This window comes from Wolbachia endosymbiont of Onchocerca gibsoni, from assembly GCF_029169405.1.
Classification (GTDB): domain Bacteria; phylum Pseudomonadota; class Alphaproteobacteria; order Rickettsiales; family Anaplasmataceae; genus Wolbachia.
Genome location: NZ_JABUMP010000001.1, coordinates 604,368 through 650,286 on the forward strand (window position 1 = coordinate 604,368; position 45,919 = coordinate 650,286).

Sequence of the window (45,919 nt, forward strand, 5' to 3'; positions counted from 1 at the left end):
ACTATAACCTTAGTTATAGCAAGATATGTAAAATTTTCAGTGGATGTTATAAACAAATCTTATTTCTTTGATAGCCTTCTGTTCCTGTTAATCCAAGCGCAGAAGCCTTTTTCACAACCCGCCTTCTTAAATGAATTTTTAAATCCTTACTTTCTTGCTGATAGCAATTTAGGTAGTATATCTCCATGTATCTAAAACCTACTATGCCTTTTTTCTTACCTTTTACTTTTTTACTCCCATCATAGCCTTTAGCTCCTCTTTCTCTGCTATTTTAACAGATTGACTTTCAACTTATACAAGGCTTGGCTATTTATTTCTTCCTATTTTTTTTCTTAACTATGTTTAAAAACTCATAATTCAATTTCTCAAGGATTCACCGCTTTTCACAACAGAAAATTGAATGATAAGTACCTACATTGACATCCTCTACATAATATCTGCAAAATCGCATTTAATATTTATCTTCCGTTGTATTTTAATGATCTCCTTACTTCTAGATATCTTTCCTCATTTCTCACTCACTACTTTATCGCCATATACTACTACCCATATCCCTTAATTTGTCGATAATTTCCAATGGCTATATCAGCATTAGAGAAGATACAAAAAATATCAGCAATAGGTTCTTCTGAGAAAATGAATAAAATTAATAAACAAAATAATGAATGACAAACTAAAAACATAATTAGGTTAACCAAATACACTGAAACACATTTAGTAGTTTTTGCACACAGTTTGCTTTAATATTCATGTTCCATCTTCTATATCGCTGTTTCATCCACTTATTAATAGTTAAACAGCAATAAAACTGTCTGTGTTACTATCTGGATTAATTTACTTCTAAGTCAACTAGCTAATACTAAATACAAACAAAATAAGCACTTCCAACAATCAAAAAATAACTAGCACAAGATATTAGGAAAAGTTTTCTTTTTCTTTAACAAAATTACTCTAGATTCTCAACAAAATAAGCTGTTTTGTCTTTTTTTTCCTTATACTCTTCTGCAGTGCTCAAAGGTTCCTTTTTAGCTGTAATATTTGGCCATTTCTGTGAATATTCTACATTGATATTGTAAAACAACTTGAAATTTCTTTGTTCTCTGCTCAGCAACTCTTCATCTAATTCTAAAATGTCTTTTATGGAATCATCAGTTACAATTGCATCTACTGGACATTCAGGTATACACACTCCACAATCAATACACTCATCTGGATTAATTACAAGCATGTTTTTACCCTCATAAAAGCAGTCAACAGGACAAACCTCTACACAATCTGTATATTTACATTTTATGCATTTATCCGTAATAAAATGTGTCATATAAGTAGCGTATATTTATACATTTTGGGTACACTAAACTGATAAGAAATTCAAATCTTTTCATTATAGATTAAATGTTAATAAATATTATTAGGTTACTTCCAAGTAAGTGGAAGAAAATTCCTTCATGAGAATAAATAAATTGAGTAATAGAGAATTAGAGATATAGTTAAGCTTGACTAGAAGCCTTTAGGGTCAATAAAATTTTTCGTGCAGAAGAAAGCATGTAAGTCATTAGGCAAAGAACTAAAATACCTGAATGGGTTTTCATTAACAACAAAAAGATATGCAGTGTTCAAAATACGTGAAAGAAATCAATAATGTAGAGAAAATTAGAGATAAAGTCATGCCTACATGCAATCCATGTGTGTCCTAACTTTTTAAGAAGTATACGAGATTATCTACTTATAATAACTATACCTGGCGATATGTCATCGTTAATTCATTAGATTATTGTAATAATTAATGAGCGTAATTCTTCAGCAAATAGGAAAAATCTTGCCAATAAGCTAGCACATAACTTAAGCAAAGCTGGTTATGGTAGTTTCCGAACTTGCAAAAGAAATAAGCATTGCAGCAAACAATGTAATATATAGAAATTATCTAACCATTGCTATAAAAAAANGGATTGATGTAGTTCGCATAAGGGAAAATTTCAATCTATACAGAAAAATTACTGAGCTTCCGTTTGCTACTAAGTCAGAACCTCAGTATTTTCCTCAAAGGAATCAAATTATATCTAGTCTTTTGCTGAGTTTTATAGTAATTTAAGCACTAAAAATCCTGATTTTCTAACAACAGCAAATTTTCCTTTAGACCAGGAAATAAAAGCATTTAAGGTTTTTAGATTTTCTCCAAACTCCCACTGCAGTGGAAGCAATTGTCTGATCAAAAGCAATGCTAAACTTATTAAATCCGCTAATGACATAATAAAGAATATTAAGTTCAGTTTACCTACTCAGCAAAAAAGCCTATTTGATGTTGAGTGCTGTACTATTAACTAAAAGCACAAAAAAATTATAGCAAACAAAGTCAGTCATATCAACTCTATACCTCTTGATAAGATGATAATCCTACATTGATAAAGCGTGTTGTCCATAAACCTAGTTTTAATTGTTCTTTTGAAACCGGAGTTGAAAAGTAAAATAGAGCGATTATTAAGAAATAAAGCATTAACAATTTTTTAAATTATTTTTAGCTACAACATTTTACTTTCTCCCATGCAGTGAGCTAAGTCAAGAAAGGTGAACCTATCTCTTGCTGTAAACGTAAGACTAACCACTTTGCAATATTGCTCTTTATTTCAACCGAGGTGTTCTGGTAAGTGTGGAATTGACAAATCTTCAAACATTTTCTGTAGACGTTTTGTAGGTAATAGGTTTTGCTTAATTAAGCTGGAAATATCATTCTATTCTTTATGAATAATCTCTTCAATTTTTTGCTGTAGAATTTGCTTCTGCTTTAGGATTTCTATAAATTTGGTATTACCAAAGCACTCTGTTAAGCCCTCTATCATCTAAGCAGCATGACACTGANTCTCTTCCTGGATTTTAGTGCTTGAAGTTAGAATGACGCTGAAGTAGTTTATCGTTTTGATGATGGGATTTTGTATTGATAATATCTTTTCCTGTAAATTAGCCACAGTGATCATTGTAAGAGCAATTTTTTCTCCATGTAATGAGGAAGAATAATCTTTTGTTACCATCTCCATTGTGTAAGCTATCACATGCTCTCCTTGACTTACAGAATAGCTGCCTTTTGATATTACCATCCCAAGTTCTAAAATCAGTAGAGCTTCCATAAGTAATAAAACTACCTTTTTGCTTTTTTCTGCAAGTGCCAAATACTCTCTGAGTAAAATTTTCTTCAGATCACGAACAAGTGTAAAAGGTAATTCATCATATTCCGTACCAAGTAGTAGATGAGATAATAGCCAATCAGCTTACACTGTTGAACGGCAGATGAAATCCACTCAATGTTAGGCGCAATGGTGCATTGGCAATTATATTGCCCTTGGAAAGGGTACTACTAAGATTTTTTATATCCATCTACTAAGATAGAAGCGTTTGCAGAAGTATACCCATTCATAGAAGCAGCTGTTGGAAAGGACATGTAGTTTTTACCTTCGAGATAGCTTGCGTACTTACAGATATCGTTAACAGTACCACTACCAAGTGAAACTATTAAATCACTATCCTTTGCCCTACTTCTAACTAGATTAACGGTTTCAAGAGAAGCAACTCTGTTTAGCATCGTTTTCTTAGTTGGTATTATTCCAGTGCTTGATACTGGAACCCATACTCTTTTTTTCTGGATCTTAGTGTCGGAGCACTGAGATGACAAAATTTTAGAAGCATTCAAGACAACATAAGGTCTTGCAAGAGAGCTAATGATATTACTAGAAATAATAAAGTGAGAAATTTTATTAAATATGTTTTTTGCTCAAAAACTACCGTATTTTCATCTGCAACCAGCAAAATATTATTCCCATATTTAGTACATATTTCATATATACTATCAACAAGATGATGATCTACTATTACTTCTCTTATAAGAGTTTGCTTAGCTTGGTGTAATATTTGTTTTAAATAATGCATAGTATGTTTATACTATAGTAGTATCAGTATTTCAAGATTGACATGAAGATTGATCCTGTAGAGCTAACTAAGAAGTTGATTTCTTTTAAGAGCATAACACCAAAAGATGATGGAGCAATAGAACATATAGCAACAATTCTTAAGAAAAGTGGCTTTAAGTGTAAGATTTTAGAGTTTGGTGATAGCGAAGCTAAAGTTAAAAATCTCTATGCAAAATATATAAATGGAGTGCCAAATTTATGTTTTGCTGGACATGTTGATGTTGTACCACCAGGTCAATTAAAAGACTGGACATCTGATCCATTTAATCCAAAAGTTAGAGACGGAATATTGTATGGAAGAGGAGCAGCTGATATGAAAAGTGGAGTAGCTGCATTTATTGCTGCTATGGTAAACTTTGTTGCAGGAAAATCTCAGTTTAACGGTTCGATAAGTGCATTGATTACCAGTGCTGAAGAAAGCATGGAAGAATATGGAACAAAAGCAATTTTAGAGTGGATGGAAAGTAAACAAAAAAAGATGGACTATTGTGTAATTGCTGAACCAACCAGCAATGAAAAACTAGGCGACACTATAAAAATAGGCAGAAGAGGATCTGCAACATTCAAATTAACTTGCCATGGAAAACAAGGACATGTTGCCTACCCAGATTTAGCTGATAATCCAATATATAAGATGATATCAATATTGAGTAAGATAATAAATACTACTCTTGATAATGGTAATAAATATTTTCAGCCTTCAAATTGTGAGGTTACTACTATTGATGTTGGAAATAATACTGACAACCTAATACCAGATTTAATAGTTGCAAATTTCAACATTCGGTATAATGATATACAAACGCCTGATACTTTATTCAAGTTAGTCAATGAGATATGCTCCAGCGTAACTAACAATTATAAGCTTTCTATTCACAACAATAGAGGCGCCTTTCTTTCTATTCCCGATAAGAATACTGATATTATGCTTGATGCAATAAATAAAGTTACTAATATTGATGCTGTAATGAGTACGAGTGGTGGCACGTCTGATGCTGCATTTATCAAAAATGTTTGTCCAGTGGTTGAATTTGGTATGGTCAACAAAACCACACACCAAGTAAATGAATGCGTGTTAGTAGACGATATACATAAATTAACAACTATATATAAGGAATTTATAAAAAATTATTTTTACCCCACTAACAAGATAGTAAATCAGATTAATGTAATTAGCAATATGCCTGATGGTCCATTGCTAGCTTAAGGCGTATTTCAGGCTAGTAGAAAGTTAACTGGAAAAATTCTTGAAGAAAAAAGAAAACTTGCATGTAAATTCATTATATTGTAAAATTATAATTGTTTTAAAATGAAGAGGTTAGTTATGAATCTTGTGACAAAGCCTGCTATTGATTTCACTGCTCCTGCTGTTCTTTCTGATGGGGAAATAGTTGATGACTTCTGTTTAAGCAAACAGATAAAAGATAAATATGCTGTCCTTTTTTTCTATCCACTAGATTTTACTTTTGTCTGTCCAACTGAATTGATATCGTTTAGTAATAAAATAGAAGATTTTTCAAAACGTGGCGTTGAAGTCATAGGAGTAAGTGTAGATTCAAAATTCTCACATTATAAGTGGCGAGAGACTCCAGTCAATGATGGAGGTATTGGAGAGGTTAGCTATACTTTGGTGTCTGACATCAAAAAGTCTATATCAAAAGACTATGAAGTATTGTATGATAACTCAATTGCACTAAGAGCTACTTTTGTTATTGATGATGAGTTTATCATACGTCATCAGTCAATAAATGATTTACCTCTAGGACGCAATATTGATGAGTTTATTAGAATTGTTGATGCGATTAAGCATAACAAAGAGTATGGTGAAGTATGTCCAGCAGGATGGAAAAAAGGTAAACCAGCAATACAAGCAAGCAACGAAGGGATAGCTGATTACTTAAATTCATATAGTGAAGAATTGTAGATGGAGCTATTTAGTACAAAAGTTCTTATTATTGGTTCTGGGGTAGCTGGTTACGCTGCTGCTATATATGCAGCGCGTGCAAATTTAGAGCCAATTGTAGTAACTGGAATGCAACCTGGTGGTCAACTTATGATTACTACAGATGTTGAAAATTATCCTGGTTTCATTTCAATACAAGGCTCAGAGCTCATGGAGCAAAAGAGGTTGCATGCAAAGAAATTTGGTGCAAAAATAGTAGACGATGAAATAAGAAGTATTGAACACCTTGAAGGTTCTAATGAATATAGGTTCAAGTCTTTTGGTAAGACTAATAATTACTACTCAGATGCAATTATAATTGCATCTGGTGCGCAAGCGAAATGGCTTGGTCTCAAGAGTGAAAAAGAATTTCAAGGTTATGGAGTTTCAGCTTGTGCAACTTGTGACGGTGCATTTTTTAAAAATAAAGTCGTAGCTGTAGTCGGTGGTGGAAATACCTCTGCCGAAGAGGCAATGTTTTTAACTCGATTTGCTAAAGAAGTCATACTGATACACAGGCGCAATAAATTAAGAGCAGAAAAGATAATGCAAGATAGGCTCTTTAAAAAAGATAAGATAAAAGTAATATGGAATCATACTGTAGAGCAAATTCTTGGAGAAGAAAATCCGAAAAAAGTTACTGGTATTATAATTAAATCAACAGAGACTAATAAAATCGAAAAAATGAAAGTGGATGGAGTATTTATTGCAATTGGGCATACACCAAATACAGGTATTTTAAAAGGATTTGTTGAAATGGATCAGCAGGGTTACGTAGTTACAAGGCCTGGTACAACTCTAACCAGTAGGACAGGAGTGTTTGCTGCAGGCGATGTTCAAGATAAGGTGTACCGTCAGGCAGTAGTTGCAGCGGGCACAGGGTGCATGGCTGCGCTTGATGCAGAAAAATTTCTAGGGTGTACAAACGTAAAGAGTTAAAAAACAGAAAACATACGAAGTACCTCTTCGATAAAAGAAGAGAGAGAGTTTTATTATTATTTTCTTTTTTTGTTGTACCAATAATGGTAAGTTATTAAGAAGGTTTTTAACATGCTTAATATAGAGAATATCTTTTTTAATCAGTAGGCAGAAAACCATATAGAAAGAGCAAGGTAAATGTTGCTGAGATAGTAAACAATAAGCAAACATGTTTAATTAAAAAACTTCAAAAACCACTTAATATGCCAATAAAAAAGCTATTTTAGGCTATTGATGATGAAGACCTCGGAAGGTTTAAAACAACCTCTGAAAGAAGGTACGGATGTTGGTACGTTTGACTAGAAAGGTAAAGGTATGACCCTTTTTGATGTATCTATTTCTAACACCGATTACTGTCAGTAGTAATTGATAAATTACATTAGGAAAAAAGGATATCCAATATTAATACTCAGGATAAGCAAGTTACACATGAGAAGAGCAATTACAGTATACTAATGCTTTTCGCAGTGCTGCATTTTTAGGACTTAGACACAAATAGCTAGTATGCAGTTTTTATGTATTGTCTGCCAAATTAGAGCTAGAGATAGTGGAAAAATTACTTGTATATCTTAAATATTAAAACCGATATTAGAAATTGTAAGAATAAAAGCCCTAAGGTCATGCTGTAAGAGAGTTTGAGTATATAATATAATTAAAATCTTAAAAAGCATAAGAAGGAAAATTTATTGAGCAGAAGTTTATTAAGAATAATCTTAGTCGACACTGAGCTTTAATGAGTCAAGGCGTACTAAATCTAGCGCACAAGATTTGTGGAACAAATATCTGGCTAGCAAGGGTTTACTGAGCAAACATTTAACTCTAACTGCTCTCTGGAAAAGAGGTGCAAACAAAAGAAGCACAAGCTATTCCGACCTTATTAGAAGAAAAAATAGAAAATAANAAAAGAAGCATTAACTAAACTTTTAAAAACATAAAATCTAGATTATCAAATAAAATCAACGCCTAAAATAGAGCAATAGAACATACGATTAAGATAAATTAGTTAAACTTGCTATTAAGGAGCAATTAACTTCTTCTATAGTAAAGAGGTTTAAGTAATATGAAAAAATTGGTGAAAGATAGCTGTTTCATAAATTACGCAGTTATTGCTGTTATGTTGAGGAACATTAATGATCTGATTAAGCACTACTAAAAACACTTAAATAAAAAATTTCCTAGAAAGACAAATAATGAACTATTTGTATAGAACCTTTTAGATGAATTTAAAGGAGAAAGATATTTAACTTACGAGGGAAAAAGTCAGAAATATATAAAACAAGAAAAATTAAATCAGTAAACAATGATCAATGCCCCCTGATCAGTGAAGTTCAACTCGTTGATGAAAAACACTCAACTTTAAGCTCAAAACCAAGATTAAAAAAATAAGATCTTCAGAGACAGAGCTCCAGTGTAAGATACTTCACTTTTACATTTTTTGTATTGTTTGAAGGTGTATATTTAATAATGAATAATTATATCTAGAGAAAGCGATAAGCACTTTTCTTGCTATATTTGCATTGGGCATTTTAGAAACAGGATGCTTTTTTTGTATAAAAAAATGAACAAAGAAGTAGAACTTAATGGTACCACCGTACTCTCTTAGAGTTACAAAGGTTTCTATTTCTTTTTAAAACTCCATTAAGCATCTTTATTAATATTGAAAACATCTTAATAATTCAAATAAGTGTAGATTTAAGCAGTCTCAAGACCTTGAATGGCTAAGCAGGTCGCTGTATTGAGCTTAATACATCCGGGGATAAGATTTCTGACAAATTTAACATTTTCCTTACTTTTTGTAGACGATTAACAACATAAGTTCTTTTCAATTTTCCTCTTAGTTCTATAAAGAGATATCATACTTCATTATTAATGCTAAGATAAAGAAAAGCTTTTACGTACTCTTGCACGCACTTTTTTACTATTGAGAAAAAACACACCTGCCTTCGCTTTGTCCCCATTACTATGACTGTTAAACTTCCATATTTAATATTACTAACCTTAAATACTTCTCACCGATCCTTAACCCTGTGCCATATAAGTAGAATAATAATTGCAATTCCTCTTTTTATCACCTAAGTCAGACAGTTTCATTCTTTCATTAAAGTTTTTACATCAGATATTGATTAATGCTCTTGGTAAAGTTCTTCTCTGAATTAGCCTAGATAAGGAGAATACAGCCTCATTGTTTATTTCACAATTGCTTTTTATATACCTGAAAAAATTTCTAATTACTGACAGCACGAGTATTCGATCCTATATTTACACCTCTTGTATAACAAAAGGTAAGCCAGCTTCTAAGCTCGGGCATGCTCAATCTTTCCAAAGAGAAAATATCTACTTCTTGTACAATGTGAGTACTGAGAAAACTTATCATGTCTTTTAGGTCTCTCATATATCATTTTACAAAGTGTTGAGCAAACAAGACTTATACCTCACTATTCATATCAATTTTCAATAATTGAACCTAAGTTCAATAGTCACTTTTTAAAGAATGCATCAGTGCATGCATCACGGAAGGCTTCATTTATATCAGGATGAGAGTGACAAATTCTATATATATCCTCTGCTGCTGCACCATATGCCATTGCAACTGCTGCTTCATTAATTAGCGTATCAGCATATGCCCCTATGATATGCACACCTAGTATCGTATCTGTCTTGCTACAAGTTAGTACTTTTACAAATCCTTCAGCATCATCAATAATTTTTGCCCTACCATTTGCAGCAAACTGACATTTACCAACTTTATACTTCCAACCAGCATTTCTGAGTTCCTCTTCGGTTTTGCCGATTGAAGAAACTGCAGGATGGGTATAAATAACAAATGGTATAATTTCATAATTAATATGAGGTGACTGCCCTGCTATTATTTCTGCAACTGCCACTCCTTCTTCTTCCGCCTTATGAGCAAGCATTGCCCCACCGATTGAATCACCAATAGCAAATATTCTTTTTATATTGGTCTCATACTTATTGTCAACTTGAATAAAGCCATGGCTATCTCTTTCTATTTTGCCATCAATGTTAAGACCATCAGTATATGGTTTACGACCTACTGCAATGAGCACTTTATCTGCCTCTATAGTATTTACTTGGTTGCCTTGAACAGAGCAAACTTTTACACTTAAAAAATCACTATTTTGTTTTATTTCCTCAATTTTAGTGCTAAGTAAAAGTTTTATTCCTTGTTTTTGCAAACTGGAAAATAAAGACTTACTCAATTCTACATCCATTGCTGTAGCGATTCTATCGAGAAACTCTACTACAGTAACTTCAGACCCTAACCTTTTCCATATAGAAGACATTTCAAGTCCTATTGCTCCAGCTCCAATTACAACAAGTCTTCTTGGCACTTCAGTTAGAGATAATGCGCCAGTAGATGAAATAATGTTTTTCTCATCAATATTAACTCTTGGTAAGGAGCTGACATCAGAACCGGTTGCGATTACTATATTTTTTGTTTTCAGCGTCTTACCTTCAACCGAAACTTCAAGGTTACCTTGATCAAAAGAAGTAATTTTCCCAAGTCCAGTGATCCTAGTAATCTTATAAAGGTCAAAGAGATACTCTATTCCTTGTCCCAATTCTTTAACTTTGGTGTCCTTATATTCTAGCATTTCTTTTAGATTAAAACTTGTATCCTTAACTTTTATACCAAGTTTTGATAAATCATTTTTCGTGTGGATATATTGATAAGAAGAATGAAGTAACGCTTTAGAAGGTATACACCCAACTCGTAAACATGTCCCACCAAGAATGCTATTTTTATCTATGCAAGTAACCTTCATCCCAAGCTTTGCAGCTACAATAGCACATTTATAACCACCTGAACCACCGCCTATAATAATCAGATCATGATCAGTCATAAAAAATAAACCTATTTTCTAAATAAAAAGCACCATTCCCTTCAGTCGTTATATATATCTTATCACGAATAAACACTGGAGTGTGAAACACATTACCTGATATTTTGATTGCTTTCCATGCATTTTCAGATTCAGAAAAAGCAAACATTAAGCCTTTATTGCTTGTTATCCATAGCGTATTGGCATGCATAATTAAAGTAAACAACTGCGTATTTTCTATTGAATCAGACGTCCAGATTGTTTTTCCATTTCGTACATCAATGCTAATTATTTTATTATCTCTAGTAATTAAAAAAATTCTACCACCGGCTCTTTGCTCTTTTGTAAGAATAGAAGAGTTATAATATGGCACAATGTTTGATACACTTTTTGTTTGCAGTGGTTTTGACCATAGAATGTTCCCTGATTTTACGTCGATACCATAAACATAAGAACTGTTTGTAACAACTAAAATATTACCGAGTACTCTTGGTGTAGTAGTTATATCTGTAATCTGTGTATCTAAAAGGCTTATAGCCAATTTTTGACTCCACAATTTTTCACCACCTTCATCAAAAGCTATTAGTTCACCATTTGAAAATGGTGCTATTATTTTATTATCAGAAACTGCAGGTGATATGGAATATAAACCTCGGACTTCACTAACTCCATTTTGGTGAGCCCAAATTGGGCTACCGTCTTTTATATTAAGTGCATATAGAAAATTATCAATAGTTAATACTACCAATTTATTATGTATTACTACTGCTTTTCCTCTTGCTGGAGCTCTCAGTTCCTTTTCCCATTGAATCTCACCAGTTTTTACATCTATCGCATATAGAACATTATTTGCTATAAAAAAAACATTTCCTTCATGATGCGATAGACTCATATTACCAATTTTTTTTTTGTGTGAAAGGTGCAATTTCCAATTCATAACCTTTAAATTATCAACATCAACGGAATATAAGGTACCGTGCTTGTCTACCAAAATAACACTATTTTCTACAAGAACTGGAGCCACATATCCTTGAGATAATTTTTTATCCACTATCTTTATCCGCTCACTTGCTATTGTGCAACTACTACACAACAACACTATCATAACAACCATTACTTTCATTGCTTGTTAAGTACAAGACTTATTAATAATATACATATCAGAAATCTCAACCACAATGAAAATATTTTTATTGTATGTTATAGGCATTCATTTGTAAAAGAAATATTATATTGTTATGTAAAAACACTTCTAACATGCCAGAATAACAACTGATTAAAAGTCATTGATAAACTCAGTCACTTTAACTTACGTTATTTTCAAAAAAGCTAAAAAATAAAAATAATGTTTCACTTTAGTGGTAAAAATATCCATTAGATCTCTTGCAACTAACCTTTGATTTAAGTATCAAAAAGTTTACTAAGTGAAAAAAGATAAAAGTAAAAAACCTCCGCGGTAAATAATTATTTACCTTCTAACCCTAAACTACATCTTATACCATCTTTCATAGCGCGTTTCAGTTTAAAAACCTTAGAAGCCTATAGATAAAATTAGTAAAGACATGAAGTAAACATAGTGCAAAAAACTATACATAAAACATTAACTATGTAATACTTGCATCATACAACCTGCATATAGATTACTAAATAGTTTTCTTATTATAATAAGAAAACTAACAAGATTTATTAAGTAATTTTCAGTATCATCTTTCGGTTACTTGTTTATTGCACTGATTAGTCAGATAATAACTATGTAAAAAGACTGATACCACGTATAATCTATAAATGATTTTTGAGGTGGTATGAAATTAGGTGTTAACATTGACCATATTGTAACTCTTCGCAATGCACGGGGAACTTCTTACCCAAATCTATTAAAAGCAGAAAAAATAGTTATTGACGCTGGAGCAGATTTTATCACCGTTCACTTACGGGAAGACAGAAGACAATTAAGGATAGAGATGTGTTTAATCTAAAAAAACATCGAAACTGAGCTAAATCTTAAAATTGCAGCCACAGAAGAAATGCATAGCACTGGCATAAAGGTTTCACTGTTTATTAACCCAAGCATCAATCAACTAAAATACCTTAAGAAACTAGAAAAAAAGCCTGACATAATAGAAATTCACACGGGAGATTACTGCGATAGTCCATCAGAGGAAAAATTAAAACTAATTACTAATGCTGCAGAGTATATAAATAAGCTAAAAATAGAGTGCCACGCAGGACATAGCATAACCTGTACACACGCTAAAAAAATAAAAGAGGTACCTTATCATATCTTAGCTCTTAATGTAGGTCACTTTTTAATCAGCAAAGCTATATTTTACAGCTTACACAGCACAGCAAAAACAATGAAAATGATAATATCCTAACTAACTACTTCTTCCTCCTCTTTATTTAAAAGACCCAAAAGATTTTGGCTTGCTTTAAATCTTACTCTTATCTTTTCAGGAACAGTCATAATCTTACCATTTTGAGGATTACGACACTGTTTCTTCCGACTTACAGCAGTAGACAATGTACCTAATCTATGCAGACGTACTTTACCTATCCTCTTCAAATCACCTTTTATTCTTTTTATCCACGCATCATGAATTTTGCCCAAATTTAACATTGTTATGTCTATACCCTGATTAGACAAATCTTCGTGCATTTGTTTTACTATACTTTCTTTACTCATAAATTACCTTAATATTGAAAAAATTACACAAACAGCATATTCAGTTCACACCGATAGTCAACTAAATTTACCGCGAAAATTAGGATATACCATAACTATACCCTTTAAACATTCATATCACGCCTACAAAAAACATCACTAAAAAATAACTATCTCTTAGAAAATTGACATTTTTTACGAGCTTTATGCTGACCATACTTCTTACGTTCAACAACACGTGAATCTCGCGTCAGGAATCCCTTATTGCGTAGCACAGAATGCAAGCCTTGACTTATCTTACTTAAAGCTCTACTTATCCCATGGGCTAAAGCACCAGCTTGACTAGATAACCCTCCACCTCTTACAGTTGCAAACACATCATATTTATCTAGCATAGACGTTATAATAAGTGGCATCCTTACCATTTGACATACTGATTCTCTTTTAAAGTAAGAGAATAGCTTATCTTGCTGATTAATACTAAACTTTCCATTGCCTGGCTTTATCCATACTCTTGCTACAGATTCCTTTCTCCGACCCGTAGCATATAAACGACCTAATAAATCAACTACCGGCTTAGTTACTACTTCTGATTGATTTATTATATGATTTTCCATCTTTACTCCATTATTTTTTATTTTTTCGATTCAAAGAAGCAAAATCTATTTCCTTAGGTTGCTGTCCTTGATGCTTATGTTTTGAACCAGAGTAAACGTATAAATTTCGAAAACGTTTACGTGCCATAGGACCATCATCAAGCATCCTTTTTACTGCCATTTTTATTACACGCTCAGGAAATTTACTATTCAGGATATTATCTGGAGTAGTTTTTTTTAAACCACCGGGATAACCTGTATATTTATAGTAAATTTTTTCTTTAAGTTTCTTTCCAGTAAAATGCACCTTTTCTGCGTTAATAATAATTACATTATCACCACAATCCATATGAGGTGTATACTCAGGTTTATGCTTTCCACGCAATAAAGTTGCCACAAATGCTGAAAGCCTTCCTACCGTTAACCCATCCGCATCTATGATGAACCATCTTTTATTGATTTGTTTTTCTTTCAAGAAAAAAGTCTTCATAATTTTAACTACACAATAGTAGGTCATGATACACTCAACCTCTAAACAAAGTCAACAATATTAGTTATTGATTATTAAAGCAATTTGTACTAATAATTTAGTTACATATCCTGATACATATAGGAATAAAATGTTTCAATTGATTATTACGTTCATGGTCGTGTTTAGTAGCATAAGTTGCTATGCAATCGATCTCGAACAAGCTATAAGTAAAGCCATAAAAAATAGTTTAAAGTTAAAATCTCAATTTTATCAGTATAAAAGCACAGAAAAACAACTAAAATCTTCAGGATTAAGTGGATTTTTGCCAGATATTAATTTACAATATAACTTTGATAGTAATTTTAATCTTTATAATGATAAACATAACTTACCTGGAAAATGCGTTACATTAAGTCAGAGAATAATAGATGGTGGCAGTGCTTTTGCTACATTCAACCGATCAAGTCATCTTCTCAAAGTAGAAAAGATGCAGTTTCAACAATCAAAGCAAGAGGTTGCACTTGACGCTGTGAAAGTATACGTTGATGTTCTAAGAAAGACAGCAATATTAAAATTGAGAGAACACAAAGAACATGTTTCTTTGGAGAACTTATCTGCAATGAAGAAGCGCCTCTCCCTTGGAGAGGTTACCAATGCTGAAGTTTCACTGGCGAAAGCAAAATTTTCATCTTCAAGGCTGGAAAGAGTCGATGCCGAAGGTAAGCTAAAATTAGCAAACGTTGCTTACTTTCATTTAATTGGCGAAGATCCTGATGAGCTCTCCGAAGTTAATGACAAATTACCCTATATCCCAGATCTAAACGAATGCTTACAGCTAGCAAGAACCAACAACTTGTCCTTAAAAGCAGCAGTCTATAAAAAAAAGGCAGATGGAATGGCAGTGATTGCTGAAACTTCTAAGTGGCTACCTTCTTTAAATCTCAGTGCGAGTAAAAGTTTAAATGAAAGCGTTAGTCTTGATACCCTTTTAGGGACTACTAATATTACTTTTACTCTTGATATTCCAATCTTTAAAAGAGGAATTAATACTTTTGATATAAATAGAGCTAGAATGTATGCAAAAAAATCCGCTTATGATTATTATGAGACAGTAAAAAACATAGAAAGAGAGGTTATGAACGCTTGGAATAACGTTATGACAGCAAAAGCTGTTATTAAAGCAAGTCAAAAAGCTGAAAAAGCAGCAGCTCTAGCATTAGAAGGAGTCAAGCAAGAAGTTAACTTAAATTTAAAAAGCACAACCGAACTTTTAAACACTGAAGATGCATTATTTAAAGCACGTTCAGATTTAGTTGAAGCAAAAAGCAATTATGTAATCAGTGCTTATAAGTTGCTTTTTACAATAAACAGCATAAATTTCTAAATTTAATGGTATTAGCAATTATGAGTGCTAAAAACAAAATAATCAATCGTAAATGATCAGTTGTTCTCAAGGAAAAATATAGAGTAGATTAAAAGGTTACTTTAAAAGGTGAAAAACTAATTGCAACATAAGCAATAAAAAAAGCAAACCTTACTACTACTATTGAAAAGTTAGTTACATCTTTCTTAAAACCCCGGCTATCAGAATGGCTAACAAATACTTATATACACTAGTAAAAGAAGTAGTCAAAAAAAGAGCTAAAAGATATAATCAATAGTATGATTACATACAGGTACCAACAATAAAAACTAGAGNAAAAACAGCTAAAGGCCGAAAATTATCTTCAACCAAGTGGTTGTACCGTCATCTAAATGACAAGTATGTACAAAAAACTAATAAAGATGGCTACAGATCGCGCTCAGCATATAAGTTGATAGAGATAGATAATAAATTTAAATTACTCCAAAAAGGGCAAAAAATCATTGATCTTGGTGCTTTTCCTGGTGGATGGTCACAAGTTGCATCTCAAAAAGGAGCTAATATAGTTGCAATTGACATAAAGCCAGTAAACTTGATTAATGGAGTACAACATATGCAATGCGATATTATAAATGAACTTGAAACTTTAAAGGAAAGGTTTAAAGATCAAAAGTTTGACGTAATTTTATCTGATATGGCTCCAGAATCTTGTGGTATAAAGTCGTTAGACCATATCAGAATCATGTTTCTATGTAAAGCAGCACTAAACCTTGCAAAGCACTTCCTAAATTATAATGGCAAGTTTGTAGTAAAAATCTTTCAAGGAGAATTTGACAAAGATTTTTGCAACGAGCTAAAAAAAATGTTCAAAACAGCAAAATATTTTAAACCAAGATCAAGTAGACCTGAATCTACAGAAATATATTTAGTAAGTTTAGGCTTTACCGGCAGCAGATCTTCTGTAGAGTAATGGTAAGCTTTCTAGTCCTGCTCTACAGCAAATTTCAATACTATATGGGTAGCTATAGTGCTATTAATCAGCAAAATAGCAAAAACTAAAACAGTAATAAGCAATATATGAGTATTCAAAGACAAACTTTCAAACTGAATCAGTAATTTAAAATATACAAAGGTTGGCATTATGATTGGTAAAACAAGAATTTGTGGTATTCCTGATGCTAAGTTATTTCGACCAATCATTAATGCACTTCCAGTAGCTGAAATATTAGTTACTATCAACATATTGAGTAACAAAGACAAGCCAGCTATTATTGAGTATTTAATATCACTGCCCAGAACTACAAAGCTGAATATGGAGGAAATTGCTGAAATTGGTAAACCGAATAATATCCAGTGAGCAAGAATTTTATAAGCAATTATAAATTTAGAGGAAAGTGGCTGTATGAAGATTTGCTCTAATATTCCGTCACGATAATCAGAAGAAAATAGATCACTTGTAGAAATTTGCAGAACAAAAGTAGCACATATCCATATTAATGCTAACATAACTTCTCGTTCACTGTTATTTCCAAGTGTAAACGAAGATAAGCTTAACATTACAATAAAGATGCATATTATATAGGTAAAATCACTATTACTTATCACTAATTTTTTTATTAAGCTGATCATATTAGGCTTTTAAATATTTATTATAAATTATAGTGTTTACTTTGAGATAGTGTAATTTCTTATTCATAAATTACACAGGTTTTATTATTTAACAAGTAATGCAATTATGAAAGAGTTACCAAAAATAAAATTACCAGAAGATTATACTCCTTCAGAGGATGAAGAATATATGAACGTGAAGCAATTGGAATACTTTAGCTTAAAATTGCAATCAATGCTTGTTGAAATGGAGAAGCAAGAATTAGAAGACAGCGCATACTACTCTGATGAAGATAGTGGAAATGAAAAACTAATTAGGCGCAGAAAAGAAAGAAAAGAAAAAATCAAGGAGGCATTAAAAAAAATAAAATTAGGCACCTACGGCTATTGTGAAAGAACAGGAGAAGAAATAGGAACCGAAAGGCTTAAAGCCAATCCGCTTGCTACATATTGCATTGAAGAGCAAGAGAGATTAGAAAAAGAAAAAAATGCATATAACATCGAAGATTAACTTTAAAATATATTTAATAAAACTTTTAACTTAATTTCTTTTTTAATCTTTTAAGCTTTTCTTTTTTTAATATAGAGCTTATCTCTTCGACACTTTTATCAATATTATCATTGATAATTATATAATCATATTTATTTCGTTTACTTATCTCCTTTTGAGCTTCAGCTAACCTACATTCTATTTCGCTGGCAGTATCAGTATTACGTTTTTGCAAACGCAGCCTAAGCTCTTCCATTGAAGGAGGAAGGATAAAAATGCTTACAACTTTTTTCCTCATGAGCTTAAATAAATGAAATGCTCCTTGCCAATCTATACTAAGCAAAACACTTACTCCAATACTTAGATTCTGTTTTATAAAATCTTTTGGTATACCATAGAAATTTTCAAAAACCTTAGCGTACTCAAGCATCTGGTCAGTCCTGCATAACTCGTGAAATCTCTCTTCGGTAACGAAAAAATAGTCTTTTCCATTTATTTCACCAGAACGAGGTTTACGCGTAGTTACAGAAACAGACTTAACTAGGTCACTTGATTGATCAAGTAGCCTCTCTAATATAGTAGTTTTTCCAGCTCCAGAAGGAGAAGATAAAACTAACAATACACCCTCACCTCTTGTGACCATAAAAAAAATAACTCAACAAGAGAACATTATATAGCATAGCGTAAATCACTTTTTTCAAAAGCCGCCTTATTTAAATTAACATTTACAAACTTTGTTCTACTCAAGACTGAACCAGAAAAATCAGCATTTTCTAGATTCATGTCCTTAAATTCAAAGTAAGCATAATTTACATCAAATCTTTTATTCTGCGATATTTCTTCTTGCAAACCTTTAATCGAGGTTATAGCATAATATCTTCTTGAAGAATAGAAAGACGTATTATCAATTGCTGAATTACTGAAATTGCTGAGAAAAAAGCCTGCTTTCTTAAAGGTATTATCGTGAAGCAAAGAAGACTTGAAACTATTCTTAACAAAATNCGAATTAGTTACTTTTAGATTAGACCAGTTTGAGCTATCTGCTATCAAATTGAAAAACATTGAGTTTTCTATTTCACTAGAATCAATGCTATGACAAAGTAGTTTACTATTACAAATTTGAGAACCCTGTACTTTAACCTTGTACATTGAAACTGTAGAAANGTTTGTATTTTTTATTTCTGCAGAGGTAAATAATGAGTAATCAAAAAACGAGCCATTCATATTAGAATTTGCAACTTTAGTATTATCAAACTTCCCATGACGAATATCAGAATCAGAAACATTAACTTGATGTAGTTCGCTAAAACTAAAATCAATGTTAGATAAGTCAGCATCCTGAAGAGTTATATCAGAAGCATACGAGTGTTTTACTTTAGAACTATTCAGTATAGACTGAACAAAGCTTGAACTATCACTACTTACATAGGAAATTTGCGTATTACTTAAATTAGCCATATTGAAGTTACTACTAATTATAGCAGAAGAATTAAGACAAACATTAGAAAGATTACTACCCGTAAAATCTGATTCCTTTATTTCTGCACCATATATATTAGCATTCTCCAATGAGGAAAATTGTACTTTTAACTTATATGAATCCACTCCAAAAAANNNATTTGCATTATCAAGATTGCTTCTTTGCACAACAGTATTACTTATTTCACTATCGCTAAAGTTTACATAATCAACATTCGAGCTTAATAAACTAGAAAGATTCATTTTTACATTTGAGAAATTAGTATATAACCCAGTCATGTTGTGCATCCTCACTTTCTTAAGATCAGAGTTAATAAACTCAGCATGGCTAACATCAGACTGGCTAAGCATAATATCCGTCAAATTTGCAGAAACAAATTTTGTAAAACTTAAATTTGTACTTTCTATTCTTATATCCCGTAAATTAGCATTAGAAAAATTAGCCCCACGTAAATCAGCATTAATAAAAGATACACCTGACAAGTCAGTATAAGAAAAGTCAGCACCAATTAGACTGACTCCATCAAAAATGGATCCATTTAGGTACAATCGACTAAAATCAGCTCCATTCAAATTAGGGCCAAAACCTTTTCCAAAATCTTCTGGCACACCTTCTTTGTGGCATTTCACCAGAAACTTAGCAAAGTCTTCTTTGTCATAAGATACATATTTTACCTTATATAAAGTGTTCAAAAAATCACTGACCAGATCTTTTCTTTTATTTACTTCATCTCCATAACACAAATGACCAACTAAAATCAATATCAAAAACCTAATCATTTTCTTTATTACACCGCAATTCACTATCCTCTTTTGTCCTCAGACCAAATTACATATTTCTAGATCTTCTTTATTACCTATTATTTTTTATACTCCAAAAAATATGGCATCATTTCAGCAATCGCATTTATCATATCAACCCGCTCTCTTTCAATTGCTATATCAATGGGAGATTGAAGATTATAATTGACCACTTTAGGATCAGCACCTTGTAATAAGAAAAAGCGTACTATATCTATCCCACCTTGCTTAACTGCATAAATTAGAGGGGTATCTCCAAGTTTATTCCTAAACTTAAGCACCTCTTGAACTGTCAATCCAAGCTTTTCTAATTTATTTATTATCCCTCTCAAACAAATCAAGTTGTTCTTTTTAATACAATAAAAAAGATGTTTACTATAGTCATCAACAAATACAGTTGCCGGAAGATGCTCATTAAGATTACCATATTGCCGCTTATATATTAATTCATCTTGTATATTTTTATGATGCCACTCTTTTACTGACTCAGTGTTTAACTTTGCCAACCTTTGTAAATTTTTCTCTTTCTCCTGTTTACTTTTTTCATCCTTTTTAATGATAGGTTTTTCTATATCATGGCTCTCAGATAATTTTTTCACCTTTTCTTTTCTAACTTGGCCCTCTAATTTTTTTCCTTCCAATAATTTATCTATATTATTTTCTGAAGGCTTATTCTTCTCTACATCAACCTTTTTATTAACTTGTGGATCTTTTTGCAGGTCAGTTACATTTTCACTTAAACTAACACTTGGAGAAAAAATAAGGTTTTCATTAACTTCTTTATCAGTCACATTTGATAAATCTGGAGTAACTTCATCTCCTTCATCTCTATTTTCCTTTAACAGATCATCACTAAGTTCCGACAAATCTTCATTATTCCTTCCTACTTCACTGATAGCCTTTTCTAATATAGAAGTTTTATTCTTATCATGTTGTAGCTCTTCTTTACTTTCTGCTTTTCCAGTTTTAATATTTTGTACTTTTTCAACATTTAACTTATCAACTTCGCTCTTGATAGATTCTAGATTGTTCCTCTGCTGGATTATGCTTTGTGATAAACCTTGTTTTAGATCTTTCTTTATATCCATATCTTCACTCACAGAATCCATTGATCTATCTAAACTAAATTTCTCTTCTTCAAGTTGCTCCATAGCAAACAGACCAATTGAGCCAAACACAATAAATACTAACGTAAAGCATGAAATACTCTTCATAAATATCCCTAAGCAATAAGTTCAATTAAGATGATACTATAATCAAATAATTAATCCATAATAAAAAACAAGCATGATGTAGTGAAACTTTCACAATGTACATAACCTCCTTAGCATATTGAGGTATGTAGAATATATACTTTACATAAAAGACAGTAGCACAATCAGACGTTATATTATTTAACTTTTTATTCTTAGACTTTTAAGGTTTCACTTTTTTAAGATCTTGTAAGCAGTTAGTTAAAGTCATCCACAATAACTACAATCCTTCTATTTCCACACTTAGTATTAACACTATTCCCTTCTACTTCTAACAAAGCTCTTACCAAATTTGTAGTGCTAACTATAGTAGTCACATACATATAATATATAATTTCTTCGTAACATATGTTAAAGCAGCTATTCTATTCGGTAAATAAGTAATTTTCGTCAAATTGACCTTCCTCTCGCTTCTAATATAGAACTAAATCCTTCGTTTTAATTTTGCCAATTACATACTACCATTTAAGTTACTTTTATCATTCGCTAAAGCTAATTAGCTCCCTCTACTCCCAACTTACTTGATCCCATAATTCTCTTCTATTAAAAAATAATATAGCCTAACTATCACATATTTTAGCAAAAAAGTAAAATATTCATATATTTTTCATATTTTATGTGAAAATACTAACATTCACTTTAACTTACTGTAACTTGATCAATAAAAATAGAGTAAACAACTCAATGGCGATATCACAAACTAGCACTACAAAAATTTCAATAAAGTTAAATAAACTTATATATCTAAATAAGAGTAAAATAGTCTAAAATGACTAATTATGTATCATATCAACAGTACACGGAGAGAGAGGGATTCGAACCCTCGATATGACTTTTTAATCATATAACGGTTTAGCAAACCGCCGCCTTCAGCCGCTCGGCCACCTCTCCAAACCCTAAGTTTCAAGTTTACATATAATACCAAGACTTCACAACCTGTCTAACACTTTCAATAGCGATACTTTTACACTAAACAACAACAGGAAATCAGTTATATTAAAAAACCTTACTTAATAGCACTCTTAATGATCTTTTTAGCTTCTTCTACACCAACCCACTCTCCAACTATTACTGTTTTTCCTTCCTCTAAGTCTTTATAATGTGAAAAGAAATGAGCAATTTTATCTAACAGTTTCTTAGGTAGATCAGAATAATTTTTCACATTATCATAATAACTATCAACACTAGAAATAGGTACAGCTAACACCTTTTCATCTTCTCCTTTCTCATCCTTAGTAAGCAAAGCACCTATTGGACGCACCGATATTAAAACACCAGATACTAAGGAATATTGAGTTAACACCAAAACATCTACAGGATCACCATCACCTGCACAGGTATTTGGTACAAATCCATAATTACAAGGATAGACCATTGCAGTAGATAGAAACCTGTCAACTTGTAACAGTCCTAATTCCTTATCAAACTCATACTTTACAGGTTCAGCATTTGCACCTATTTCAATTATTACACTTATCATATCCGATGTTACAGTAATTTTACTCAAATTCATAAACTACCTCTTACTAAGAATAAACATTATACAATATATATTCCCAGTTATTATATTTATACCATTGCAAACAAAAAACTACTTAGAAAAAAACAATTAAATCAATTTAGATAAGTAAATAGCAGCTTTACAGCCTGTTTTTATGAATGAAGATAAAACATTATAACCGAATGCGCTTTCAGCGTTATGCCCAATTGCAATATCCCTGTGTTCTAGCTCTTCATCGCGAAATTTACTTATAGTTTCTCTTAATTCTCCATCTTCTAAACGTGAAATTTGCTCTTTATAGTGCTCTTCGATCACTTCTTCAACTGCAGCAGTACAAGCCATAGCAGCTTTTTTACCCATAATAGCCGTTGCAACACCAAGTGATACTCCTAACACACACCAAATTGGCAATAAAACGGTAGGACGAATTTTTTGTTTTCTGATTTTCTCACTAAAATAGCGAAAATGCTTCTTTTCTTGTTCTTCCATTTTAATTATTTTATTGATTATAGAAGATTCTTTAAGAATAAATTTTTGACCAGAATAAATACAAATAGCTCCATACTCGCCAGCATGGTTTACTCTAATTGCTTGTTCTAAAAATTTTTTTTTATTTTTTTAATATTATAACTTTCTTTCTTCAACACTTACTCCATTTATCTCTGTATTAACACTATTATAAGTAAACGTGTTATAGAGTAAATAAAATTTCATATGCGACAACTGCATGAATATTGTAACTTTCAGAAACTCAAGTCTGTCCATAAAACCCACTCAACAATCTTTATCAACCACTCTCATCATGAGATTAAAGGGTTTACAGTTACCTTCAACCTGTACAGGTTAATGATGAGAGTACTATATAGTTGATATCTTATATATAATTTTTTACATTATATCTACCTCGTACCTTTATTAATTTTACCTAAAGATCTCTAAATTCTCAAAATAAAACGCACTTACAGTCATTTAAGACATTATAGAATACCAACTTATAAGATTATTGAAGTGAACAACCATTGATCATAGAATTTCTTTTACATTTTTTTACTTTGTAGATTCCTTAATATTTGTTATTAATTCAATTATGAAAAAACATTTGTTTTCGTAACAAATGGTGTCGTTTTAGTGCATGATGTTGGAACAACCATATTTCTTTTTTTCTGGATTTTAGTATCTGCTGCCTAAATAGTAGCTTTCTGTAAACTAAAACCAAAATGTTCTCATATAGCTCTAGGTTAGGATAAGTCTACCCTATGTAATTTTTAGTCCTCGTTCTATTACATCATAATTATAAAATTAACCAGAAGAAACTCAGCTACTGTCAACAAAAAGAGCGTTTAGCTAGCAAAAAAAGAAGGAAGTAGTGATTCATAATTAGACTCAGATCTTTATTTTCTATAGCTTTCTACCACTTCCTTAGCCTTATCAATACCCTCAACTCTTTATCGCGTTTTCTCTAAAAGCAAAGCTACCAGTGAAATATATAAAAGAGTTAACATCAAGAATGACTAAACTCCACTTTAGTGAGACACTGAATTAATAACGCAACCTATCTACCAGAGCTGGTAAAGGAATAATACCAACTACAATTTTTATATTCCTGAACACTTTTAAGTTCATTATCCAGGTAATCTACCTTAATTTAGTTTTCTAGCTTTTTCTTCTCTATTATGATAGAAAATTATACAATAAAACCATCGAAAGTAACACATCAACTGCAACTCGCTATATATCTAAAGCTAATAACTTTCTACTGTCTTTTGAAACTTTTTTCTTGTCTTTTTTACTTTGATAGTTGTTATTACCATAGTTAAATTTTTTATATTAAAATGTGAGCATATCTATCAAACAAAGAATTAATATAATATATCATAATGACAAAAAACTCCAAAAATCTAAATCTTCATCACTAAATACATGTATAATTTAAAAATTTCCAAGTTACCTGTTATTCTTTACGTTATATTAATCATTTCTATTTCCTGCACTGTGTCCATTAGTTGAATTTAGGTCCTGCATAGCAAATTCTTTTACACAAACCCTCTAAATTTTCTGCTCATTCCAATCTGGGATGTTTTTACGTATCATAAAACCATAAAAACTTTGAACATCATCGCTACTACCTGACTTTTTCACATAAGCTGACGCATATCTTTAAAGTACTATTGTTCACTAACGTAAACACTTCTTTCTAAAATTAATAAATACTTGTTTTAATAAAGTAATATTCTCTTATCAACTTGAANTAATTTAATATCCAGTTAGCATTCTTTCTACCAACTCTCTTACTGTCGGTATGTAACCATTTTCATAAAATGGATCTTGCTTGAATCTGTATACATTATGCCCAGAAAACACGAGTTCATTTTCAATGTCACCGTCATGCATAATGCTTTGCAGTGTCTTTTGTATACAGAAACTTCGTGGATCTGGCTTTCGACCTGTTGAATGATTACCATGATCTTTCCAATTACTAAACAAACAATGACTCAAACATCCCATACAATTAATTTGATCTTGTCTTATTTTCGCAAATTTATCTGGTGTTACAAAAATAACAGTTGTATCTGGAGTTTTCATTGCTTTTGTATATCCTGCTTCAGTCCATGCATTTACCAGTTTTTTATCTTTTGCAGTCAAATAGATTTTTCTACCTCTTGCACCAACTACAAATTCACTATTAAATTCTTCACTAGCATTTTCTGAAAATTTCACTTGACGTAAGTTTCGCTCCTGCAATTCACGTATGAAATTATTTTTCAGTGCAGATGAGTAAAATCCTGTTGGACTAAATTTATTTAAAAACACGTCACCTTCTTTTAAAGTTAACAACTTATTCTTCCACTTCAGAGAAATTGGGCTTTCCTTAGTCAAAAGTGGACGAGTACCAAACTGAAAAGCTATTGGTCCAATTTGCAAATTATCAAGCCAGTGTTCCCAATCTTTTAAATGCCATACTCCTCCTGCCATAACAATCGGCGCTTTAGAAAGACCAACCTCACTCATAAAAGATCTAAGTTCTGCAACCCTTTCAAACGGAGCTTGTGGTAGCTTCGGGTCTTCACTACTACTAAGCCCATTATGTCCTCCAGCAAGCCATGGATCCTCATACACCACTCCACCAAGCAAAAAAGAAGATACTTTTTGATAAGCACGCTTCCATAATGCTTTAAAAGCACGTACCGATGAAATAATAGGGTAATAATAGACCTGATATTTAGCTGCAATTTCTCCAAGCCTGTAAGGCATACCAGCACCACAGGTAATACCATGCACTAAACCTCTTGCTTTCTCTAATATGCCATGAAGTACACGTTCTGCTGCCCCCATTTCCCACAGCACATTCATATGTACCCTTCCACAGCCTTGTGATATTTCATTCGCTATTTTTGCCTGACTAATTCCAGCTTCAATGCTATATTCAATCAATTCTTCATGTTTTTCATTTCTTGTTTTGCCTTTATAAATCAGCGGTACCAACTCACCATTGTCATCAATAAGCTTAGCATTTACACCAGAAAATGTACCAACAGCACCAGCCGCAGCAAACGCTCCGCTTGATCTTCCGTCACTAATTGCAATACCTTTACCACCCTCAATGATTGGCCATACTTCCTGTCCTGAAATCACTATTTTTTTTATCTTATTTTTCAAATCTTCCTCATAATTTTTCGTTCTATTCTACTTAATTACTAAAAAAACAATAGCTGTTTATTTTCTCTTAACATAATTAAAGTCTACGCAAACAAATTTGAGTTTTAAATGGCATATAAAAAACAACCACTATAGATATATAGCTTTACTAATATATTTTTAGCATATGGTTATAGGTCTAGCAGGTGAAATTGGAGTAGGAAAGAGTTTTGTAGCTAATTGCTTTAAAAAATTTTGTGCCGTTGTGTTTGACACTAATTTTATCGTATACCAGCTTTACAAAGTAAATAAGGGCATAATAAGTTACACAAAAGAAAATTTTCCTATAGTGGTAGTAAATGGCGAAATAGACAGAACAGTACTATCCAAATATCTTCTAGCTTATGATGAAAATTGGAAGCAATTTCAATCTTTAGTTCATTCTACTTTGCAAAATGAACTGGGATTCTTTATTGCTCAAGAAAAGAAGACTGATAAGAAGCTTTTAATTTTGGATATTCCTCTTTTATTAGAAACAAAACTTTGTTTATATTGCGACTCTATTGTTCTTTATCCATGCAGATAACATTATACAAGTTCAAAGGCTAATTCAACACAACATAGACAGAGAAAATCTGAATCTGATTTCTAATATTCAATTATCTATTGAGAAAAAAGAAGGATAAGTGACTTTGTTATTAACACCAGTACAAACAAAGAGTATGTTCTTTTTCAAAGAAAAAATATAATGGATTTGTTAAATTCCAGCAGTTGACTTCAACTCACAACTTGTATTTATCAAATTACTCCGAATTTCAGTTATATTATTCGTAAATTTCACTACCGAGATTTCAAACTTTGAGCTTGCATTCAAAAATGATTCAACTGACTTACCGAAAAAGTCATACCTCCACCCTTTAAATAGTTTATCCATTTGTCCAGATATTGAACCAACTAATTCATCCTTTGAGGAAACCAATTTTCTTGATATGTTATTTTCTTTACACTTGCTCTCTAGAATAACTGAAAGTATATCAAACACAGATCTATCATGACTGTTTAATGAAGTATAATTTTGTTGTATGAAATCTTTTTCATTCTCATTGAAAATATCTACAAATTCTAACAAATCTTTCTCCTTTACATTTTTTGCGTTCTTCTTGAGATTCTCTAAAATCTCATCAACACGCTCTACGTTTCTTTCAATAAACCCAGCTATTATAGAATTATTAATTATTTTATTACGATTCGTATTATAGCGCTGTGCTAAGGTCTCTTGCCATTCACTAACTGCTTTAACAGTTAACGTTAATCTCGGATTTGCTCCATGATTAAACTTAATTCTTTTCCATGCATCTTTTGGACTCTGCAAATACTTATTTATATCAACCACTGATTCCATCTCTTCTCGAAACCAGCCCATTCTATTCTTTTCTTCAAGCTTATCGTGCAATATTTGATGTAGATCATATAGATGAACTACATCACTTACTGCATAGTCTAACTGATCTTCGGACAATGGACGCTTCAACCAGTCTGAATTTTTAGCTTTAACCTTATTCAGCACTATTCCCTGATATTGTTCCACTACTTTTGAGTAACCAATAAAATTATAGTAATAATGACAAAACATAGCAGCAACTTGGGTATCAAAAATGGGAGCAGGTATACACTTAAATACAGTAAATAAAGATTCTATGTCTTGCCGACAGCTGTGAAATACTTTAATTATTTCTCGATCAAGCATGACTTTCTTAACAAATGATAAATCAATCTCTGGCGCTAATACATCTATAACAAAACTCCTTTCCTTATAAGAAATTTGAATTAATGACAATTTAGGATAATAGGTTAAGTTATTTCTAACGAACTCTGTGTCAACAGCTATAAATTTTGGCTTTTTTGCTATTAGCTCCCTACATATATTATTCAGATCCGACATTGTGCTAATTAGCATATATTTTTCATTCAATAATGCGATTTTATCGCTTGAATTAAATCTTTGCAACCAGTGACTTCTGGTAGAACTTTCTATCGCTTATATTCCCCCATAAAAGTCTTAGTTAAAGCACATGAAAACTATTTACAATCAAAGCTTAACCTGATAAATTAAAAACAGTTTATTCCTCGGTAGCTCAGTGGTAGAGCAGTTGGCTGTTAACCAATTGGCCGCTGGTTCGAATCCGGCCCGGGGAGTCATGCTAAAACTTTAATAAAACATAAATTTGTTACGGTAGTTTATTTTTAGCACTTATACATACGGTCTTCCGCTTCTAATTACTAGCTAAAAATTCCATCTTCTTTCCACAATCTGTTAATTTTCTACTACTTTTCTCAGAAAATTAGGTGCTTCTTTACAATTTCGAGAAAAGTAAATAAATGAATTTTTACAACGCTAGGAGAACCGTTTTCTGCATAAATATAGTTAATCTAATTAAGATTTTTTAATATTTAATATGAGAAAAAATAGACTTTAGCCATCATTATTTATCTAATTGTAGATTAGAAGAATTGTATAACTACAATCTGCCCTAGCTCTTTATAGCAACACTTGAATTACTTACTAAACGTATATCAAGGAAGAACACTTTTACTTTTTATATACCAAAAATTCTTTTTAAAATGCTGATCACAACCTTAAATCAAAAAATTTAGAAGAAGCCATAACACAAGAGCCTTAATCTTGTATATTATAATACAAGATTTATCAAAAAAAAATTCAATGTCAAAATCAGCAATATATTTATAACCCTAAACTTGGTAAATTTTTAGTAAAGAGAAGTACTCCTGAGGTAAGTATTACCCAAAGTAACGATATTGGCAGAAAAACTTTCCAACCAAGACGCATTAGTTGATCATACCGATAACGAGGCACAGTTGCCCTAACCCAAATAAATACGAATAATAGTAAAACTATCTTCAAAACGAACCAAACTAAACCTGGTATTTTATACAGTAAATTAAATTTTATAGGAGGATACCACCCTCCTAGAAAAAATATTGTCATCATAGCACTCGCTAAAATCATGTTAGCATATTCTCCAAGAAAGAAAAGAGCAAAAGGCATTGATGAATACTCAACGTTATATCCGGAAACAAGCTCTGCCTCAGCTTCTGGTAAATCAAAAGGGTGGCGATTAGTTTCTGCAAGAAGTGAAATAAAAAATACTATTGCTATAGGTACTAACAACATATCAACCCAAAATGGCATATTATGCTTTACCACTACCATTTCTCCGAGATTTAGTGTACCAGTTATAATAACAATTGTAGCAGCTATAAGACCTATTGAAACTTCATATGAGATCATTTGAGCAGCTGACCTTATGCTACCCAAAAATGCATAATTAGAATTACTAGACCAGCCTGCAATAATGATACCATATATTCCCAAGGAAGATATAGCTAGGACATAGAGCACTCCGACATTAATATTTGCTATTGCCTTAGGAATTACTACTTGCTGCCCATTTTCTATAATTACTTTAGCACCAAATGGTACCACTGCCCATGCAATTAATGCTAAAATAAAGGTAACAATCGGAGCCATGATGAATAATATGGTATTTGCTCTAGACGGTATTATTGGCTCTTTGGTTAGTAACTTAATAGCATCTGCAAATGGTTGTAATAGTCCAAAAGGACCAACAACACTTGGACCATGTCGTAGTTGAATTGCACCAATAACTTTGCGCTCAAAATACACTAAATACGCAACCGAAAGCAGTAGCTGCACCAAAATGAATAAGATGTTAACTAGCGTGCTCATAAAAGGCTTTAGTACAATCTGCCATTATTTTTGAAGCGCGACTTATTGGATCTGTCATATAAAAATTACACTCTTTTAAAGTAAAAGGTTTACCACTTAAGATTATTTTTTTACTGCAATTAGTTAAAATCAACTTGTTTTTTACCACTTGATCAGCATTTTTAAACTGTGGACCGATAGTATCTAATTTTTTTCTCACATCAAATAAACTATCATATGGTAAAGGGAAACCCAAATATTGGGATAAATTCTTGATGATTAACCAATCTTCCTTTGCTTCCCCAGGGGGAAGTACAGCCACATTCGTTCTTTGGGCTCGACCTTCAGTATTCACGTAAGTTGCATATTTCTCTGTGTACGCAGCTCCAGGTAAGATGATATCTGCTACATGTGCTCCTCTATCGCCATGATGACCTTGATAAATTACAAATGTATTCCCTAACTTTGATGTATCGATTTCATCTGCACCAAGAAGATAAACAACTTCCATCTCACCACTCTCTGCTTGCTTTAATATTTGGTTGATGTCTTTTCCACCATTTTTAGGGACAAATCCAATATCTAACCCACCAACTCTTGCTGCGGCTTTATGTAAAACATTAAAACCATTCCAGTCATCTTTAACCATATTAAATTTTTCTGCAATTGAAATGGCTAAAGCTAAAATTGACTCGGAATCACTTCTTGTTAATGCGTCTTGACCTACAATAAGCATAGGGCTTTGGGCAGTATTCAATAGCTTGCAAAATTTATGATCTCCATTTACTATTTCATTCAAGATATTAGGATTATTACCTAACTTTTCAACATAATATAAATACTCAACATCAGGACCAACGCTTGCAATAGGAAAATTCCCTTGTAAGTATCTTTTTCTTATACGTGCATTAATAATTGGGGCCTCTACTTTAGGATTTGTATTTATAAGTAAACATAAGTCTGCATTTTCTATATCCTCAATAGTAGTGTTAAATACATATGACCCACGATTGTCTGATATAAGTTTTGCTCCATCCTGTCTACAATCTAAATTTGCTGATCCAAGCTTATGCATCATTTCCTTTAATAAAAGCATAGATTCACAATCCGCTAAATCACCTGCAACTGCAGCTATTTTACTTGGTTTTGTACTCTTTAGCTTTTTTGCAGCAGCTGTTAATGCTTCATTCCAATCAACTGAAACTAATTTACCATCTCTCTTTATATAAGGTTGATCGAGACGTTGCACTTTTAGTCCATCGTAAGCAAAACGAGTTTTATCTGATATCCATTCTTCATTGATTTCTTCATTAAGCCTCGGTAATATTCGCATAATTTCAAGACCGCGATAGTCAACCCTGATTGCACTCCCTACAGCATCAAGCACATCTATAGTTTCACAATGTGATAGCTCCCATGAACGGGCCTTAAACAAGTAAGGCTTCGAAGTTAAAGCCCCTACAGGACAGAGATCTATGATATTTCCAGATAATTCAGAGCTAATGTACCTTTTCACATAAGTACTAACCTCCATCTTTTCTCCTCTACCAATTCCTCCAAGTTCATTTGTACCTGCTACATCAGACAAAAACCTAATGCACCGAGTACAATGAATACATCTATTCATTGCAGTTTCAATCAGTGGCCCAAAATATTTTTTTTGTACGGCCCTTTTATATTCATCAAATCTACTTATTCCTTTTCCATAAACCATCGTTATATCTTGTAGGTCACATTCACCACCTTGATCACAAATTGGACAGTCAAGTGGATGGTTAATAAGCAAAAACTCAAGCACACCTTCACGTGCTTTTTTAACTTTCGGAGTATCAGTGTGGATAACCATACCTTCTACAACTGGTGTTGCGCAAGAAGCTATCGGTTTTGGAGGTCCTCCTTCAACTTCAACCAGACACATTCTACAGTTGCCAGCAATTATTAAACGCTCATGATAACAAAAGCGCGGAATTTCAACACCTACGGTTTCGCAAGCTTGAATTATAGTAAACCCAGGTTCTACTTTACATTCCTTAGAATTAATGGTAATCTTAACCACAAATTTAAACCCACTATATAGATTCCCATTTTATAGGGCTACCACTTATTTCATCTTCAACCAAATTACCATCGTCATACTGAGCAGACATATAATTTACACGTGAATCACGATCTATATATCTGACTGGTTTTACTGGTTTATCTTTATACATTTTTTGTTCAGCTTTTTTACGCTGAGTAGGATTATTTTTACTAGCTGTTTTTTCTTTTCCTCCTATTACCATATAGACTCCTAAAAATTCTTTATTTTCATTTTAACATTTGAGTGTATAACGTCAATATTAAATAACTTTAAAGTTTTAATTAATAAGCAACCACTAATAACCAAAGAAAAATATCAGCTAGGCTTATAAGCTACGGCTAGCATTTTTATAATTTCACCATAAAAAGTCTGCTTACGCTGATTAAGTATTTTATAAATACTATGGTTGAGATTAGTACAATTATAAAGGCATCCAGAAACATAGTAAGAAATAGTATAAAACAGAAAATTATAAATAGCCCAAATACCATTTTTTAAAAAGATTTTACTGTCGTTTACATCAGAATGATGTTTATAAGAGTATATCCACATTTTTTCATATATACTACACAGTAACTTTCCTGAAGGGCCACTAAGCTTTGCTGCCATTGGTATATTAAAATATCATACTAATAGTAGTATCACGAGCATGATCATACAGATAACCGGTTTTAAGTATCATCGTATTATNTATAACGCAGGTGAATAATGTAGAAAAAATAGAAAAAACTTGCACAAATACTATTATTGCTATAGAACAATACCAATTACAAATACTAAAGATAGTGTCAAAATTCCTGAATAACTCATATTTCAATATCCATAAACTTTATATATCTTGCGATGTTTAAACTAGAATAAAGAAAGATATGTTATTAAATAATTGTAGCACCCTTATCTTTATATAAGGCTGACTGTTTGTGCACTTTTCATACTGAGTAAACTTACTTGCTAAGTCCTAACATAAAGTACTTAGATGATATTCTTGGTGATTAGCAACGTCGACAATTTATTAGATGCATGAACAAGAAACCTACTATTAGAACAAATGGCATTATAATAAGTAAAATACAATACTGCGTCAACACATAACGTAGAAGAACCTTGTTTAAGTTAACTATAGCTAAAATTTTGCAGAAAACTATATTGCAATTCAATTAATTGACGTATAAGCTTTAAATAAAGCTTATGAAAAAAATGGAAGTTTGCTATTCGTTTGACGATATACTTCTTTTACCAGCTCATTCTAATATATTGCCTTGTGATACAGATACAAAAACTTATTTAACAAACAATATAGAACTCAACATCCCTCTTATATCCTCTGCAATGGATACTGTTACCGAATCAGACTTTGCAATAACTATTGCTCAGCATGGTGGAATAGGCTGCATACATAAAAACCTATCAATAGACGAACAAGTTTCAGAGGTTAGAAGGGTAAAAAAATATGAAAGTTGGATTGTATACAATCCTATTACAATTTCTCCAGATAAAACAGTTGCGGAAGCAATTTTATTAATGAAAGAGTATAACTACTCCGGTATTCCTGTAGTTGACCAACATAAGTTAGTTGGCATCCTCACTAACCGAGATTTAAGGTTTATTGAAGACCGGAACATAAATATAAAAGTCTCTGAAGTAATGACAAAAGATAAGTTAATTACAGTGCGGGAGCAAGAAGTGAACAGTGCTTCAGCAATGAAATTGTTACATGAAAATAGAATAGAGAAACTTTTAGTCATAGATGAGAACTCTTGTTGTATAGGACTAATTACAATTAAGGACATTGAAAAATACAATAGGTACCCCAACTCATGCAAAGACAGCAAAGGACGACTAAGAGTTGCTGCTGCAATTGGCATTGGTAAAAAGGATGGCATTGAAAGGTGTGAAGCTTTAATTGGAAAAGAAATTGACGTAATTATTGTAGATACTGCTCACGGTCATTCTGAAAATGTCATTAATACCATTAGGGAAATAAAAGCTATGTATCCAAACACACAGTTAGTAGGTGGAAACATTGCTACAAAAGAGGCTGCTGAAGCGTTAATTGACGTGGGCGTTGATGCAGTAAAGGTTGGCGTAGGACCTGGATCGATCTGTACAACTAGAATAGTTACAGGTGTTGGTGTACCACAATTTTCCGCAATTCAAAATGTTGCAGAAGTATGTAAGGCAAGAAAAGTAAGATTAATTGCCGATGGTGGTATAAAATACTCAGGAGACGTTGCAAAAGCTATTGCAGCTGGCGCCGACTCTGTAATGATTGGTTCACTTTTTGCAGGCACTGACGAAAGTCCAGGTGAAATTATCACATATAAGGGTAGAACATACAAATGCTACCGAGGAATGGGATCTATTAGCGCAATGAAAAGAGGTTCAGCTAGCCGTTATTTTCAAGATAAAGACTCGAAGCTAAAATTAGTTCCACAAGGAGTAGAGGGAAGAGTTCCATCTAAAGGTCCAGCTTCAGGAGTAATTCATCAATTAATTGGTGGACTACAAGCTGCAATGGGATACACTGGTAATAGGAGTATAGAAGAAATGAGAAAAAACTGTAAATTCGTTACTATCACTCCATCAGGATTAAGAGAAAGTCATGCTCATGATATAATCATTACACAAGAGGCTCCAAATTACGCTCACCAAGCATCTAATTCATCAGCCAACTCAGAGTGAAGTTATATAGTTGTGTAGTTAATCATATTAAGCTAATATCTTTAGTACCTGGTAAGTTCGATTTATCCAGTCCACACCAATTATAAATATTAAGGAATTTACTAAAAAGAGAGAAAATGCAAAAAACCATAGTATTGGTTTTAGCTCTCTAACTATAATTAGAGCTAACATTCTTTGCTTACACTTAATTTAAGTGAGGTTTGGCTAAATATAGAAAAACTTTTGAAAACATATAGCTACTACAATTTTATGTAACTTGCAAAAAAAATACCTTAAGTTTTTTACTGAATCTGCAGATCAAAAAGAAATTTTAGAATTAGAAACACTCTTAATTCTAAGAAAATAAGGTTGCTAGACTTCGTTAAGTAACTTCCATGACAGTTAGCTACTTTCCACTAACAATCATTTTGCTAAATATTAGCATCAAGATACTCTCTGATCTTCTTTAAGTCTTCCCAAGCTAAACGTTTTTGCGATGGTTGACGAAGTAGGTAAGCTGGATGAAATATAGCAATTGTAGTAATTGAATGAAATAAATATTGGTTAGTATAAGTATGAAATCTACCACGTAAGGTTGATATAATTTTCGTATTATCAAGAAGACTATAACACGCGATTCCCCCAACTAAAACCAGAATCTTCGGTGAAATCAGTACAATATGTTTTTCAACAAATGGCCTACATATATCAAGCTCTAAGTTAGTTGGCTTTCTATTACCTGGTGGACGCCAAAATACAACATTACTTATATATACTTTAGTGCGGTCGAGGTTTATTGCATTTAACATTTTATCAAGCAGCATTCCACTTGCGCCACAAAATGGTATACCTTGCAGGTCTTCACTTGCACCTGGAGCTTCACCAATAAGCATAATTTTTGCATTTGGATTACCATCGGAAAAAACAGTATTGGTTGCAGTTTTTTTTATCTCACAACCTTCAAACGATGTAACTACACTTCTTAGTTCACTTACACTATTACACTTGCTTGCAAGCTTTCTCGCCTCAATTACCCAATCACTTGGAAACATAAATTGTTGCTCTTTTCTTTGAGTTTCAGCCTGAATGGTAGTGGACTGTATAAACTTACTTTCTTTTTCTTCCTTTACTTCCTTTTCTTCTTCGCTCTCTGTTAACGTACAATCAATACCCTCTTCGTGGTAGAATCTTAATAATTCCAGATCTTCATTACTCATAGCGCCTCTTAACCTTTTGTGCTTTTTTCATAGCTATATCATACTTTAATTTAGATAAACGTCTAATATATAATATACCATTTAAATGATCTATCTCGTGTTGAATACATCTTGCAAGCCAACCACCAGCTTTTAGCATCTGTTCTTCATTATTTAAATCTTTATACCTTACAGTTAAATATTTTGGACGTCTGATTTCATAATTTTGCTCCGGAATTGAAAGACATCCTTCTTTAAGAATTACTTGTTCATCAGATAACTCTATAATTTCAGGATTAATCATACAAAATTCACCGGTCAATTCATGTCCTGCTAACCCACTTTCAACACCTTCTAACTGGACATCCATAACAAAAACCCTCTTCAACACTCCAACTTGCACTGCAGCAAGGCCAAAACCTTCTGCATCATACATAGTTTCAAACATGTCGTTTACTAATTCTCTAATTTCATCGTTTATATCTATTACTTCACTAGCACGTATGGTTAACTTTCCATCGGGGGCAATTATAATTGGTAGTTTAGGCATAAGGCTATAATTTTATATTTTATTTTTTCTCTTGTCCAGTATTTAGGGTATATTAAAATGTTGCTGTACTCTTACAATTACAATAGAAATATAAATTATTAAAGCAAGCTACAACTTAAATGAAATTCTATAATAAGATTAACTAATGTACTCTGCAGTAATAGTAAAACCAAAAAGAAACACTTTTGCTGTTTTAGATATAGGTACAACAAAGATTATTTGCCTAATTATTGAGATCAGTGGAAACCTTAGCTACAAAATAACAGGAACAGGTTATAAGATTGCAGAAGGTATAAATGGTGGATCAGTAACTGATATAAAACATGCAAATTGCTCTATCTCATCAACTATAGCTCTGGCTAAACAAATATCAGAGAAAACCATAGACCAAATATACGTTAATGTTGCTGGATGCGGAATCTCATCTTTCAATATACATAACGAAATTATTACAGCTAATCATGAAATTTCTGACCGAGACATAAAACGTGTAGTCTCTCAAACATTTGAGAAATACATTGAAGAAAACGTTATCATTCACAATATACCACTGAAATATCAATTAGACGACATGACTGATATAAAGGAGGTTAGTGGTTTGTATGGGAAAAAACTATCTGCTGACGTGAATGTTGTTACTGCTTCGCGTCCGGCACTCACCAACATTGAAAATTGTATAATCAATAATGATGGAATAAGTATGGCTGGTTGTGTTGCTTCTGCGTATTCTGCTGGTTTTGCTTGTCTAAGTGAAGATGAAAAAGAGCTCGGAACTGCTATTGTTGATATAGGTGGTGGATATACTGCAGTTGGAATTTTCAAGCGAGGCAAGCTCATATATGCAAGCAGCATTCCAATCGGCGGTGTTCATATCACTCGAGATATAGCTTATGGGCTATGCACAAGTATAGAATATGCAGAACGTATAAAAATATTGTATGGTAACACTATTATAACCTCAATAGATGAAAACGAATATATTACAGTGCAAAATAATGAAAATGATGAACCAATTCAAGCGCCCAAGTACAAACTTGTTGATATCGTAAGACCAAGAGTTGAAGAAATACTCGAACTAGTAAAAGAGCAATTTCAGGAACAGAAAAACTTAATTAATAAAGTAGTCATTACAGGAGGAACAAGCCAGCTCACAAGCATGAAAGAGATTGCAAGCTACGTATTCAATAAACAAGTCCGTATTGGGTATCCTGAATCTTGTAATGGTCTTGAAGATGAATACAATAAAAATCCCGTATTTTCTGCTGCTATAGGTTCCATAAAACTTATAATTGACACTTTTTACAAAAATAATGCTAGAATGCTCGATCATGATAGTAAAATAGGTAAATTATACCACTGGGTAAAATCAAAGATTACAGCTTAGTGATCTTATCAAGAGAAAGTGAAGAGAAAGATGACTCGCTTCATAGAGAGGCATATACCATTGCTAAATGCAATGATATGATATAATAATTAGAACTTTAACCTAAAANTAGTAACCACAATCAATGCACTAACTTCACCTAGAACGCCAAACGACTCACTTTATTTCTAACTTTTTCTTCAACAAAACTTTTGGCTTTATTAACAATCTTTTCTATACGTAGTGCTTTTTTAATGTTTCATAATGTTTTAAGAAAATTCCATAATTTTTATTATCTATGTATACCATTATTATACTAAAATTTAATGAATTATTTTCAGGTTTATGAGCTTTTTAAGAGAACAAAATCGTTTCAGGTTTCTCACTATTCACATTAAAAGTCATTTTTACTCTGCCTTTCATATATGATACTATCCATCATACAGCCAAATTATGTTATTTCCTTCTCTCATTCTTAATGTACCATACTCTAAATCTTTAAATTCTGGAGAATCCATAAATTTTTCAGAAGTTATAAAACTTTCTTCTGGACACTTCATACAACAAAATCCGTTATATATCTCTCTACCATAACTCCTTCTTTTCATCATTTTCAATGCTATTACATACAACTTCTTCTGAACGTAATAAATAATCACTACACTTCTCATTGAAATTCTAATCTATTGGTATACTGCCACAGTACAAATCCGAAATTTCCTTACTAACATATGATCTCTTAAAATTAAAACCAGCTATTTTAAAGGAAAGAAAATCTAATTTTTCCTTCTTACTTTCTTTCAAGACTTAAATTTTGCCTTTTGGATCAAATCTACATTTTTATAAATGCCATATTAATGACATTTCTTTTACTAATTGTCTTTTTCTCTCATCTGAGATTATACTTTGCATTAATTTATATGGCATACCAAACATTGTTTTATCCTTATATTATATGTAAGATCTATAATTTCTAGCAACTTATCCAGAATTTTCCTACAACTTAATCACAAGAAACTACTTCATACTTCTTTTCTATATCTTCTAATCGTCCTAAAATCTTTCTTCTATTTTCCCCTCTCAATTTGTTTATACATTATCCATGCTTAATTGAAAAATTATCTTTTTTCCGGGAATTCTATATTCCTATGTTAATACTTCTGCACTTCTTGTTATTCTAATCTCTCTTAGTTACATTTACCATCTATTCAAACATTAGTATAATCACCTCTCGCTTTCACATAATAAAATTAAGATAAAACATTATTATTTTAAGGCATTGATATAATCAATAAAGTCAATAGTAAACTGAAAAATTTTGATTATAATTTACCTTGAGACTTTTAAATTTATGCTGAAAATAACTATAGTAGGACTGCCAAACACTGGCAAGTCAACCCTATTTAACAGGCTGGTGGGAAGAAAAGCAGCAGTAGTTAGCAACATTCCAGGAGTAACAAGAGACAGACGTGAAGAAGCTGGAAGAATTAGTGACTTAGAATTTAAAGTTATAGATACAGGAGGATGGAACGATCGAACTAACTTCTCATTACAAGTTATTGAACAAATCGAATTTTCTTTATCTGATTCAGACATAATTTTCTTTCTTGTTGATGCAAAAGTGCAAAATGAGCAAAATAAAAAGTTTGCAAAATGGCTGAAAAGAAAAACAAATAAACCTGTAATACTTATAGCAAACAAATGCGAGAGTTATAAATCTGAAAATGTTGACTATCTGCAATTTTTTGATTTCATAGGTCCAGTATATATTTCAGCCGAACACAATCTTGGCATGGTTGACCTTTATAACACTCTATCTAGTGCTATTAAAAATTTAGATCAAGGCACTGAACTACTGGTTGACAAGTTCAGTAAGTTTAGAATCGCAATAATTGGCCGCCCGAATGTCGGAAAGTCAACCTTTCTAAACAGTTTACTCTCAGAAAACAGACTAATAACAAGTTCAGAACCAAGAACTACACGTGATTCTGTGGATATTATATATAATTATAACGGAGAATTAATCACTCTCATCGATACCGCAGGGATCGACAGAAAAATGAATATTGTAGATAACTTAGAATCAAGATTCATTAAGAAAAGCATAGAATCAATAAAACGTTCTCATGTAGTAATTTTAATGCTAGACTCCATTATGGGTATTGAACAACAGAATTTATCAATTGGTGAGACTGCAATCAAAGAAGGAAAAGGAATTATCATTGTTTTAAATAAATGGGATTTAATAAATAAAGATGATAGGAGTAAATTAATAAAATTTATAGAGCAACAGAAAGTAACGAGGTTATCTTTGGAAGTGTCAGTGATAACGATTTCTGCATTAAAAGGTATGTATTGTAGTAATGTGATAGATAAATGCCTTGAAGTAAACCAATTCTTAAACAAAAAAATTAGTACAGCGAAACTAAATAAGTGGCTAATTAGTGCTTTGGATAATCATCCTCACCCACTTGTAAAAGGTAGATCAATTAAAATGAAGTATATCGCCCAAACTGGTACTAAACCTCCTGCTTTTTCTTTAATATGTAACATACCTAAGAGTGTCGATGAGAGTTATAAACGCTATTTAACTAACGATCTCAGAAAGAGTTTCTTTACTAAAGGCGTACCAGTCAGGTTATTTTTAAAAAAGAATAAAAATCCTTATGTAAAATAAGGATTTTACTTTACTCTTTTAGAGCTCTTTATAATAATTCATTTTAAATTATGCATAATAACTCTAGAGTTTCTATAATTTTCTTGTTATCAACTACTTTTGCTCTAATTTCTGCATATGTGCTAGAGTATTTTTTTAATATGCTGCCATGCAAACTATGTATATATGAGCGGGTAGTTTACTATATTACAGGATTACTCGTAGTGGTGCATATGCTCAAAAAAAACAAAATTCTAATTTACGCAATGTTTTGTAGCTATTTTATAGGCACATTAATATCTTTTTACCATATAGGTCTTGAATTACATTTATTTTACGACATTTTAGGCTGTACAGAACAAGTAGCAGGTGACAATGTTAGCATAGAAGAGCTTAGAGATAAGCTATTAAATCCTAATTACTCTCCATCTTGTGACAGTCCTAGTTATATTCTAGGTGTTTCCCTAGCAACATGGAATCTTATTTATCTTATAGCAGCTCTATTTCTATCAAGGAGAATCTATTATGGAGGANAAAGAAATCTTAAAGTGCAACAGTAATGAGTTTACAGACTGATCTTACCCAGAAAGAGCGAAGAGAAAGAAGAGTAAAATGTTTTTTATAAAAGAGCATCTATTATAAAGTACAGAGGAACTATGTAGAGTTCTAAAGTAGCTATGAGTAAGTTGCAAGAAGAATAAGCAGTAGTGGATCGATTCACAAGAACAAAAAATAAAATCAGCACTAACAAAAGTCTTATTACCTTTAAAAGTATGTTATTTAATATGGTTTGAATTACCTTAAATAAACTTATGTGGCGCATAACCTTGTTATTTATATTACAGGTAACACTAGTAAGTTGTGGTCTACAAAAACCTTCACCTGTACTATTTAAAGGCGAAGAATTTTACGGAAAAAGAGACCTAGAATATACAAGAGAGTACCATCTCATTAAGAATGATACTGATTCAACAAGAAAAGAAAATAGAAAAGCCACTATAAATAGAATATACAGAGATAAGAATGATGCACAAAACGTGAAAATCAATGAGTCAAACTATAAATTTGCAATGCCAGTAAAAGGTACTACTATCTTTTCTGATAAGACATGCAAAGATGGAGTAAAAATCGTTGCTCAAAGGGGGACAAATGTAGTTGCTTCTGCACCTGGTAAAATAATATATGTAGGCAAAGGACTTAGGTGGTATGGAAACTTAATTATAATGGAACACAAAAATAATTACATAACTGTATATTCCTATTTGAAAAATATACATGTTAAAATTGGTGATAAAGTAAAACAAGGACAAGTTATTGGGTCTGCAGGCAAATCAAGCACACAAGATAAAGATCCACAAATCTGCTTTATAATACGGCGCAATGGTCAAGCGATTGATCCTTTGTTGCATATGAACTGTGATTAAATTTGGATTTATATGAAATATGATTTTAAAACCGTTGAAAAATTTTATCAAAATAAGTGGAATTTCTCTGTAAGCAAGAATAGTAAACGAAATAAATGCTATGTGTTGGAAATGTTTCCATATCCATCTGGCAAAATTCATATGGGACACTTGCGTAACTATACAATAGGAGATGTAATAGCACGTTATAAAAGAGCGCGTGGATTTGAGGTTTTGCACCCAATTGGCTGGGATGCATTTGGATTACCAGCTGAAAATGCAGCAAGGGACAATAATATTAACCCCGCAATTTGGACAAAAGAGAATATAGATAATATGCGTATGCAACTAAAATCTATAGGTCTTTCCTATAATTGGGAGCGTGAACTCTCCACGTGTGAGCCTGATTATTGTAAACACGAGCAAAAACTTTTTTTAGATCTTTTAAAGCATGGTCTTGCTTACCGAAAAGAGTCATGGGTTAACTGGGATCCAGTAGACCAAACAGTACTTGCGAATGAACAGGTAATCGATGGAAAAGGCTGGCGTTCAGGTGCAGTTGTTGAAAAACGTAAGCTAACCCAGTGGTTTTTAAAGATTACTGATTTTGCCGAAGATTTGCTCAAGTGCCTGCAAAATTTAAAGAATTGGCCAGAAAAAGTAAAAACAATGCAAGAAAGTTGGATAGGAAAATCTAAAGGCATCACTATAGAGTTTGAAATAATTGGTTTAAACAAAAAATTGAAAATCTTTACAATTCACCCTCACACTTTATTTGGAGCTTCCTTTTGTGCAGTGGCAGCAGAGCACCCTATTATAAAGAATTTCAAAAACAAAAAAATACAGGATCTTATCGATAATCTGAAAATAAAGGAGAAAAATGACGAAAAAATTGGAATTTACACCGGATTAAATGTCAAACATCCATTTCTTAATAGGGAGTTGCCACTCTATGTAGCGAATTTTATATTGACAGAATATGGAGAAGGTGCAATTTTTGGGTGCCCTGCGCATGATCAGCGTGATCTTGAATTTGCACAAAAACATGATTTGCCAATTATTCCCGTAATTTGTGAAGAAGGAACACAAAATATAGATACTTTAAGAGAAATATGTATCAATGATGGAGTGATGTTTAATTCTGAATTTTTAAATGGATTGACGGCTAGTAAAGCAAAAGAAGTAGTCATCAAAAAGCTTGAAGAAAAAGGAATAGGTAAAAAAACTGTAAACTATCGCTTACATGACTGGGGAATCTCAAGGCAACGTTATTGGGGATGCCCTATACCTATTATATATTGTAAAGATTGTGGTACTATTCCAGTACCAGAAAAAGACCTTCCTGTAACTTTACCACCGGACGTAGAATTTACAAGCGGTGGCAATCCACTTGATAAACACCCAACATGGAAATTTGTTGACTGCCCAAAATGTGGAAAACAAGTAGAGCGTGAAACTGATACATTTGACACTTTTTTTGAATCTTCTTGGTATTTTGCTGCATTTTGTAGTGAAGATAAGTTTATCAATAAGGATGCTTGCAACCATTTTATGCCTGTCGATTATTATATAGGTGGAATAGAACATGCAATCTTGCACCTGCTTTACTCACGATTTTTCTGCCGCGCTTTAACTAGATGTGGTTATTTTGACATTAAGGAACCTTTCTCTACCTTAATCACTCAAGGAATGGTTTGTCATACAACTTATAAAGATGAGAATGGTAAATGGCTATTTCCTGAAGAAGCAAAAGAATTAGTAGCACTAGGTTTAAAAATCCAAGTTGGTAAGGTTGAGAAGATGAGCAAATCGAAAAGGAATATAGTTGATCCAAATTTCATCATAAAAAAATATGGTGCAGATACTGCACGTTTGTTTGTATTGTCCGACACTCCTCCAGAAAAAGACATAGAATGGTCAGACAACGGTATAGAAGGCTGTTTTCGCTATATAAATAAATTATGGCGCATGGTAATGCAATTCAAACCTATTGTTATCCAAAATCAATCCCCTACCATCCAAGTAGCCGACACCGAGATCAAAAAAGGAAATATGTTATCACATACTGAAATAACACCAGATAAAAATGTTACAAATAAACTTTTAGAGCATAGAAAGAAAATGCACAAACTCTTACACGGACTTACAGATGACTTAGAAAGCTGCAAATTAAATTGTGCAGTGGCAAAATTCCGTGAGATGACGAACTTAATAGCCGAAATAGATATAAAGAACGGAAAATCACTCATTGATGAAAGTATATGCACCCTAATCAGAGTAATCGAACCGTTTATACCACACTTAGCCGAAAGCCTATGGCAAGAAATAGGGGGTGAAGGCATGCTATATCTACAGCCTTGGCCAGAAGTTGCTAAGTCACTACTGATTGATGACGTAGTAACTGTAGCAGTGCAAATCAACGGAAAATTGAGTACAATAATTGAGGTAGCAATTAATCTGCCTAAAGAAGAATTGAAGAAAATAGCAATGAGTTCTGTATCCAATAAGATAGATCAAAACAAAGTTCGAACTATATATACTATACCAAACAAGATAGTAAACATAGTTGTGTAAAAATCTGAGTAGCGCATTTATAATGCTATAATTATATTTCTTAATATAAGAAATATGTATTTGTGCATTGTATATATTTTCCCCTGTATAAGAAGATATATAAAAATGAAGAGATTACGCACTTTAGCTATGTTGCTCACCTTATCTTTAGCAAACATAGCTAACAACTTAGTAATTGATTTAGAAGGTCAATACCCTACACTATACAGGTTTAAACTTTAGTGCTGAATAGAGTAATAATCTTATTATGAATCCAACGCTATTTTTAGTCAGATTATAACAAAAATCCCAGCTCGAACTTAAAGTTCTCAGTAAGGTTGAATCACTAAAGAATATATGGGCTGGATTATTAGCAAACTATCCTTACTATTTTAACCCAATACTAACCCGAGATTTCATGTTGGTACAGGTTCAATAAGTAAATCTCCAAATAAATATCCTTTTTTTAGTATCACTGAAAATATACCAGAGCCACAAAAAATGAGAAGCATTCTTAGTGACATGCTTGATCTTGTTAAAGGCCTAATTATAGACTATAAAAAAAAGAAAAGAATATAAAAAGTCACCAATAAAAAAAGGACTGAAACCTATACGGCGAAAGGTAAAANACAAAATCATCAGTAAAAGAAAAGTAAAACCACTAGCGGGAGAAAAAACAAAGCCTACAATAACGAAAAATAATAAGCGTAACAATAGATGAGAAAGAAATGCTACCCTTTGGTGGACAAAATACTGAATTCTATTCTTAGAAACTGAAAGTTAATGTCGATTTTACAAAATACTCAGCAGGTAGCTACACAATTGGTATTACTGTAAATAAGTGATTTAAAAGCGAAACATATACTATGGGTAACGATGCAACTTTTTGGATAATGAAATAGGGGATGACGATTATCAATCGGTGTTTGTGAAAAAAAAGTGGTTTTATACTTGCGTTCTACTTTAGTTTTATACCAGAATGTGATGATTATAACTGTGGTAAATCTTGATAAGCATATTGGTTTTTGAGAAGGTTAAAATAAACATTATTTTATATATATTATATTAATTTATTTATATTATATAAATAGTTTTCATAACTTGTTGATTAGAACTACTTTAAA

General features: G+C 32.2%; 32 protein-coding genes, 2 tRNA genes and 5 pseudogenes. 16 read left to right on the forward strand and 23 right to left on the reverse strand.

Annotation, left to right across the window (positions count from 1 at the left end; all coding sequences use genetic code 11):
- Positions 1-46 precede the first annotated feature (46 nt).
- From HSX44_RS02385 to HSX44_RS02395, 3 genes and pseudogenes are all read right to left on the reverse strand, one after another.
- Positions 47-187, reverse strand: a complete 141-nt coding sequence (locus tag HSX44_RS02385) for a hypothetical protein (RefSeq protein WP_275602010.1) — start codon at positions 185-187, stop codon at positions 47-49.
- A 759-nt stretch (positions 188-946) separates the two neighbouring features.
- Positions 947-1,321 carry a ferredoxin family protein gene (locus HSX44_RS02390; protein WP_275602147.1) on the reverse strand — a complete coding sequence of 125 codons (375 nt, stop codon included), beginning with the start codon at positions 1,319-1,321 and terminating at the stop codon, positions 947-949.
- Between the two features lie 1,198 nt (positions 1,322-2,519).
- A pseudogene (locus tag HSX44_RS02395) lies at positions 2,520-3,918 on the reverse strand (iron-containing alcohol dehydrogenase).
- Between the two features lie 42 nt (positions 3,919-3,960).
- On the opposite strand from HSX44_RS02395, the gene dapE reads away from it, so the two are divergent.
- The 3 genes from dapE to trxB all read left to right on the forward strand — a co-directional run bounded on the left by dapE (position 3,961) and on the right by trxB (position 6,840).
- Positions 3,961-5,166: a succinyl-diaminopimelate desuccinylase gene (gene dapE, locus HSX44_RS02400; RefSeq protein ID WP_275602148.1), complete on the forward strand. Its 1,206-nt coding sequence runs from the start codon at positions 3,961-3,963 to the stop codon at positions 5,164-5,166.
- A gap of 117 nt (positions 5,167-5,283) precedes the next feature.
- On the forward strand, positions 5,284-5,883 hold the full coding sequence (locus tag HSX44_RS02405) for a peroxiredoxin (RefSeq protein WP_275602419.1): 600 nt from the start codon (positions 5,284-5,286) through the stop codon (positions 5,881-5,883).
- On the forward strand, positions 5,884-6,840 hold the full coding sequence (gene trxB / locus HSX44_RS02410; RefSeq protein ID WP_275602149.1) for a thioredoxin-disulfide reductase: 957 nt from the start codon (positions 5,884-5,886) through the stop codon (positions 6,838-6,840).
- A gap of 2,516 nt (positions 6,841-9,356) precedes the next feature.
- Here trxB and lpdA read toward each other — a convergent pair.
- On the reverse strand, positions 9,357-10,745 hold the full coding sequence (lpdA, locus tag HSX44_RS02415; protein WP_275602150.1) for a dihydrolipoyl dehydrogenase: 1,389 nt from the start codon (positions 10,743-10,745) through the stop codon (positions 9,357-9,359).
- Positions 10,738-11,847 carry an outer membrane protein assembly factor BamB family protein gene (locus HSX44_RS02420; RefSeq protein ID WP_275602151.1) on the reverse strand — a complete coding sequence of 370 codons (1,110 nt, stop codon included), beginning with the start codon at positions 11,845-11,847 and terminating at the stop codon, positions 10,738-10,740. The genes lpdA and HSX44_RS02420 overlap by 8 nt, the downstream gene beginning before the upstream one ends.
- A 679-nt stretch (positions 11,848-12,526) precedes the next feature.
- Between HSX44_RS02420 and HSX44_RS02425 the strand changes: the two are divergent.
- Positions 12,527-13,099: pseudogene (locus tag HSX44_RS02425) on the forward strand (pyridoxine 5'-phosphate synthase).
- On the opposite strand, the gene HSX44_RS02430 reads toward HSX44_RS02425, so the two are convergent.
- From HSX44_RS02430 to rplM, 3 genes are all read right to left on the reverse strand, one after another.
- Positions 13,096-13,407: an HU family DNA-binding protein gene (locus HSX44_RS02430; RefSeq protein ID WP_014868675.1), complete on the reverse strand. Its 312-nt coding sequence runs from the start codon at positions 13,405-13,407 to the stop codon at positions 13,096-13,098. The pseudogene HSX44_RS02425 and the gene HSX44_RS02430 sit on opposite strands and share 4 nt — an antisense overlap.
- A 149-nt stretch (positions 13,408-13,556) precedes the next feature.
- The gene (rpsI, locus tag HSX44_RS02435; RefSeq protein WP_275602152.1) at positions 13,557-14,003 is read right to left on the reverse strand and encodes a 30S ribosomal protein S9; all 447 of its coding nucleotides are present in this window, start codon (positions 14,001-14,003) and stop codon (positions 13,557-13,559) included.
- Between the two features lie 10 nt (positions 14,004-14,013).
- Positions 14,014-14,472 (reverse strand): 50S ribosomal protein L13, encoded by a 459-nt coding sequence (gene rplM / locus HSX44_RS02440; protein WP_275602153.1) that lies wholly within the window; start codon positions 14,470-14,472, stop codon positions 14,014-14,016.
- 130 nt (positions 14,473-14,602) lie between these two features.
- On the opposite strand from rplM, the gene HSX44_RS02445 reads away from it, so the two are divergent.
- The 3 genes and pseudogenes from HSX44_RS02445 (at position 14,603) to HSX44_RS02455 (ending at position 16,787) form a co-directional block, all read left to right on the forward strand.
- Positions 14,603-15,838 (forward strand): TolC family protein, encoded by a 1,236-nt coding sequence (locus tag HSX44_RS02445; RefSeq protein ID WP_275602154.1) that lies wholly within the window; start codon positions 14,603-14,605, stop codon positions 15,836-15,838.
- A gap of 120 nt (positions 15,839-15,958) precedes the next feature.
- Positions 15,959-16,143 (forward strand): annotated as a pseudogene (locus HSX44_RS04000) (DUF2497 domain-containing protein); the annotation flags it as partial.
- Positions 16,144-16,193: 50 nt separating this feature from the next.
- Positions 16,194-16,787 (forward strand): RlmE family RNA methyltransferase, encoded by a 594-nt coding sequence (locus HSX44_RS02455; RefSeq protein ID WP_275602155.1) that lies wholly within the window; start codon positions 16,194-16,196, stop codon positions 16,785-16,787.
- Between the two features lie 11 nt (positions 16,788-16,798).
- On the opposite strand, the gene HSX44_RS02460 is transcribed toward HSX44_RS02455, so the two are convergent.
- The gene (locus HSX44_RS02460) at positions 16,799-17,446 is read right to left on the reverse strand and encodes a heme exporter protein CcmB (protein ID WP_275602156.1); all 648 of its coding nucleotides are present in this window, start codon (positions 17,444-17,446) and stop codon (positions 16,799-16,801) included.
- 106 nt (positions 17,447-17,552) lie between these two features.
- Here HSX44_RS02460 and HSX44_RS02465 point away from each other — a divergent pair, with 106 nt between their 5' ends.
- Complete coding sequence (locus HSX44_RS02465; protein WP_014868681.1) at positions 17,553-17,936, forward strand: TraR/DksA family transcriptional regulator; 384 nt, start codon at positions 17,553-17,555, stop codon at positions 17,934-17,936.
- Positions 17,937-17,961: 25 nt separating this feature from the next.
- On the opposite strand, the gene gmk is transcribed toward HSX44_RS02465, so the two are convergent.
- The 7 genes and pseudogenes from gmk to HSX44_RS02500 form a co-directional block, all read right to left on the reverse strand.
- Positions 17,962-18,558: a guanylate kinase gene (gene gmk / locus HSX44_RS02470; RefSeq protein ID WP_275602157.1), complete on the reverse strand. Its 597-nt coding sequence runs from the start codon at positions 18,556-18,558 to the stop codon at positions 17,962-17,964.
- 26 nt (positions 18,559-18,584) lie between these two features.
- Entirely contained in the window at positions 18,585-20,174 is a 1,590-nt protein-coding gene (locus HSX44_RS02475; protein ID WP_275602421.1) for a pentapeptide repeat-containing protein, read from the reverse strand.
- Positions 20,175-20,254: 80 nt separating this feature from the next.
- Positions 20,255-21,409, reverse strand: coding sequence for an ankyrin repeat domain-containing protein (locus tag HSX44_RS02480; protein WP_275602158.1), 1,155 nt, complete (start codon positions 21,407-21,409; stop codon positions 20,255-20,257).
- An 839-nt stretch (positions 21,410-22,248) separates the two neighbouring features.
- A tRNA-Ser gene (locus HSX44_RS02485) sits at positions 22,249-22,339 on the reverse strand.
- Between the two features lie 115 nt (positions 22,340-22,454).
- On the reverse strand, positions 22,455-22,961 hold the full coding sequence (gene ppa, locus HSX44_RS02490) for an inorganic diphosphatase (RefSeq protein ID WP_275602159.1): 507 nt from the start codon (positions 22,959-22,961) through the stop codon (positions 22,455-22,457).
- Between the two features lie 96 nt (positions 22,962-23,057).
- Positions 23,058-23,561: pseudogene (locus HSX44_RS02495) on the reverse strand (demethoxyubiquinone hydroxylase family protein); the annotation flags it as partial.
- A gap of 1,641 nt (positions 23,562-25,202) precedes the next feature.
- Complete coding sequence (locus HSX44_RS02500) at positions 25,203-26,606, reverse strand: NAD(P)H-dependent flavin oxidoreductase (RefSeq protein ID WP_275602160.1); 1,404 nt, start codon at positions 26,604-26,606, stop codon at positions 25,203-25,205.
- Positions 26,607-26,772: 166 nt separating this feature from the next.
- On the opposite strand from HSX44_RS02500, the pseudogene coaE reads away from it, so the two are divergent.
- Positions 26,773-27,360 (forward strand): annotated as a pseudogene (coaE, locus tag HSX44_RS02505) (dephospho-CoA kinase).
- Here coaE and HSX44_RS02510 read toward each other — a convergent pair.
- Entirely contained in the window at positions 27,343-28,542 is a 1,200-nt protein-coding gene (locus HSX44_RS02510) for a ribonuclease D (protein WP_275602423.1), read from the reverse strand. The pseudogene coaE and the gene HSX44_RS02510 overlap by 18 nt on opposite strands.
- Before the next feature lie 167 nt (positions 28,543-28,709).
- Between HSX44_RS02510 and HSX44_RS02515 the strand changes: the two genes are divergently transcribed.
- Positions 28,710-28,781: transfer RNA gene (locus tag HSX44_RS02515), tRNA-Asn, on the forward strand.
- A gap of 547 nt (positions 28,782-29,328) precedes the next feature.
- Here the strand turns inward: HSX44_RS02515 and nuoH are convergent.
- From nuoH to HSX44_RS02530, 3 genes are read right to left on the reverse strand one after another with little or no spacing between them, the layout of a single operon-like run.
- A complete protein-coding gene (gene nuoH, locus HSX44_RS02520) occupies positions 29,329-30,354 on the reverse strand; it encodes an NADH-quinone oxidoreductase subunit NuoH (RefSeq protein ID WP_275602161.1) in 1,026 nt (341 codons plus the stop codon).
- Positions 30,338-32,389: an NADH-quinone oxidoreductase subunit NuoG gene (gene nuoG / locus HSX44_RS02525; protein ID WP_275602162.1), complete on the reverse strand. Its 2,052-nt coding sequence runs from the start codon at positions 32,387-32,389 to the stop codon at positions 30,338-30,340. The genes nuoH and nuoG overlap by 17 nt, the downstream gene beginning before the upstream one ends.
- Before the next feature lie 13 nt (positions 32,390-32,402).
- Positions 32,403-32,615 carry a hypothetical protein gene (locus HSX44_RS02530; protein WP_275602163.1) on the reverse strand — a complete coding sequence of 71 codons (213 nt, stop codon included), beginning with the start codon at positions 32,613-32,615 and terminating at the stop codon, positions 32,403-32,405.
- A 986-nt stretch (positions 32,616-33,601) separates the two neighbouring features.
- Between HSX44_RS02530 and guaB the strand changes: the two genes are divergently transcribed.
- Positions 33,602-35,095 (forward strand): IMP dehydrogenase, encoded by a 1,494-nt coding sequence (guaB, locus tag HSX44_RS02535; protein ID WP_275602164.1) that lies wholly within the window; start codon positions 33,602-33,604, stop codon positions 35,093-35,095.
- A gap of 410 nt (positions 35,096-35,505) precedes the next feature.
- Here the strand turns inward: guaB and HSX44_RS02540 are convergent, their stop codons facing one another.
- Together HSX44_RS02540 and def are read right to left on the reverse strand one after the other, a co-directional pair.
- Positions 35,506-36,291, reverse strand: coding sequence for a uracil-DNA glycosylase (locus HSX44_RS02540; protein ID WP_275602165.1), 786 nt, complete (start codon positions 36,289-36,291; stop codon positions 35,506-35,508).
- A complete protein-coding gene (def, locus tag HSX44_RS02545) occupies positions 36,284-36,820 on the reverse strand; it encodes a peptide deformylase (RefSeq protein WP_275602166.1) in 537 nt (178 codons plus the stop codon). The genes HSX44_RS02540 and def overlap by 8 nt, the downstream gene beginning before the upstream one ends.
- A gap of 145 nt (positions 36,821-36,965) precedes the next feature.
- Between def and ftsA the strand changes: the two genes are divergently transcribed.
- Positions 36,966-38,204 carry a cell division protein FtsA gene (gene ftsA / locus HSX44_RS02550; RefSeq protein WP_275602167.1) on the forward strand — a complete coding sequence of 413 codons (1,239 nt, stop codon included), beginning with the start codon at positions 36,966-36,968 and terminating at the stop codon, positions 38,202-38,204.
- A 410-nt stretch (positions 38,205-38,614) separates the two neighbouring features.
- Here ftsA and HSX44_RS02555 read toward each other — a convergent pair whose 3' ends face one another.
- The gene (locus HSX44_RS02555; protein WP_275602168.1) at positions 38,615-38,854 is read right to left on the reverse strand and encodes a hypothetical protein; all 240 of its coding nucleotides are present in this window, start codon (positions 38,852-38,854) and stop codon (positions 38,615-38,617) included.
- Positions 38,855-39,534: 680 nt separating this feature from the next.
- Between HSX44_RS02555 and der the strand changes: the two genes are divergently transcribed.
- The 4 genes from der (at position 39,535) to leuS (ending at position 44,816) form a co-directional block, all read left to right on the forward strand.
- Entirely contained in the window at positions 39,535-40,860 is a 1,326-nt protein-coding gene (der, locus tag HSX44_RS02560; protein WP_275602169.1) for a ribosome biogenesis GTPase Der, read from the forward strand.
- 50 nt (positions 40,861-40,910) lie between these two features.
- A complete protein-coding gene (locus HSX44_RS02565; protein ID WP_275602170.1) occupies positions 40,911-41,399 on the forward strand; it encodes a disulfide bond formation protein B in 489 nt (162 codons plus the stop codon).
- A gap of 252 nt (positions 41,400-41,651) precedes the next feature.
- A complete protein-coding gene (locus HSX44_RS02570) occupies positions 41,652-42,263 on the forward strand; it encodes a murein hydrolase activator EnvC family protein (RefSeq protein WP_275602171.1) in 612 nt (203 codons plus the stop codon).
- 12 nt (positions 42,264-42,275) lie between these two features.
- Entirely contained in the window at positions 42,276-44,816 is a 2,541-nt protein-coding gene (leuS, locus tag HSX44_RS02575; protein ID WP_275602172.1) for a leucine--tRNA ligase, read from the forward strand.
- The last annotated feature ends 1,103 nt before the right edge of the window (positions 44,817-45,919 follow it).

What these genes read in the sequence shown, in the direction of transcription:
- HSX44_RS02385 (WP_275602010.1), bottom strand. Translation starts at nt 187, where the DNA reads ATGGAGATATACTACCTAAATTGCTATCAGCAAGAAAGTAAGGATTTA.
- HSX44_RS02390 (WP_275602147.1), bottom strand. Translation starts at nt 1,321, where the DNA reads ATGACACATTTTATTACGGATAAATGCATAAAATGTAAATATACAGAT.
- dapE (WP_275602148.1), top strand. Translation starts at nt 3,961, where the DNA reads ATGAAGATTGATCCTGTAGAGCTAACTAAGAAGTTGATTTCTTTTAAG.
- HSX44_RS02405 (WP_275602419.1), top strand. Translation starts at nt 5,284, where the DNA reads ATGAATCTTGTGACAAAGCCTGCTATTGATTTCACTGCTCCTGCTGTT.
- trxB (WP_275602149.1), top strand. Translation starts at nt 5,884, where the DNA reads ATGGAGCTATTTAGTACAAAAGTTCTTATTATTGGTTCTGGGGTAGCT.
- lpdA (WP_275602150.1), bottom strand. Translation starts at nt 10,745, where the DNA reads ATGACTGATCATGATCTGATTATTATAGGCGGTGGTTCAGGTGGTTAT.
- HSX44_RS02420 (WP_275602151.1), bottom strand. Translation starts at nt 11,847, where the DNA reads ATGAAAGTAATGGTTGTTATGATAGTGTTGTTGTGTAGTAGTTGCACA.
- HSX44_RS02430 (WP_014868675.1), bottom strand. Translation starts at nt 13,407, where the DNA reads ATGAGTAAAGAAAGTATAGTAAAACAAATGCACGAAGATTTGTCTAAT.
- rpsI (WP_275602152.1), bottom strand. Translation starts at nt 14,003, where the DNA reads ATGGAAAATCATATAATAAATCAATCAGAAGTAGTAACTAAGCCGGTA.
- rplM (WP_275602153.1), bottom strand. Translation starts at nt 14,472, where the DNA reads ATGAAGACTTTTTTCTTGAAAGAAAAACAAATCAATAAAAGATGGTTC.
- HSX44_RS02445 (WP_275602154.1), top strand. Translation starts at nt 14,603, where the DNA reads ATGTTTCAATTGATTATTACGTTCATGGTCGTGTTTAGTAGCATAAGT.
- HSX44_RS02460 (WP_275602156.1), bottom strand. Translation starts at nt 17,446, where the DNA reads ATGATCAGCTTAATAAAAAAATTAGTGATAAGTAATAGTGATTTTACC.
- HSX44_RS02465 (WP_014868681.1), top strand. Translation starts at nt 17,553, where the DNA reads ATGAAAGAGTTACCAAAAATAAAATTACCAGAAGATTATACTCCTTCA.
- gmk (WP_275602157.1), bottom strand. Translation starts at nt 18,558, where the DNA reads ATGGTCACAAGAGGTGAGGGTGTATTGTTAGTTTTATCTTCTCCTTCT.
- HSX44_RS02480 (WP_275602158.1), bottom strand. Translation starts at nt 21,409, where the DNA reads ATGAAGAGTATTTCATGCTTTACGTTAGTATTTATTGTGTTTGGCTCA.
- ppa (WP_275602159.1), bottom strand. Translation starts at nt 22,961, where the DNA reads ATGAATTTGAGTAAAATTACTGTAACATCGGATATGATAAGTGTAATA.
- HSX44_RS02510 (WP_275602423.1), bottom strand. Translation starts at nt 28,542, where the DNA reads ATGCTAATTAGCACAATGTCGGATCTGAATAATATATGTAGGGAGCTA.
- nuoH (WP_275602161.1), bottom strand. Translation starts at nt 30,354, where the DNA reads ATGAGCACGCTAGTTAACATCTTATTCATTTTGGTGCAGCTACTGCTT.
- HSX44_RS02530 (WP_275602163.1), bottom strand. Translation starts at nt 32,615, where the DNA reads ATGGTAATAGGAGGAAAAGAAAAAACAGCTAGTAAAAATAATCCTACT.
- guaB (WP_275602164.1), top strand. Translation starts at nt 33,602, where the DNA reads ATGAAAAAAATGGAAGTTTGCTATTCGTTTGACGATATACTTCTTTTA.
- HSX44_RS02540 (WP_275602165.1), bottom strand. Translation starts at nt 36,291, where the DNA reads ATGAGTAATGAAGATCTGGAATTATTAAGATTCTACCACGAAGAGGGT.
- def (WP_275602166.1), bottom strand. Translation starts at nt 36,820, where the DNA reads ATGCCTAAACTACCAATTATAATTGCCCCCGATGGAAAGTTAACCATA.
- ftsA (WP_275602167.1), top strand. Translation starts at nt 36,966, where the DNA reads ATGTACTCTGCAGTAATAGTAAAACCAAAAAGAAACACTTTTGCTGTT.
- HSX44_RS02555 (WP_275602168.1), bottom strand. Translation starts at nt 38,854, where the DNA reads ATGAGAAGTGTAGTGATTATTTATTACGTTCAGAAGAAGTTGTATGTA.
- der (WP_275602169.1), top strand. Translation starts at nt 39,535, where the DNA reads ATGCTGAAAATAACTATAGTAGGACTGCCAAACACTGGCAAGTCAACC.
- HSX44_RS02570 (WP_275602171.1), top strand. Translation starts at nt 41,652, where the DNA reads ATGTGGCGCATAACCTTGTTATTTATATTACAGGTAACACTAGTAAGT.
- leuS (WP_275602172.1), top strand. Translation starts at nt 42,276, where the DNA reads ATGAAATATGATTTTAAAACCGTTGAAAAATTTTATCAAAATAAGTGG.